Source organism: Chamaesiphon sp. VAR_48_metabat_135_sub (assembly GCF_031418915.1).
Lineage (GTDB): Bacteria > Cyanobacteriota > Cyanobacteriia > Cyanobacteriales > Chamaesiphonaceae > Chamaesiphon.
Window position 1 is genome coordinate 1 of the sequence record NZ_JANOJV010000038.1, and the last position, 52,260, is coordinate 52,260.

A 52,260-nucleotide genomic window follows, 5' to 3' on the forward strand; every position below is an offset into this window, starting at 1 on the left:
ACGATCTCGCCGAGCAAATTGCAACGGTGTTAAATGTGCATCCAGCGATTACCACAACAGGTAAAATCCAGTTTAATACCGTTCTTCCCGATCCTCCCGCAGGCTATCGCTTGGCTAATCGCGAACATGTCAAAGCTTTTATCGCCGACTTAATTGCGGGTGTAAGTGTGAGTTTAGATGGTGAAGCACCGTGGTTAACGGCGAGCGATCTTCCCTTTGTTGCTGATGGAAAACGCACGATCTCAGTCACCACACAAGCAATTTCTGGCAGTCCAGAGCGACTAGTCTATCATCCTGCCAGCCTAGTCTTGCTGGTGACTGAACCCTCACAATTTAATGTCACGGGGTGGATCGAAGTAATCCTCGATCGACTCGCCACCGCCAATCTCGCCCTAGCTGCGGTAGCCTGTATTGCTATCCCCAAAACACCCGCAGGAGCTGCAATCGCTGCCATCGGCACCAGTTTGAATCTACCAATTCGCTTCGTTGAATCAGCAGAATGGCAGCAAAATTTAACAGTAATTAGCAGCGACACAAACTCAACAGCTCCCACACCCCAACACCCCAACACCCCCACACCCCCACGCCCCTACATAACTATCCTCAGCGCGACACAGCCGATCGATCCAACCTCGATCGGACAAGCCCAGGGTAAACTAACTGTAGTCGGAACTGGTCCAGGTTCCAAGCAGTGGATGTCACCTGAAGTGCGGGATACAATCTTGGCTGCAACAGATTTAGTCGGCTATCACACCTATTTAAACTTAGTTAAAGATTTGAGTGTGGGGAAAGAATGCCACGGATCGGATAATCGGGTCGAACTCGATCGATCCAGATTAGCATTAGATTTAGCCGCTGGTGGTAGAAATGTCGTTGTCGTCTCCTCCGGCGATCCAGGGATATTTGCAATGGCTGCAGCGGTATTAGAAGTACTCGACAAAGAAGCCAAACCAGAGTGGCAAACCATCGATCTGCACATCGCCCCAGGTATTTCGGCAATGCAAGCCGCCGCCGCCGCTATCGGTGCGCCCCTCGGACATGATTTCTGTGCGATTTCCCTCTCCGATATTCTCAAACCCTGGGAAGTTGTCGCCCACAGGATCGCATCTGCTGCTGAAGCCGATTTGGCGATCGCTTTCTACAACCCCATTTCTAGCCACCGGAGCTGGCAATTGACCGCAGCTAAGGAAATCCTCCTCAAGTCTCGATCGAGTACCACCCCAGTCATTCTCGCCCGCAATCTGGGCAGATCTGGACAGGAGGTACGCGTAACTACTCTAGGCGAACTCGAACCGGAGTCGGCGGATATGCGAACAGTAATTTTAATCGGTTCGAGTCAAACGCGACTGATTCCCCGCGCCGACGGGAGTAGCTGGGTTTATACTCCTCGATCGTACCAATAGTTGCGGGCGTTTTCCTCGCAAATAGTAACTATCAACTTACATGATTATCTGTGTTGCTAAACAGTCGATCGAGTGCCTGATGGATCTGTAAATTCTCAGCTCGATCGATTGTAACTTCAATTATCGCACTGCGTCGATTGACTAATGCTTTGGTATAGTCACGAATCAATTCATCAGCAGTTTGAGGATGATAATAATCTAACTCGAACATCGCCGCCGCATGGGAAAAATTTACACCATGAGGGGTACCAAAATAAGTATCGAATATTTCGGTGGATTTGGCGATCGGTAAAAAGGAAAATATTCCCCCACCATCATTATTAATAATCACGACAATAACTGGCTGGACGTTGCGCTGCAATAGTGCAAAGGAATTTAAGTCATGTAAACTCGATAAATCTCCGACAATCGCTGTCACTGGAGCCTGTAAACCTACTGCAAATCCAGTCGCCGCCGCAATCGCACCCTCAATCCCACTGGTGCCTCGATTCGCTCCAATTCGGAGCGGTGATGTTTGACTTTCTCCTTCAATCGCACCAATACCATACATATCTAGATCGCGAATCGGCATACTATTTGATACCCACAACCCATGTTGATGAGGGATGAGTTCGGAAATAGTTCGAGCAATGAGCGGCTCAGTTAATTTGGTGGTTTTTAAAAATTTTGCGGCTGTAACGCTGATTCTATCTGAAGCCGATCTGATTTTTTGCACCCATGTCGATACTAGAAGTTGAGGCAATTGTGCCGATAACTGCTGACAGATATAGGCGATGTCAGACTCAATTCTGAGCGAGACTAAATGATTGGGATCGTGACGTTCGCCATCATTGAGGATGACAATATAATTTTGGGGTGGATATTTATCGATCCACTTTAACCACCGTGATGACACAATTCTCGTGCCGATTTGAACGATCTTGTTAATCTGCTTTAATTCTACAGATATATCGGTTAGTAATAATAGATCGAAGTAATGAATTAAGTTCGGTAAATCTTGGCGCAGTCTCAAACCTGACTGAATATCAGCAAATACCGCCCAATTTAATCGCGCTGCTAATTCGATTACTGCCTCAATTTCTGTGGTAGATTTTAACTGTCCGACGACCAACATCCCTTTCCCATTAGATTGGATGATTTCAACGAGCGAATTAATTTCGTCAGGAGTGGGGACTGTTAGTTTACTCGCATAACGAGTATAAGGCGTTGGCGGAGCCTCTCCTCCGGAGAATCGACTGTCATTCCACCTACCCAAACGCGAAGGCATGTCTACAGGTGCATTCGTCGATCCAAATGGTTCCCGAAACATACAATTGAGATGCACCACTCCGCCAGGAGCTTGTCGGGATTTCGATACCGCTAGATCGATCGTCGTCAACACCAAATTAGCGTCAATTTCCCATGTAGGGCAAGGTAAATCGAATTGCCACTTTGGATAAGATCCATACAAATTGACCTGATCGATCGTCTGATTTGCCCCCGTCTGGCGTAATTCTGGCGGTCGATCGGCTGATAAAATAATGAGCGGAATATGATCGATCGCAGCTTCAATCACAGCAGGCAAATAATTCGCCGCCGCCGAGCCAGATGTACAAATTAACACCGCTGGATTTCCCGTAGCGCGTGCATATCCCAGTGCATGAAAAGCCGCAGCACGTTCATCTAAACAGACGATCTTTTGTGCTTGTGGATGTTGAGCTACTGTAGCAGTTAATGGTGTCGATCGAGAACCAGGTGAAATGACAAAATAGTCGATACCATTTCGTACCAATTCCTCAATGATTAAATATCCCCAAAGTCGATTCATTGTTTGTCTTGATGAGATAGTCGATCGACTGTCTGCAAACGTTGAGTTAGTGTCATAGCTTTAAATTGAAATGATTTTTACTGAACTCATTAAAATGTAGGGGCAATTCATGAATTGCCCCTACATTTTAAATGATATTTGCTACTGTATGCTATGCACCAACGGCTTCTTTCGCTGCATACATTACTTCTAAAGTAATTATATCCTGACCACGATCGCGTGCGAATTTCTCGGTATTTCGTTTGACTTTACCACGTACAAATCCAGGCACCTTATTAAGTTCGGCTTGGGCTTCTTTATTCCAACCTAAGTCAGAATCAGCAGAAATACCTTTAGTAATTACTTCCTTAGTATCGTGTCCGCCGAAGATTTCTAATAGGTGATCTTCCATGCCCAATGTGAAGGAATTGTAGATTAAATCTACAACTTGATTCGTACCTTCATAACCCAAAAATGGTTTATAACCAATGGGGAAGTTCTGAACGTGAATTGGTGCGGAAATTACGCCCGTAGGAATATTCAATCGTTTACCGACATGGCGTTCCATTTGCGTTCCAAAAATTGCCGAAGGCTCACTTTGAGCGATTCGATCGCCAATTAAGCCATGATCGTCTGAAATAATTACTTCATCACAGTAGCCCTCAACTTCCTTACGGAACCACTCTTCATCTGGCTTGCAGAAAGTACCCGCCCAAACCACATGAATCCCCATTTCCCGCGTGAGAATTTTGGTAATCGCCGCTGCGTGGGTGGCATCACCATATACTACCGCTTTCTTGCCAGTTAAATTCTGACAATCGATCGAACGTGAGAACCATGCAGCCTGGGATACATGGATAGTTTGCTCGTTGATAAAGTCTTCATAATTTACATCCGCACCACCCGCATTCAGGATCGTTTGAATCTTGCGAATGCACCGCGCTGTTTCGACAACGCCCATCGGGGTAATATCGACGCAGGGCATCCCGAATTCCGCTGCGAGGTAATCTGTGGTCATCGGCCCTAATTCGCGGTAGGGAGCCAGGTTAAACCAGGCTTGGGGGAGACTTTTGAGTTCGGATACTGTCGCACCTTCAGGAATAATCGCATTTACCGTAATTCCCAACTCACCCATCAACTTCTTGAGTTCGGTACAGTCATGATTATTGTGGAAAGCCAGGGTAGAAATTCCGATGATATTTACCGAAGGTTTCTCTGTCTTCTGAGTGACTAAATCACCCTTCTTCCGACCCTTCTCGATATAAAATTGAACGATCTGTTGTAGAGTACGATCGGCAGCCTGCATCTCATTGAAGCGATAATGATTGACATCTGCCAGCAATACATCCGCCTTAGCTTCTAGCGCAGCACGTTGGACAAAGTTCGCCAAATCCTCTTGCAAAATACTCGACGTACAAGTCGGCGTAAGCACGATCAGATCTGGATGCTCCTCCGCATCCTTGCGCGTAATATTATCAACCACCTTCTCCTGAGAACCGCGAGAGAGCACATGTCGATCGACTACACTAGTCGTTACTGGTGTAAAATCCCGCTCCCGCGATAGCATCGATCGCATCACATTAAAATAATCATCGCCGATCGGGGCGTGCATGATCGCATGAACATTTTTAAAAGAAGTCGCGACGCGCAAAGTCCCAATGTGAGCGGGAGCAGCGTACATCCAATAAGCTAATTTCATATTTATTTGCCTTAATCTTTGTCTGTCGGTCGATTCTGTTTAGATTGTCGCAAACAAATCGGACTTAAAACACGACCTTTGTAAAAATTTAACTTAATATCTAGAAACAATACCAAAACAGTCACAAACCAATCAGCAAAACTATTATAACGTCTCGAACCTTCTCAAAATAATTTAATTATTCGCAATAATTATTGATAATTTACTAAGTCAGTAGTCTGGAAGTCGATCTCAAGAGGTGGGTTTACAGCACTTTGCTAAATTGTGAAGTACAGTCTTTACCCCGCCCCCCGCTCCCCGCTCCCCCCTTTCCCAACTTAACGTACTGCATATTACTGGAAAGTGCCATAATCCATTATGGCAACCAAGGATATTGACGGAAATTGGGCTGTCGCTTTTCTAGGAATGCTTGCTTACCCTCAGCACCTTCCTCAGTCATGTAGTAGAGTAAAGTCGCATTACCAGCCAATTCCTGCAAGCCAGCTTGTCCATCACAATCAGCATTGAGCGCGGCTTTGAGACAGCGAATGGCGATCGGACTTTTGGCTAAAATCTCTTGTGCCCATTCTATCCCTTCCGCCTCCAATCTGTCGATCGGTACCACACAATTTACCAAACCCATATCTAAAGCTGCTTGAGCGTCGTATTGACGGCAGAGATACCAGATTTCTCGCGCTTTCTTTTGTCCGACAATTCGTGCTAAATAACTCGCCCCAAAACCACCATCGAAACTACCGACTTTCGGCCCAGTCTGTCCGAAGATCGCATTATCAGCCGCAATAGTCAGATCGCAAATTAAGTGTAAAACATGACCACCCCCGATCGCATAGCCACCCACGAGGGCTATTACCGCCTTGGGCATCGATCGAATCAATCTTTGGAGATCTAATACATTCAAGCGCGGAATCCCGTCTGCGCCTTTATAACCCCCATGTCCGCGCACGGATTGATCGCCACCAGAACAGAAAGCATATTTACCATCTGTATGGGGGCCTGCACCCGTCAGCAACACCACGCCAATACTGGTATCTTCCCGCGCATCGCAAAAAGCATCGTACATCTCAAATACTGTCTGCGGACGGAAAGCATTTCGCTTTTCGGGACGATTGATGGTCACTTTGGCGATGCCATCGGCTTTATGATAGAGAATATCAGTATAGGTTTTAACCGATCGCCAGGTGATGTCCATGCTGGGTATTGCAATGATGAGGCTTCTTAACAACGTTTAGTTTACCGCTGTTAGCGATCGAATGCCTAGTCTAATATGGCGAACCATCTTTGTGGGTAAACTGCCATTTGCCATCGACAAAGAGTGCTTGAAGATCGTCGTCGGGATATGTACCCGCATCGTCGATACTACGATCTCCAACTTCCAGATAAACTACTTCTTCACTGGTACGATTAACTAACTGATGTCCATTGCCATTTCCAGCTTTAAATCCCGCACACATCCCTGGTGCTAGTTGGGTTGTGCCAGCATCGGTAATTAACACCGGATGACCTTGTAGAATATAGATAAATTCATCTTGCTGGATATGAGCGTGTCGCAATGCTGACTCAGCACCAGGTGCAAGCCTTGTCAGATTCACCCCAAAATTTGCCAAGCCAAACAAATCGCCCAGAGCGCGTTTTTCTCTACCTACCATGCGCGATGCGAATGGCTCTGGATAGTTTGATGGTTTTACTCGTGGTGCAACTTCGCTGGCTACCACAGCTACGGGCAGATCTCGATCGATCATAAGTATTATTGGTCTGTAGATTTGGGATAATCTGTTGGGATGCTCCTTCTAGATATTCTAAATCTACAAGGGGCGACATGCTATGGCAAACTCTCCAATCTCCAATCGCCCCCATGACTATTTGGCAAGCAGATATTTCTAGTCGTCCGCAACAAAATGAACAGGGCGAAACGCTCTGGGAACTGGTTATTTGTGATGCAAATGGGGGTTGGTATCACATGGCTATTTGTTCGCAAAAACAGGTTAATTCCGACTGGATTGCTACAGAGATCGAATTAGTTGCTACAGATAAACCACCCGAATTAATTGAAGTTTTTCGCCCGCAAAGTTTGGGCTTAATTCAGACTGCTGGCGGAAAATTAGGGATTGAAGTTGTGGCGACGCGGCGGACGATCGCGTTGAAAAAATTATTGCAGCAACAGGCGCAGAGCTATGGTAATCCTAATTATCAACCACTATCGATCGAGTCGCCACCACCATTACCTATCCCTGACTATTTAGTTGGCGATAAATGGCAATTTGTGACATTAACAGCCCGACAATTAGTAGCAGATTTTGCCGATCGACCGATCCCGATCGTCTCGATGCCAGACTATTTATTACCACCGCATTGGGGTCTAGGCGCGAATGTAGCTATTCCTGGCGTAATTATCTATGGGGGCAGACAATCGATGCGGTTAGCGCGGTGGATTGCCGAAACGGAGCCTGTCAGTCTCAATTATTTGGGTGACGATCCTGGTGGTTTAGTTTTGGATGCAGGTTTAGCAGATCGATGGGTGATGCTAACATTTAACGACTCAGAAGTCAGTCAAGCGGCGAGACTTTATGAAGCACGCAAACGGCTCGTACATGGTTTGCATTTTCTGTTAATAACTCCCGACGATTCTGGAATTACTAATAGTGGTATTTGGTTATTGCAAAGCAGTTAAAAGTTGAAAGTTGAAACTTCCACCTATCCACTATTCCCTACCCTCTACCCTCTAGATTAACGTTTGTGAAACTCGATCGCACTTTCTTTAATAGTAATATCGTAGCCATCATAAACATCATGACCTAATAATCCATAGGGAAGATCTTTTTGACCGATCGCGACGCGGACATTTTTAGTTTCACCATCGCCAAATTTAATTTTGTCAATTCTGCTCACTTGAAAAGTCGCCGTCCCATTAGCTGTTTTGGCTTGAGAAGTACCGCGTGTTTCCAGTTTGAGTCTATCGGCTGTAGATTGAGTGATTAAAGTGTGACTAGCTCCAGTGTCTAGTAGCATTGCCGCTTTGTAATTATCATTAAAAGTAACTTCAATTACTGGTACTCCACCTAGCTTTTGGGTAATGGGAATGATAAAAGTGTCCGAAGGAGGTGTACTAGCTATTTGACTGGAAACAACCGGATTTTTGGATGGTTTACTTACAAAGCTAGCAGATTTTTCTCTGGCAACTTCTAGTTCTCTCTCGTATTTAGGTAGTACTTTAGCCGCTAAAATAAATTGGGAACTAGTTGGGACGATCGACTTGAGCATCTCAACTGAGTCTTGCAAGTTGTGCGCGACTAGCAACCAATCATCTTTAGATAAAGCAGATTGACCGATCGCATTGGCTGCATCAGCTTTTGTCAGAGCTTGTTGATATACTTCCCCATCATTTTGTTGAACTGGTGGTGGGGTAGGTTGTTGGGGTGATAAGGTAGATAATGGCTGGGGTATCGGGGATTGAGTAACAATATTTGATGGAGAGCTGCAAGCTGCTACTGATAGTCCTACTAACATTAATAACCAGCCATAGCTCCTAAATTTCGATCGAGATCTATCCATGTTTGTGAAGATAATTTAAAGCAGCAGCAGTGGCTCTATCTGTTAAATAACTAATGCGCTAGATTTTATCAGATCGCCCCAGAACCCAACCTTAACATACAGAAATCAGCGCGTCACTAGCCATTTAGGTGTTTTTAGCGGAGTTAATGCTGGAATCGGTTGAAGGTTGTTGTCGAGATCGGGGAGATTAATCGATGCACCAGTGGAAAGGCTGCTGGAATGAGAATTGACTTTAAATTGATATTTCGGCGTAAATGATGATTTCTCATTACTATCATTGACTCGATCGTAATTTGGATCGATCGAACTTTTTGCGGGATTCACTGTTGGGGGATTTTGTGTTGGTAATTTACTAATATTGCCTAGCGATTTGCCTAATGGTTCGATCGATTGAGCTAGCTTCGCTTGCTGTTCCAACTGTTCGGCGGAAGAAACTAATTTTCCCAAGCCATTAACTAGATTGCGCACATTAGCTCTAAATTCAGCATTTCCGGTCAGTTCATCTAGATCGGCTGTAATTTTTTCGGTATTCTTAAATGTCGATCGAGCAGAATCTAATGTTTGCTGTAACATCAATAAAGTCTTCGGATCGTTTAAGTTGGTTGTGATATTTTTAAGATTAGCCGAAGTTTGATTGGCATTACTTAATGTCCCCTCTAAATCTTTGACTAATTTGTCGGAATTTAATTTCGATACAGTAGAATTGAGTTTAGAGATCGAAGGATTTAGTCCGTTAACAGTTTTTCGCAGATCGACACTAAGTTTCTCGAAGTTATTTAAAGAAGACGAAAAAGTTTTACGATTCTCTGTAACCAATCCATTGACTGATGTTGCTAACTTCTTGTATTCAGCCGCCGTCGAATTTAATTCTGCGGCAGTAGTACTAAATTTGTCAGCAGTTTTACCAATTTTAGTACTAGTTCGATCGAGTGATACTGTTAGAACATTTGCTTTAGCTGACAAATTATTTAAACCAGATTCTACCGTTTTAGGTAACTTAGAAAAATCACCACTGAGCCGATCGAGACTTTTGCTCAGTTTAGAAATATCTTCGGCGGCTGTTCCAGCCTTAATCAGCGTACTATTAATATTTTTTAGCACTTCAGGGTTATTATATAACTCCACCAATTTCGTCGCTCGCCGCAACAACTCATTAAAACTTGCACCAATTTGTCCGTCCACCCTGGCGTTATTGCAAAGAATCACTGTTTTATCGCACTTACTATCCAATGCTTTAGCTAGTGAATTAGTATTAATCGCCACTGTGCTACGTGGAGTAATTTCGACGATCGGTTCGCCAATTAGTCCAGTTTGACTGACTTCTACCGCCACATCTTTCGGGATTGTCAAATTGGGATCGTCCATTTGCATCACCACTTCTACCCCATTCACACCAGCTTCGATTTTGGCAATTTTCCCAACCCGAATTCCGCGAAACCTCACAACGCCCCCAGGCTGAATTCCTGGTGCTTGGGCAAATCGAGCGATAATATTGTAAGACTCAGTACCTGGAGCTAATCCCCTCAGCCACAAGAAGATCGCCCCAAACACTCCTAATCCCGCGATGAGCATCAATCCAACCGAACCTTCCCTGACTGCGCGTGATTGCATTCTGACTTAATACTCCTAAACTGAAAATTATTGGGATGAGATTTTGACTGAGTGTTTGATGGGCGAGAGACAGGTGTAGATTGTAAATGTTCGATGGATCGATGGCTATCGATCTTATGGTAATGTTCAGATCGAAACATATCGATCTCTATGTTACCGCGTGGCTATCGTAATTATTCCCGATATCCAGTAACTTACGATCGTTTCTAGTAGATTCAATCTATATTTTGGCAAAGTGCAAGCCATTCTCTATCTAGCAAAATGGCTCTCGATCGGGTGTATCATCGGTATCCTCACCGGAACGTCATCAGCAGCTCTCCTAGCTAGCTTAGACTGGGCAACAGACTGGCGAGAATCTCATCAGTGGATGCTGCTGATGTTACCCTTTGCGGGGCTACTGAGTGGGCTGATTTATCATTACTGGGGTAAGAATGTCGAAGCCGGAAATAATCTCCTGCTCGAAGAAATTCACGATCCACGAACCGTAATTCCCTTGAGGATGGCACCTCTGGTATTATTGGGGACGACGATTTCCCATTTGTTTGGTGCGTCTGTAGGGCGAGAAGGTACGGCGGTACAAATGGGTGCGTCTTTAGCCGATGCTCTTTCAGAGCGGCTACGCCAACGATTGACGCATATGTTTAGGCTACATGGCAAAGATCGGCGGATCGTGCTGATGGCAGGGATTAGCGGTGGATTTGCTTCAGTATTTGGTACGCCTTTAGCTGGAATGTTATTCGGGCTGGAAGTGTTGGCGTTTGGGAAGGTTCACTACGATGGATTATTTCCCTGTGCGATCGCGGCAATTGTAGGCGATCGAATCACGCTAGCATGGGGGTTGCACCATCAAGTATATCAAATCCAGATCGTCCCAGCATTGACGATCTGGGGACTGCTGACAGCAATCGTCGCGGGAGCAATTTTCGGGCTGACAGCGCGGTTGTTTGCCACCCTAACACACCAAATTAGTGCTTACTTTAAAGCAAAAATTAGTTATCCACCCTTACGTCCTTTTATCGGTGGTATTTTAGTCTCGATCGCGATTCAAGTAATCGGTACGACTAAGTATATCGGAGTAGGTATTCCCTCGATCGTTAGTGCCTTTCATACTCAACTTCCCCCCTGGGATTTTGCCGCCAAAATTGGATTTACCGCACTAAGTTTAGGCTCTGGATTCAAAGGTGGTGAAGTCACGCCACTGTTCTATATTGGCGCAACCTTGGGTAATGCAATTGCACCACTAACGATATTACCAGCCCCATTATTAGCCGGAATGGGATTTGTCGCAGTATTCGCTGGAGCTGCGAATACACCCCTCACTTCGACATTAATGGCGATCGAATTATTCGGCTCTCCCACTGGTAGCTATGCGGGGATTGCTTGCATTGTTAGTTATCTCTGTTCTGGACATGCCGGAATTTATCGCTCTCAGCGAGTGGGTTTGAGTAAGTATACCGCGCTCAAACATCATGAGGGAAAAAGTATTAGTGCAATCGACATCGATTCGAGTGCAAATCCAAATAGCAAATGCCCTGGAGATATTTCTTAATCTACAATTGATGAAAGTAAAGTGATAAGTTTGAAATAATTTTATGAACTCTAATTTACCGATAATTATCGTCTTTAGCGCAGCAGGTTTTGGGTTTATTTATATGCTTATTGGTGCTGTCAAATTTGCAAAGCGAGGATCTCACCGTGGAATTTACCACTTTGACAATAATGGTGGGGCAGATTCGATCGGCTATTATGGTAGCTTTGACAGTGACTTTGGAGATTGCGGCGATAGTGGGGGTGGAGATGGTGGTTGTGATGGTTGATATTGATAGCCTCGATCGATCGAAAAGTCAAGCTATACTTTGCACGGGCAAAGCTTGCGCTTTTACCAAAAACACGAACGAGCGATAATCTCCCTAATGTCTAAAACCCAAAACCTAAAACCTAAAACCCAACCTCAAATTATGACCGTGTAAAGTATAGAATACAGGGGACTAGATTTTTTCCCTAAAAATGCCAACACCCACACTCCCATTAACCCGCACCCATCGCCCCTTGCTACTCGCACCAGCGGGAAATTGGGAATGCGCCAAAGCCGCGATCGAGAATGGCGCAGATGCCATCTATTTTGGGCTGGAGCGGTTTAATGCCAGAATGCGGGCGGAGAACTTTACAGAGGCAGATTTGCCAGAGCTGATGGCATGGTTGCATCAGCGGGGTGTGAAAGGATACGTGACGTTCAATACTTTGGTATTTCCGCAGGAATTGCCTGTGGCGGAGCAATATCTGCGCAGCATTATTTTAGCTGGTGTGGATGCGGCGATCGTTCAGGATGTGGGGCTGTGTAAATTAATTCGACATTTATCGCCAGATTTCCCAATTCATGCCTCGACACAAATGACGGTGACGAGTGCGGCAGGGGTAGAATTTGCCCATGAATTGGGGTGCAATTTAGTTGTGTTGGCGCGGGAATGTTCGATGAAGGAAATCGACAAGATTCAGGCACAATTAGGAGATCGCCAGATATCTATTCCGTTGGAAGTATTCGTGCATGGCGCGTTGTGTGTTGCCTATTCGGGGCAATGTTTAACGAGTGAATCTTTGGGTGGTCGATCGGCAAATCGCGGCGAATGTGCCCAAGCTTGTCGGATGCCTTACGATCTGATTGTTGATGATGAAGTGTATCATTTGGGCGATCGCAAATACTTACTCAGTCCTCAAGATTTGGCGGGATTGAATGTATTGCCAGAACTAGTGAAAACTGGGGTGAGTTGTCTCAAGATTGAAGGGCGACTCAAGACACCGGAATATGTGGCAAGTGTGACGAAAGTATATCGATCGGCTTTGGATCGAATTGCGAAAGATTTAGGCATTTCAGTCGAGCCAGAAAAAGACTTATATGACTTGGAAATGGCATTTTCGCGGGGGCTGTATACGGGCTGGTTTGAAGGGATTAATAATCAAGCTCTAGTACATGGCAGATTTGGCAAAAAGCGGGGCGTATATTTAGGCGAAGTTACACGAGTTTATCCCGATCGAGAAGCAATTACAATTAGTCCAATCTCCCCAATCAAAGCAGGTGACGGCATCGTATTCGATTGCGGACATCCTGACGAGCGGGAAGAAGGTGGACGAGTTTATGAAGTATTTAAAAGTGGCGATCTACAGTCAGAAGTAATGCTGACTTTTGGTCGAGGCATGGTAAACTTTCGACAGGTATATATCGGCGATAAAATTTGGAAAACCAGCGATCCAGAATTGGATAAACAAGTTCGTCAAACTTATGCCGGAGACGTGCCCAAATTCCAACGATCGCTCGATCTAGAAATACATGGAGAAGTTAACCAACCATTAATCGCGATCGCCCGCGATGAAATGGGACATGTGGTGCAGGTAGAATCAGAAATATTATTAGTCCCCGCCCAAAATCAACCGCTAACTACCGACAAGCTAATCGCTCAATTAGGACGATTAGGAAATACCCCATTTTGCCTGGAAAATCTCACCAGTAATTTAGTCGGCGATCTGATGTTACCCGTCAGCGCACTCAACCAGATCCGCCGCGAATTAGTAACTAAATTAACCAATGCCCGCAGTCAACCAAAATCTTGGCAACTATCGCCAACTAATAAACTAACAGATCTCCTCCCCGCCGTCAGTCAGGCATATACCAATCCACCCCAACTAATTATTTTAGTCCGTAAACTAGACCAAATACCCGCCGCGATCGAGTCGGGTATTTCTGTTATCTATTGCGAACTAGAAGATCCGCGTAAATATCGCGAAGCAGTCCAATTAGTCCGCGCCGCCAAACAGTCTAAATCTAATCCACCCCAAATATTTGTCGCACCACCGCGAATTACCAAACCAGGCGAAAATTGGATCTTAGAACAAGTTCGATCGAGTGATGCCGACGGTTATTTAATCCGCAATTACGACCACCTAGAGGTTTTTAAAAATGAACGCTGTGTGGCTGATTTTGCCCTCAACATCGCCAATCCCCTCACTGCCGACTATTTCTACCAAAACTATACTTTAGACCGCCTCACCGCCTCTTACGACCTGAACATCGACCAATTAACCGCCCTGATCCGCAGTTGTCCCCGCGATTGGTTTGAGGTGACAATTCACCAACACATGCCGATGTTCCATATGGAACACTGCGTCTTTTGTAGCTTCTTATCCGAAGGCACCGATTATACCAATTGCGGTCGTCCCTGCGACGAGCATCAAGTCAAATTAAGAGATCGAGTCGGCACAGAACACATCTTACAAGCCGATGCTGGCTGTCGAAATACCGTATTCAATGGTGTCGCTCAAACTGGGGCTGAATATATCCACCGTTTAGTCGAATTAGGTGTCTACAATTTCCGCATTGAATTCGTAAATGAATCACCCGAAACAGTCAGTCAGACGATCGGTTATTATCAACAATTATTAGGCGGTCAAATTAGCGGTAGTGAACTGTGGAAAAGCCTCAAACTAAGCAGTCAAATCGGTGTGACTCGTGGTTCCTTAGGCGTGTAGAATGTCACCTTGACTAGTTCTGAGGTCATCGATCCTGGCATTAACGAAATAAGTATTGATAAAAAAACGCAGATTGAGACAATATGTGCGATCGCAATTTCCGATCGCAATCAAGCAATTTTAATTGAGACGCAGCCTGAAGATAATTTAAAAAATCTTACTTTCACTAGGAAATTATCAGTGAAAAGTATTCAATTGATATCGATCTGTGCTAGCAAAGATATATTAGTGCAAAATGGGTACAGGCACAGACAGGATACCCTATGTCACATTGAGGTTGAGTGATGCACACCCCAACACCCCCATACCCAGTCCCCATAGTAAATAATAGTGAAGCTATTGCCGCGAAAACCCGATCCAGCAACTATTTAACCTATTTTTTCTGTAATATAGAAATCGATAAACCCCAGATCCCATTGTCTCGACTTCAGCTAGTGTAGTTGACAGTGACGATCGCCGACCCACCCTGCCGCAGCCCTAGGGGAGAAGGATAGACAATAATGAGCAATCAAGGATCGATTTTAAGCGAGTTACTGCGGCAAGTGCCCCAACTGAGATCGCACTTGTACTTTAAATCTTCCCTCACTGCCTTATCTCATGCAATGGAAGATCGGGTATTAGCAGGTACAGATCGCCCGTTACTGATTGCCAGTTTTCAGCAAGAAAAGTTTTATCGTCAAGAAGCTCATCGCTATCGTCGGTTGGGAGAAATTAGCGACCAAGTTTATGTCCTGGCTGCGCCAGATACAGAATTTAGCGATCTCGTTCAAGAGTACGAACTGGTGCCATTTGGTAACACTGATGCCCTGACGAATGAATGGCATTTGATCGCTATTGGTACACAGTCAGCAGCCTGTCTGATTTGTCGGGAAAAAATTGTCCCACCTTCTGAAGTCCCAGTTTTGCCCGAGATCGATCCATCCCGACGGTTTGAGGGGATCTGGACATTCGATCGACAGGTAACTATTACCGCCGCCCACATTCTACTCGATCGGATTCAATGTTATCGACCGGAACTAGCGGCTAAAATCCTCCAGGCGAAGCAAGAATACCTGGTCGCCGTCCCAACTATCCCTCACGACCATTCCGCCAGTGCTGATGCCTTCGTACAGCGGCTGGTGACATATTTACAAGCACGGCAATATAAACTACTCAAGGCTTACCGCTCGATCGAAGAAAAAGAAGAACGGGAACGGTTAGTCAATTCGATCACTGGCGCGATTCGACGATCGCTTAATTCGGCGGATATCCTCCATGTTGCCGGACAAGAGCTAGGTAAAGCAACTGGAGTTAGTCGGTGTTTAATTCATCAGTACCGCAAAGACGAACGTACTGTCACCATCGCCCATGAATATTTAGCTGATTCAGGCATGAACTCCTTACTCGGACAAGCTTGGAATCTAGCCGACAACCCAATCTTTAAAGCGGTGGTCAACACCCATGAATCCACATCTCTAGCCGAAGTTAATATTACTAAAACATGGCAGCGCACCCTGACCAAGCTGGGAATTACTGACTGGCTAATCGTCCCAGTCCTCCACCAAGATCGCATCTTGGGGACGATCGAACTGCATCAGCATCAACCATCACCCTTACCGTGGTCTCACGATACGATTACCCTGGTTGAAGCGATCGCCACCCAAATCGGTAGCACCCTAATTCAGGCAGAATCTTACACTAATCTAGAATATCTCAACGAGCAACTCGAAGCACTCGATCGCACCCGTGCCAATTTAGTCGCCATTACCGGACACGAACTCAGAACACCCCTATCTACGATCCAAGTCTGTCTGGAAAGTCTCGCCACCGAGCCAGATATGTCCCTCGAACTGCGCCAGGTAATGCTCAATACCGCCCTCGGCGATGCCGAACGGATGCGGAAACTCGTGCAAGACTTTCTCACCCTCTCCCAGCTCGAAAGCGGGCGGATTCAATGGCATCCCGAACCACTTTCCCTCGAAGAATGTATCGATCTCGCGCTCAGTGGTTTAAATACCCGTCGCTACGATCGAGATTTACCAAAAATCACTGTTAATATCCCCTCCAATCTCCCCTTTGTCCGCGCCGATGGGGAATGGTTGGTGGAAGTCCTCACTAAGCTGCTGGATAATGCCTGTAAATTTACCACAGGGAAAGATCGGATCGGCATCGAAGCATCCAAGATCGAATCGATGCTCGAAGTTATCGTCACCGATACCGGACGCGGCATTGCTCCCGAATTGCTCCAAATGGTATTTGAACGTTTCTATCAAGCTGAAGGTTCGCTCCGGCGGACTACGGGGGGAACTGGCTTAGGATTAGCGATTTGTCGGCAAATTGTGAATGGTTGGGGTGGGGAAATTTGGGCAGAATCTGCGGGTAAAGATTGCGGGAGTCGGTTTCATTTTACAGTGCCCTCGATTTGAGGAGTGGGGAGTTGGGGAGTGACGGAGTAAGAAACACCCCAATGTCCTCCCCTATATCCCCACTCCCCCACCCTTCAAAATCTGATAAATAAGTATCATGGAATAGAAATAAATGATAGATCTCTAAATGCTGAACTTCTAGCGTACACTACAGAATTAGTAACGATAATTTTGCGTTAGTAATACAGCATAATTATCTGGATACATTTGCAACCCCGATTTCAGAAATTATGACGACTACTGCCCCACCACTGATATCGCGCTATCTCTGGGCTGCCGAGCGGCAAGCAAATTGGACTCCCTCTGGCAAGTTGGTTGAAGACAGATACCAGGCGATCTCGCCCCAATTGTGGCTGGATACTAAGCCCCAAGAACCTCCACAGGTAATATTTCCGCTGCCCTTGCAAGCTTTAGCTTACGCTCATCTCGATCGATACAAACTCCATCTCCCCCAACTATACGGCTTTTGCTCGATCGATCGATCGGGTGAAACGATCGAAATTCCCCTGCTAGACAATGTGCCGATCGATAGTGAAGGTAAATTACTGCCCAGTTTAATCGACGCATGGAGTACAGCAACACCGCTAAATCAAGCATATTGGCTGTGGCAAGCGATCGATCTTTGGGCACCTCTAGCAGGAACAGGCGTGTTATCCAGCTTGATGGTAATGGACAATCTGCGGGTTGATGGCTGGTGTTTGCGGCTGTGCGAGTTAATTCCCGATCTCACGAGCGGCAATAAAGTCACACTTGCCAAAATTGCCTCATTCTGGCTCGAAATGCTCCCTGGAGCCGCACCAGAGATCGCCGATCGGTTAGACAACATATTTCTGAAAATGCAGGCGGAGAAAGCCTCCTTGCGGGATGTTTCCAGAGCACTAAACAACATCGTCCTCGAACAAGCCGCCCAACTACCCTTGAGATGGCAAATTGCCGGCGGTACGGATGCTGGAGTTGCTCACAAACATAATGAGGATTCTTATTATCCAACGCCATTAGAACTGGCGCACGACACCACCGGCGGGAAAATTGCGATTATTTGTGATGGCATCGCAGGACATGATGGGGGTGAAGTTGCCAGCCAGCTAGCTGTCAAACTACTTAAAATCCAAACCCAAACACTATTTGAAGATTTGATTAGTAGTCAGGAACTCGTAGCTCCCGCTCAGATCTGTAAAGCGATTGCGGCGATCGTCCGAGTGGTCAATAATACAATTACCGTCCAAAATCAAAGCCAAGGTCGATCGAATACTCAACGAATGGGAACGACAATGGTGATGGCAATCCAAGTCAATCAGCAGATTGAGACTCGGACTGGTGTTGGTAATTCCCATGAAATTTATATCGCTCATGTTGGCGATAGTCGTGCTTACTGGATTACCCCTCAGCAATGTAAATTACTCACGATCGATGATGATATCGCCACTCGGGAGGTCAAACAAGGTCGAGATGTCTACTGGCATAGTGCCAGTCGTCCCGATGCAACTGCCCTGACTCAAGCCTTGGGGATGAAGTCTGGAGAGATGATGCAACCTACCATTCAGCGGTTTATGGCGATCGAAGATGGGATCTTATTACTCTGTTCCGATGGTTTGAGCGATCGTCATCTGGTTGAAAGTTCCTGGCAAGATTACGCCGAGCCGATCCTCAATAGCGATATTCCCCTCTCCGAAGCCGTTCAATCTTGGCTCGCTTTAGCTCACGATCGAAATGGTGATGATAATATCTCCCTGGTGCTGATGTCTTGCCAGGTATCTCCAACAGCCTCAAATAGCAACAGTCAACTAATCGCCACCCGCTCGTTTCAAGGCGATAGAAAGGATAAATCCGCATCAGATCCAGATCCCAAATTTAAACTCAGCAGAGTCATTAATTTATTTCTTGTCCTGACGACAACAATTGGTTTCCTAGCTGCTGCCGCAATCTTCATCGCTTTTTTCCATCCTGAGTGGGTGGAAAACTGGCGGAAACAACTATTTCCCGTTGGTGTAGTTACGCCAACAGAGCATCGATCCTCACAGATAGAATTAAAATAAGTCGTACAGATCGGGTGGGATGCCAGGGAGGTGGGGTATCAAACATTTTCACCCAGCCCCTCCCAGCTCCCCGCTTCTCCCTCAACAGTTAGCTAAAAACTAGATTCAGTTATTCGATCGAGGAATTAAGTGATAATAAGGAATCGGTCTCAATCGCTAAAAGGTAAGAATTCTTAGCTCGCCTTAGTCCGACGAACACTATCTAGTCACCTAAATAGTGTGCATACTATCCATAAGGCTGATCTATCAGTCTCTAACTGACTGACATCATTCAGCACCTACCACTCTATGTTTAATTTATTTCAAAAAAAGAGCAGCAATAAACCCCGTCAGATCGCAATTGGAGATGTTCACGGTCATTATGATGGCTTGCTTCAACTGATTGATTTTTGTAGGGTTTCCACTGAAGATGGAGTATATTTTCTTGGAGATGTAATCGATCGCGGCCCCAAAAGTGCAGAGGTAGTCAAATGGATTCGCGAACATAATTATCCCTGCTTGATGGGCAATCATGAAGTGATGTTATTAACATCCTTCAACAATGGAAATATTGATGAGATATCCTTTCGCCATTGGTTGCCATCTGGCGGTGACACAACGCTGGAGAGTTATGGTGATGCCGGAATTCCCCAAGACGATCTTGATTGGTTTGCTAGTTTGCCATCTTATTTAGACCTAGGCGATGTATTTTTAGTCCATGCTGGAGTCGATCCATTTCTCTCTCTCGATCGTCAAAGTAACGAACAATTTTGCTGGATTAGAGAAAAGTTTTTGAGCAATCAATTTCCCTATTTTGCCGATAAAGTAATTATCACTGGGCATACAATTACGTTTACACTACCAGGTGTTCGTCCTGGTGAAATTGCGCAAGGACCAGGGTGGATTAATATTGAGACAGGTGCTTATCACCGGAAAAGTGGCTGGTTGACAGCCTTAGATATTACCAATGCGATCGCTTATCAAGTTAACGTATTTTCGGGAAAACAGCGAAAACAACCACTCGATAAGATTGTGAAAGTAGTCGAGCCAAGTAGAGTTAAATTTTAATCTGGTAGGATATTAGAATTACTACCAGACTCGATTTTACTAGTTTAGTTAATCTTAGATAGCAGAGAACCGATGATGTCGATCGACATGACTTGTCCTCCCACGGCACATATTCAGATCCTCCACCTACCGCCAGGGATGACTAGGTTTGAAGATGCAATTGTCTGAGTAAATCATAGCATTCATCCCTCATAATTTGTCATTAAAACCTGATTCGATCGCCTTAAATTATACACAATCTGTAGGGGCGGGTTTATGCTGGAAATACTTGCTATTATTGATAACTTTTCAACAAACCCGCCCAACCCCGTCAGGAATAATCGATCTCCTTCATATTCACAGAAAAAACTGCCCAACTTTAGCAAAAACAATAGATCGTGCTTAGTAATTCACGGATGAATAACCATTCGGGAATCATTAATGGGGTGGGCAGGTTTGTTTAAAAGTTATTCATCAATATAAAATCTTTAGCATAAACCAGCTTCTACAAGTTATTTGCGTGCAAAAGTATCCCCAACTTCTTAAAGAAGTCGGGGATATAGCATTACTTAAAACTAAATTAACCGATGCTAGAAGGTTCTTTTTCTTTAGCTAAGAACTTCTCTAACTCAGTCAATGCCTCAGCATCTACTTTAGTTTGCATTGGGCAGAATTTAGGGCCACACATCGAACAGAACTCGGCAGTTTTGTAGATATCTGCGGGAAGAGTTTCGTCGTGATATTCCTTCGCCCGTTCGGGATCGAGGGAGAGTTCAAACTGACGATTCCAATCGAAGTTATAACGAGCCGTAGATAGCTCATCATCTCGATCGCGAGCACCTGGACGGTGACGGGCGATATCCGCAGCGTGAGCGGCAATTTTGTAGGCAATCAGACCATTGCGAACATCTTCAGCATTAGGTAAACCTAGATGTTCTTTGGGAGTCACGTAGCAAAGCATGGCGGTACCATACCAGCCAGCCATTGCCGCGCCAATCGCGGAGGTGATATGGTCGTAACCAGGCGCGATGTCAGTTACCAGTGGCCCTAAGACATAGAAAGGAGCCTCTGAGCACTCTTCCATCTGTTTTTTGACGTTGAACTCAATCTGATCCATTGGGACGTGTCCAGGGCCTTCTACCATCACTTGGATGTCATGTTCCCAAGCGCGGCGAGTGAGGTTGCCGAGGGTTTTGAGTTCGGCTAGTTGGGCTTCATCTGACGCATCGTGGGTACAACCAGGGCGGAGGGAATCGCCTAAGCTGAAGGACACATCGCATTTTTTGAAGATTTCGATGATGTCGTCGAAGTGGGTGTAGAGGGGGTTTTGCTTGTGGTAGTGGAGCATCCAACGAGCGAGGATACCACCACCACGGGAGACGATTCCGGTAATCCGATTGCGAACTAGAGGTAAATGTTCGATTAAAATGCCAGCGTGGATGGTTTGGTAGTCAACACCTTGCTGGGCATGTTTTTCGATGATGTGTAAGAAATCATCGGGGGTGAGATTTTCGACGCTACCGTGGACGCTTTCTAAGGCTTGATAAATTGGTACGGTGCCGATGGGAACGGTGGAATTTTTGATGATTTCCATCCGAATCTCATCTAAGTTACCACCACCAGTGGAGAGATCCATGACGGTATCGGCACCGTATTTGACTGCTAAAATCAGTTTATCAACTTCTTCTTGCATGTTAGAAGAGTTGGGGGACGCGCCGATGTTAGCATTTACTTTACATCGAGAAGCAATCCCGATCGCCATTGGCTCTAAGTTGGGATGATTGGTATTTGCAGGGATAATCATCCGCCCGCGAGCGACTTCCGAGCGGATTAGATCCACGGGGAGATTCTCGCGCTTGGCGACATAGTGCATTTCTTCGGTTTCTACGCCCTTACGTGCATAGTGCATCTGAGAAACATTCTCTTGTCCACTACGCTTGGCAATCCATTCACTACGCATAACTTTTGAGTTCCTATCATAAACAGCTTCCCTCCGCTGGCATTACCCAGTCTCAGGTGCCAAGGGTATGTTCTCAGCCTTACTAATTTCGGGCACCCCTAGCTATGGCTATAGATTCTAACATTTACACTTAGCTTTAGGGTGAGACGTTGCGAATTATCTCGTTGGCAGACAGATTAGGGCTAACGACTGTTCACAGATATCTAGCTAAATCTTTATACTTTGATTTTCCCTCAGAATTTTCAGGATCTCCAAACCACTCATCTATTCCAAAACCCATGCTGCGACGTAAATTCAATCTCGATGCTAGTTGAAAAGCAGCATCTCTCCCGACACTAGTTTCCATCACCGATGAAAAAACAACGTCAAGCTGATATTGAGTAATAAATTCAGCCAATCGCCACGGAAATCCAGCAATCCCAGGTTTGATCACATAAATACCCCGCCAACCTTGGGTATAAGCAGCTTGGATTCGATTGAATGTAGCGACAGATTCATCGAGCGCGATCGGGGTATCATATAGTCCAGCTAATTCTTGCATCTGTTCGATCGAATCTACAGCTAAAGGTTGTTCGAGAAACTCGATTCGTGCTTCCTGGCTACAAATTTTTAACCATTGCTCGGCTTCTGCATAAGTTAAACCCCCATTAGCATCGAGCCGGAGTTTTGCATCGACAGGTAAAGTCGTCATAAATTGTTTCCAGATTGCCATTTCCTGGTCGATCGGCAGTACTCCAATCTTCCATTTGAAGGTAGAATATCCTTGAGTATATAAAGCTGGAAATCGAGCGATGGCATCGGCACCTGAAGGCAATAGCGCACTAATATCTAGATTAGGTAAAATCGTGTTAGCTGGAGGAAGATTAACAGCCATTAAAGCACTACCAAAACCAAATTGACAGGCGGGTAGATCGTCGGGGATTCGATCGATCTCACTGGCAGTAATATTATCGCCAATTTGTTGACACCAATCGCTCGCTTGCTCGATCGATTCCGAACCAAACCACGGTATCGGTGCAATTTCTCCTGGGTGACATCTGCCCAGATCGTCTGTAAGTTGAATAATTATCCCTGCTCTAACTTCCCACACGCCATGACTGGTTTTCAGTGGTTGTCGAAATGGACGCTGATAGATGGAATAAGTAAATTTATAGCTATTCATGAGGGTTAATCGCGAACTCGATCTGCCTAGGGCACGAGTAAATGGGATAGCCATCTTAAACTATAATCGATCGTTTCAGTGGGAATAAAGGATAAAGGGGGAAAGAAACTAAACGAGCAATCCATCCTTTACCCCTTAACCCTTTCCCCTCACATCATTAGTAAATATGCATTAGCAAGATACTTGAGTTATCCTAAAAACCACCAGAGGAAGCTGGTTTTGCCTTGATATTTGTCTGTGGAGTGGGAGTTTTGACGACCGAAGATTTTCCAGATTGAGCAAAAGCTTGCTGTTCCCATTTACCCAAACTCATATCAGTTTTTGGTTTGGAACTAGCACTTTCATTTAGATCGCTACTACCATCTTTTGCAAAACCAAATATTTTTTGAATTACAGCTTCAGGATTGCGCGCATTTTCTGGTTTGAGTGTAAATAAAATATTATCTTTATTGCATCTCTTGCCATTAGATTGTAGAGCACAGATGACTGGTTTTGAGTTAACTGTTCCGCTAGCCAGCTCTAAATCCTTAAAAGTACCACCATTTGTATTTGCAGCCTGCTGAAGACGTTCTGATACTATTTGGCAGCGTTTTTCAGCATTAAACCCTTTAAAACCATCATAACTCCATGTCACCATCACTGCTTGTCGCTCGCCTTTTTGGACAACAGTTTTGGAATCTTGGCAACTAACTTTGAGACTTGATGCAGATGCCGTAATTACCTCACCGCCATTTTTTTGGGCTGATGGAACAGGTTCATCGGTGTCTTCGATCTCTGGTATTTGGGCTTGTGCTGATTGTGGAATTAGCAACATAGTTGATGGCATCAAGCAGGCGAGTAAGAGTTGGGTAACAATTATTAGTTTCATTTTAGTAGTTCTCAATTGATTATAAAGATTGGAGATATTTGGGGGATCGAACCGATTAGAATCCGCTATTTTGACCGGAACCTGTTATTTTAGTCGTTTGATTTATCTTAAATCTTGGATTATCGTTCTTCTGAGTTGTTTGAACTGTCTGAACGGTGGTATTAGTGTTGGAGGTGCTACTACTATGAGTACTAGTGCTACTCTGGGCAATATTGCTGCTGCGGACTAGTTTCTGCTTCGCACTGTCAAAGGTATAGTAACCTGATGGTGTTTTGCCATCGGGTTGGATACAGACAGTATCGGTACCGATATTAATCACTACAACACCAGCTCCACAAGGAATCTTCGCGACACCCCATTTATTGAGGACGGGAGTGAGAGTATCCGTGCTTTTGTTGGCTTCAATCCGCATTCTTTCTTTTTCTACCTCAGCCTTGGCCGCAATTTCAGCCTTGCGTACTTCAGCATCAGCCGCAGTTTGAGCCGGATTGCCGTTGATCAAATTGGTAAAAAGTTGTACGCCAGCACCAAGTAGATCGAGTTGTACTGGTGCTTGTTCCGCTGATGCTGGGTCTGCATAAATCGACAAGCTAGTTGCCAAAATTGTTGTAAGTAATAATAAACTAAATTTTATCTGCCGCATATTAATAGATCCCCCATGAATCTCTGTATATTCCTATCTACACCAGGATAATGACAGTTTCCGTATTTCTTGGCAGATGTTATTACTTTTATATGTCGGTGAATAAATACTATTACTGCCACAGGTTAATTGTGTAGAGGTAGGCAAAATCTACGACTTTACTAATACTTATGTTCTAATGCAACATGTGAGTACAGATACCGCTAACATCAACAATCACCCTAACTGTAATCTAACTTCATTTAGTACGGTATCGACATGATTTTTGACTTTGACATTCGACCAGATTTGAGCGATTTTGCCAGTCGGGTCGATGAGAAAAGTCGATCGAACAATTCCCATATATTCCTTGCCCATAAACTTTTTTAATTGCCAAACTCCATAGTCTTCGGCAATTCGATGTGCGGGATCGCTGAGTAAGATAATCTCTAAATGATGTTTGGTGATAAATTTACCATGAGAAATAATCGAGTCGGGACTAATGCCCACAACTTGAGTATTGAGTGCCTGAAATTGAGGGAGCTGGTCTGTAAATTCGATCGCTTCGGTAGTGCAGCCTGGAGTATTATCTTTAGGATAAAAATACAACACTAACCACTGACCATGAAAGTCCTGGAGACTAATGCTTTTTCCATCTTGGTCTGAAGCGGTAAATTCAACAGCAAATTCTCCAATTTTCATCTCGATCTCTTTATCGTGCGATACCGAAATATTGTAACTTACTTCCCCCTGCTAGAAACCACCACTATTTGAATTTGGCTTTGGCTTTGACTTGATATTTGTAGTACTAGACTTGACAACAGTAGATTTTCCAGACTTAGGAAAAGCGTTCTGTTCCCATTGACCTAAACTTACATCTTTTGGTTTGCTGCTGGCACTTTCGTTGAGATCGCTAGTCCCATCTTGGGCAAAACCAAATATTTTTTGAATTACACCGTTAGGATTACGCGCATTTTCGGGGTTTAGCGTAAATAAGATATTCTCTTTACTGCACTTTTTGCTGTTAGACGGTAGCGTGCAAATCACTGGTCTGGAGTTAACGGTGCCGCTACCAATCTGAATATCTTTGAAAGTACCACCATTGAGATTTGCAGCTTGTTGGAGACGTTCTGACACGATTTGGCAACGTTTTTCAGGGGTGAATTCACCAAAGCCACTATATTTCCAAGTCACCATCACTGCTTGTCGCTCACCTTTTTGAACGACAGTTTTGGAATCTTGGCAACTAACTTTGAGCGTTGATGCGGATGCAATTACCTCAGATTTTGGTGCTTCAGAGCCTTTTGCGGTTGGTTCTTCGTTGTCTTCAACCGCAGGTAGTTGGGCTTTTGCCGATGGCGGAAGTAGCAGCATAGTTGCTGGAATCATCCAGGCCAGCAAGATTTGGGTAGCCGTTATCAGTTTCATGTTAGTAGTTCTCAATTGATATGAAATATGAGATCGATCGAATTGGTTAGAATCCGCCCTCACTGTGACCGGAACCCGTTACTTTGGTCGTTTGAGTTGTCTTAACTCTCGAACCGTTGTTAGTGTGAGTTGTTTGAACTGTCTGAACGTTGGTATTGTTGCTAGTATTGCTAGCACTTTGATTGGTATTGCTGGGAGCGGGATTGCTTTGAACGGGACTACTTTGAGCTGTATTGCCACTCTTGGCACTACTACCGCTACGGACTAGTTTCTGTTTCGTACTGTCAAAAGTATAATAACCTGCTGGAGTTGCCGCCGTTGGTTGAATACAGACGGTATCAGGACCAATATTGATGACCACTACGCCAGATCCACAAGGAATCTTAGATACACCCCACTTATTGAGCATGGGAGTGAGCGAGTCCGTGTTTTTGTTGGCCTCAATCCGCATCCGTTCTTTTTCGATCTCAGCCTTAGCAGCAATTTCTGCCTTCCGGACTTCAGCATCAGCAGCAGTTTTCGCAGGGTCGCCATTAATAAAATTGGTTAAAAGTTTTACACCAGCACCAAGTATATCGACTTGTTGTGGCGCGTCCTGTGCTGATGCTCGATCTGTTTGAATTGACAAGCTAGTTGCCAAAATTGTTGTAAGTACTAATAAACTAAGTTTAACTTGGCGCATATGTCGATCCCCAGTAATCTCTGCGTATTTATATCTACACAAACACGATCGCAGTTTCCGCATTTCTTGGCAGATATTATAGCTCTATTATGACTTATCACTAATGCCAACTGCTATATAAAAATTCCTCAAGGGAGAAACTGGTCTGAAACCGCAAATAGGTAAGGAACAAAGGTTGTAAGCTCTGGCTGATTTATTTCGATTGTGTTACTTTAAAGGGAAGATCTGATTGTTACATTTATTTACTATTTGTGACACTACTCAATTTATGTGCGTACAAGCTTATTTCTCTGCCGATTCGGTGATGGTGGGTGATATGCCTAGTTCGATTTCGAGCGATCGCACCCGTCCCTCTCGACTGACTTCTAATTTGAGGGATCGACCGATTTTACTGGCTTCTACGTGTTGCTGGACATCATTGGGACTATCGATCGAACGGTTGGCGATCTTAATAATTACATCACCAGGACGGATGCCCCCAGTCTCAGCAGGAGAATGGGGGATTACCTTCATCACGAGCGCACCCCGTTGGGCGGTAACTTTCGATCTGAGGCTGGGTTCTTTGGCAATTCCGGCTTTGAGTTCAGCGGTCAAGGGAATCATTTGCACGCCCAGATAGGGATGAAGAACTTTCCCCGTCGCAAATAATTGATTGGTAATTCGTGTGGCTGTCAGGATGGGGATGGCAAAACCCAAACCTTGAGCATTGGCGCGAATGGCGGTATTAATGCCGATGACCTCCCCACTGGCATTGAGTAAGGGACCACCCGAATTACCAGGATTAATTGCGGCATCAGTTTGGATGAAATTCACCCGCTTATCAGGAATACCGACTTGTGTACTAGTCCGTCCGGTCGCACTGATGATGCCAACAGTGACCGTATTATCCAATCCGAGGGGATTGCCGATCGCGATCGTCCATTCTCCTTGTACTAGTCGATCGGAATCACCGAGTTTTACTGTTGGCAAGTTCTGAGCATTGACTTGTAATACAGCGATATCAGTCACTCGATCGATCCCAACTACTTTACCTTCTAATACTTGCCCACTTTTGAGTGTCACCTTTACTCGATCGGTACCATCGACAACATGAGAGTTAGTGACTATTTTACCGTCAGCACTAAGGATAAAACCCGATCCAGTCCCTTTTTCAACCCGATCTTCGTTGGCTAAATTGCCTAAAAACTTTTCCACTAATGGGTTTTGACTGACAGGGCGATCTGCCTCTACTTTTACAACTGCCGTGCCAACTTTTGCCACGACGGTGGTAATAAAGTTGCTATTGTCTCTGTCTGTCGCTGAGGGGATAATTGGCTGGGACGGGATGGGTGGATGACCGATCGTACTCGTTTGTAAGGCTAGTTGCGATTGCTCTCGCTCACGCAAGTGCGTACCGATCCGCGTCCCAATTTCAGCACCTAATACGACCAAAATCATCCCTATGGCTAGTTTTTCGTGGCGGATACCCATAGAGGTCGTTAATAGATATAGCTAGACCCTTAAATTCTCGCTTAATTTTTGGATTCGATCGTTGAAATCTTCAAGTTCTACGACTTTTGGCTGAGGATTAGGCTTTAGGTTTTAGGGATTAGGCTTTAGGATAATTCACCTCTGATTGTGGCAATTGAGATTGCTAAGACTAGACAGCCGATAAAGGTTGCGCTTAATAGAATCAGTGCGAAAATTTCACCGCCAGAGAGTGGTCGATCTGTTGGATCGAGATATGCTGAAGATCGATAGTTATCCGGTCGTGGTGTGAGGGGGTGAAAGTGAGGGGGTGTTTGGGCTACAAACACCCGTGAATAGCCGATCGATCGATCGTATGCGGCACGACGTTCGGGGTGACTAATAGCTGCGTAGGCTTCATTTAGAGCCTGGAATTTAACTGTCGCCGTTGCGGTGTTTAGGGTTGTGGTGTCAGGATGGTATTTTTTGCTCGATTCCCGATAAGCACGCCGAATTTCGATCGCCGACGCACTTGGATGCACGCCTAATAAATCGTAGTAAGTTTGCTGTTTATTATTCATCGCAAGATCGCAACTCGATACTAGTTCAATTAGCTGCTACTAGCAGCCTGCCATTGGAACCCAAAAATTGCGCTCGTAGGCAGCGTAACGCACGATTGGCGGTTATTGGGTCCGCTCTCGCTGACGCTAACACACCCTACAGCAAATCTGTTTGATCAGAAATCATAGTTCTGCAGGCTGCTTCATCGAGTGGATTGAGAGCGATAGACGATGCCGCAAATACTTGCCAGAATCAGCCAAGCATGGGTATTTAACCGTAGCTCTAAAGCACTCACATCAGCAATATTAAATACTATAAACCCAGCGAAGGCAACTAGGTAAGTAAAAAAGATCGTTCGTTCCGATCGCCATTGCATCGGAAAATTGAGAAATAGGATAGTGGACTGTGCCAAAATCCAACCAACTAAGCTAAATAGCGCAATTGTAGCAGGGATGCCGACATTGGAAGATAGCATCAAGAGCAAATTGTGAGGATAGCCCAACCAAATATACGTAGATTTTTGATATAAAGGTCCAAAACTCTGCAATCCCCAGCCAGTCAGCGGACGAGATTGAGTTAGATTCCAGGCAAATTTCCACTGCGATAAGCGACTAAGTGCTTCCGGTTGATTTGGGTACATATCATCATTAATTCTCGCCCACAAGTAACGCGGGACGATCGATCTCAGCGGTTCTTTCAGTGGCGATGGAGCATAAGCCGCACTTAAAATTATCGTACCGATCGCGGCTACTATGCTCACAATCCAATACCAACCTTGATAAATTGTAAATAACAAGCTCCCAAAAATTGCCGCACTCCAAGCTCCACGGGAACTAGTCAGAACTAACGACACGCCACAAATTACCAGTATCGACACCAACCACCAGGAAGTCGGGGATTTCCAAAATGGCGATCTCCCACCAGGGGAAGTTTCCGAACTATTTTTTTCATAACTATCGGCAAATAAACCTAACGCGAAAATAAACACCATTTGGAGGTAAGCTGCCAAAGAATTGGCATATCCAAACACCGATGACATTCGCCCAATCGGATTACCACCGACGGACATTTCCCAGATATAAATTGGCACGCCTGGAAGTTGCCAAGTCCCACCCCCGCCTGATAATTGTAATAATCCCAGCAGCATAATCGGTACAGCAGGAATCGTAAAAATCCACGCTAATTGCCGCAATTGTGCGGGGGACTGAATTAAAGTACTATAGGCAGCAAAAAATCCAAAGAATGGTAAAAAATTTCCTAAACCTAATAAAGCATCTCCAGGTTGAATACCAAATAGCGATCCTAAAATCAACCAAGCTGCTAATAGTGCAAATCCCCAATTTAACCGATGCTGATTAATTTCTCGTCCGTAGTTTTGCCATGTTTTCACCAAACCGACAAAGATGAATACCGCACCTATTAACGGTATTAATGGAAAAATCATAAACCCAATCCGAGCGGAATTCCACGCTAATTGCAATTGAGGATGAGGATGTTTCCAGGCCGAACCAGGAATCAGTGTTAAGGGATTAATCATCGGTTGATTGTGGTGCGGGTCTTGCTACTTGACGATAAAAACTAGCCACGATCCCGACTGTCAACCACCACAGGGTTTGAACTTCAGGACGATACCAGATCGTATCAGTCGCACCTTGAGCGATCGTAGCAACCATTGAAACGATCGCCGCCATCAACCAAAAAGCTTGGGGATCTCCAGTTTGACGCAATCGGCTCAAACCTTGAATTCCACAATTAGCCGTTACCACCAGCAGCCAGATCAGAGCGGCGAAACCCAGATAACCCACCTCAACGATCGTTTCGAGAAACACAGAGTAGGCACCAATCGCCCCGAAGCGGGGGCTAGTTTGATAAATGGGGTAAATCTTCTTGAACACCCGATCTCCAGGGCCAAAGCCCAAAATCGGGCGATTGTGAATCATTTTATCTACAGCCTTCCAGACTTCTAGTCGGACATTATTGCTGCTATCTTTACTACCGCTAAAAATACTCAAGACTCGATCGTGTAAACTCGGAATCACCATAATTGCGAGTCCACCAATAGTTACAATACTCCCTAAGACGATCGGGAATCCCCACGATCGCCAGAATTTGGGCAACTGTGGACGCAACCAATAATAAACAAATCCAGCCGCCACAAATATCCCTACCACCAGTCCAATCCAAGCACCACGGCAATATGTCACCAGCAAGCAGTAACTATTCACTACCACCATGACGATCGCCAGCGTCTTTTGCACCCAACCGCGCCAGATAAAGAATGCTGCTACACTAAAGGCGATCGCTGGTAGTAGATAACCAGCCAAAAGATTGGGATTATTTAGATAACTATATACTCGCGTCGTCTTAGCCAGAGTAGACTCGGCATCTACCCAATTTCCTAACTGTTTGGCACCATAAATCGATTGATGAACCCCGTAGCCACTAACGAATAGAGCCGTATTTAAATAAATCGCGATTAACCAATTTCTGATGTGGATCGATCGACACAACCGCGCCAACATCACAAATAATAATAGATACAGACTGAGTTTGCTCAATCCCCCAATTGCTTCAGATCGCACGGGCGACAAGCCAGTTGCAATCGCCGAAATTGCCCAAAATACCAGTACCGTAACGTGAATCGGTGTTACTCCCGCACGTCCTTCGTCAGCGACAGTCAGTAATAGCCAAAAAGCAGCCACCGCAATCATTAATAGCCCGACTGTTTCTGTCGAAAGTCCAGGTATCGACTTTTCAAAAGGCGACAAAATAAAGATTAAGGAAGTCAAAATCGCCCCAATCTCATCACCCCACTGCATCAACCAACTCTGCTGTCGCCAAGATTTGAGGCTTCCCACCCAACGATGAATATAACTAGCCTGAAGTACTCCATCTAGCGATAAATCCGACAATGTTAGGCGTTGCCAAAAAGAATACATTGGAAAAGGGGGGAGGGGGGAGCGAAAAGTGCGGTCTTGGGGTTTCCCCAAGTAGAGCACCTTTTCAAGAGAGTTCGGAGAGGGGAGCAACAATTAATTCCAAATTTAAACTTATTACTATCGTCTGTAGCTGGCTTTGTTTATGCTAGTTAGTCCAGATTTGCACGTTAAATATTGAACGAACCCGCCCAACCCCACCAGCAACAATAGAAAAGGAGTTACTACCCAGATGATGTTAAAAAGTTACCATTTAAGTAAGTTAAATTGTTCCATATCTACGGTGTCGCGGTTGCGATAGATGGATAGAACGATCGCGAGTCCTACGGCTGCTTCTGCTGCGGCGATCGCAATTACAAATACCGTGAATACTTGCCCTTTAATTTCTTCTGGATCGATATAGTTAGAAAAGCCCATCAGATTCAAATTGACAGCATTTAGCATCAACTCGATCGACATCAACACCCGTACCGCATTTCGACTAGTAATCAATCCATAAATACCTATACAAAATAGCGCAGCCGCTAAAATCAAAAAGTAAGATAATTGTAATGCCATCTGGGTATTTGTTGTTATTTATTGAAGATTATAGAATATCTACGTAACGCCCTTTCTTTCTATTTATATGGTTAGGCTAATAATCTAATTTGTCGATCGTTCTTTTCACCTAAAGCCTAAAACCTAAAACCTAAAGCCTAAAGCCTAAAACCTAAAGCCTATTTCCCTGCTAATTCGCGAGGACGCTCGGGCAGAGTGAGACTATCTTGAGTGGAAGTGTCTCCAGATATATTGTCGGGCATAAAGTCTCTACGAGCGAGAATAATTGCGCCTACCATTGACATCAATAACAGAATCGAAGCTAATTCAAATGGTAATAAGAAATCAGTAAAAAAGTGCTTGGCTAATGGCACGACAGAACTTGCCAAAGGCATTGCTGTAGAAATCGACCAAGGAGTAACGATCGATACAGTACTTAATAGTGCGAATAAACCTGCGCAAACTAAAGCTGTCGATCCCTGTCTGAGCAAAGCATTTTTCATTGGCTTAAAGTCCTCACGCTTATTCACCAACATGATCGCAAATAAGATCAAGACATTAACCGCCCCGACATAAACTAATATTTGAGCAGCAGACACAAAATCAGCATTGAGGAGAATATAAATTCCCGCCATACTAATAAATACTCCGCCTAATAGAAAGGCCGAATAGACAATATTCGCAAACAAAACTACACCCAAAGCTGCTCCCAACATCAGGACAGAGAGAATTGCGAATGTAACTAACTGAACACCTTCAGCGATTTGCATTTTACGTTATTAATTAATAGATTATTCGAGTTATTTATTGCTGTTAGCACGTTGAGCACCTTCAGGTAAATCGTGAGGTTGCATCACACCTTTAGGTAGATAAGCCAGTGTACGTAACGCTGTAACCATCGGATCGTCAGTAACTTTAGTAGGCAGGCGACCGAGAGCCACACTATCATAGTTGAGTTCGTGTCGATCGAATGTTGCCAATTCGTATTCTTCAGTCATCGACAGACAATTAGTCGGGCAATATTCTACACAATTACCGCAAAAGATACACACCCCAAAATCGATGCTGTAACTATTGAGTTTCTTTTTCTTACTGGCTTTATCAAACTCATAATCAACAACAGGTAAATTAATTGGACATACCCGCACGCAGACTTCACAAGCGATACATTTATCAAATTCAAAGTGAATCCGTCCCCGAAAACGTTCTGAAGGAATTAACTTTTCATAGGGATATTGAACCGTTATCGGACGGCGTTGCATATGGTCGAATGTAACAGCCAGTCCTTGCCCGATATACTTCGCAGCTTGGGCTGTTTCTTTCGTGTAATCAACGACTTGTTTGAGGAATTTAAGCATGAGGAGTTGGGAGTTGGGAGTTGAGGGTTGGGATTCGGGATTCGGGATTCGGGATTCGGGATTCAGGGGTGGGGACGCTTGCGTCCGATGTCCCTACCCTCTACCCTCTACTCCCTACCCCCTTGATTGCTAGCCACCAAAAGCTGTTGGAAATGCCAGCTTCAGTGCAGCCGTAATTAGTAAGTTAGCCAGAGAGACAGGAAGAAGGAATTTCCAGCCTAGATTGAGGAGTTGGTCGATTCGCACGCGGGGTACCGTCCAGCGGGTGAGAATGGCGAGGAATACCAGGAAATAAGCCTTGAGGACTGTCATCGCAATTCCCAACGAGGCATCAACCACCTGTACCCAGGAAGTAGCGGGGTCAACACCGAGTATATTACTTAATAACTCGATCGGAATTGGACTCGACCAACCACCTAAATAGAGAATCGCGACCATCAATGCCGATAGTACCAGGTTCACGTAAGAACCCACATAAAAGAGCGCGAACTTCATCCCCGAATATTCTGTCTGATAACCAGCTACTAGCTCTTCCTCAGCCTCTGGGAGGTCAAAGGGCAGACGTTCGCATTCAGCTAAGGCCGCAATCCAAAAGATGACGAAGCCAACAGGTTGTCGCCAGACATTCCAAGATAAAATTCCATAGCCAGATTGTTGCTCGACGATATCGATCGTACTGAGACTATTAGACATCATCACGATCGCCAGCACCGATAAAGCGAGCGGAATTTCGTAACTAATCGACTGAGCAGCAGCCCGTAAACCACCAATCAACGAATACTTATTATTAGAAGCATATCCCGCCATCAGCAAGCCAATCGGGACAATACTAGATAAGGCAATCCACAAAAATATCCCCGTATTAATATTCGTAATTACCAGATTTTGTCCGAAGGGGACAATCAGGTACGAGAGAAATACGGGCATCACTACCAAAATTGGCCCCATCGTGAAGAGAAATGGGTCGGCTTTAGATGGGAGGATATCTTCCTTAAAGACGAGTTTGAGACCATCAGCGACTGGTTGCAGGACACCCAATGGGCCAGCATATTCAGGACCGATCCGCTGTTGAACGGCGGCGGAGATTTTGCGTTCTAACCAAACGTTGACTAGTACACCTACTGTTGCGCCAATGAGCATCAGTAACATCGGAAATGGCATCCAGAGCACTTTCGCTAGTTCGGCTGAAATACCAAAATCGCTGAGGGATTGGATAAAAGTTCCTTGGAGGTCAATACCTGAATTCATATATTCGATTGCGCTCAGTACAAGTGCGCCAACTAGCTCAATATTGGTGCGATTTTCCCTAACAGTATATCGCGGCACGGGTATTAGAGGATCTTTCTTACCAATCCTCGATCGACCGCCATGCAATGGTTATCATCAGTTTAGATCGAAGATCTCAGTCTTATCGTCGATAGAGACTACAGACAATTTTGCCATCTTTGCGCGATCGAAAGGATGATGTATTGCCGTCGAAATCGGTAATCAGTCGCGCTCGACAGTCATAAGAGGCTAATGGTTGTTCGATTCCATTAATGCTCGTCATCGCTTGATATTGCCAGTAATTCTTCGCACTCCGCTCGATCTTGACAATACAAACTCTTAGCCCTTCAACCCCCCGACAAAACTCAGCATAAGCCGGAGCCACACTCATCGACCAGATTAATAACCCGATCGAAACCAATTTTACTAGAGATAACACCTACTTGTTCGATCGAAAGGTCCGCATAAATATTTATAGCACTAAAAGTAGGGGCAATTCATGAGTTGCCCCTAGTGAAACCTAGATGGTGGGCAGTGCCCACCCTAATACGTTCTACGTTATTGACCGAAAATTCAATTATTAATTATTAATTATCAATTATCAATTAATTTTAGAATCTTTCCCCAATCCCAAACTGAATCCGACTCTCAGAACGGCTATTAAGCGCGTAGTCGATCCGAATTGGGCCGATGGGAGATTGAATCCGAATCCCAGCACCATAACCAAAACCGTTGCCTGGTTTGCCACGGGTCCCTGCGGGATTGCCAGGAACGCTACTCCCACTGCCTAAATCGCTACCATAATCGCCAAAGATTTCCCCACCAATAATCGAGAACAGCGGAAAGCGGTATTCTGCGGTAGCCTGAACGTAACTACGCCCCGAAGCCAAATCTCCATCCTCAAATCCTCGAACAGTACTAGTACCACCCAAACTAAAGGCTTCATAAGGCGGTAAATCACCCAAGATCGTCCCACCTTGAAGATTGAATACAAAGGATTGAGAACCAGGTGCGAGATTAATCAACTTTACTGGTGTATAGTTTGTAAAACTCGCTCTGGCTCTGGTCATCATGATATTTCCCAGTCCGATTGGAATCGACTGATCCACTCCCAATTTCAGCAACGAACCTTGGCTAGGATCGGTAAAGCTATTGCGTAAATCTTGCGTCAGTCCTAACTGCACCATCAACAGATCGTCTTGACCAGTTTTGCTAAAGCTCAGATCGTTACCAGCAGAATCCTTCGGTACAATCCCACCACCGCCAGCATCTACCACCGCTACCCGTTGATACTGCACACCCAGCGAACCACGCCAGACACTATCACTAAAAGGATCGCCATTGAGCGGACGATTGAAAGTAATCCCGCCGCCGCGTCGGAGAATCCGTGGAATATCCTTAGTTCCAGGAATAAAGACTGGTGTTTTACCACCATCAAATACTAACGATGTCGATCTGCGTTGAAAGGCATTGACAACATAAGATGTCCGATTGGGGTCGGTCGCAATCCAAGGATCGGAGAAATTCACATCAAACAGTAAGTCTTTCGAGCCTAATTGAACTTCAGCACCTAACTTTTGGGCATTTCCCCCCACATTCAATTGATTGTAGCTAAGTCCTGCAAACAAACCATTTGTAGAGCTAATCCCCCCCGAAGCCAGAATTGACGAAGTTTTGCGCTCGATCACATCAAAGTAGATTGTCACCTTTGCTGGATCTTGACCAAATTTTAATTGGACATCATCAAATATCCCCAACCCATAGATCCGCCGTAGATCTTTCTGTGCAGTATCGCGGTTGAAGATCTTGCCAGGTTTTAACTCAGCTTCGCGGGTAATGATAAAGGGTCGAGTATTGCCTGTAATTGGTTTTTTCTGGTCGTCAACCAGAGCACCCTCTTTACTTAGAAATCGTACCTGAACATCTTCGATCGATCCTTCGGTAATGACAATCTTTAACGTACCATCAGCACTGAGTTCTTCGACATCGACGACTTGAGCGAGGCTATATCCTTGTTTCTGATAGAGTTGATTTAATGATTTAATGGCAACCTGGACTTCACCCAGATTTAACGGTTTACCATACTGGGTCTGAAATATGCCGTCAATGTCCGCCTGTTTGGTGATGCTACTAGTACTAGCTTGCACCGTCTTAATTTGCACCTGACGCAATGCACCGTATGGCGTAACCAAAAAGCTCAGTTTTACACCTTTGGCCGTGTTTTCTGGAGTAATTTCAACTGCAGAGAAAGCACCTAAAGCCCTAATTGCATTTAAGTTCTGTTTTAATTGTTCTTCAGTAGTTGGTTGACCGACTTTAACCGTCAGAGCTTGACGAATTTTTGAGTCTAATTCCGGTGCTAATTGCCCTGTGGGGGTTTTGATGACGATCTCTGAAACTAATACCTGCTGTAATACTGGTTGTGTATTGGCTGCTGGCGGGGTAGTAGGTGTCTGGTTTGGTGTGGGTGAATTATTAGTAGAATCGACGGTATCTGGTTTGGTTTTTGGGAGTGGTTTGCGCCGAATTGTCGATTTTCGGGGCTTGCGGGTGCGGGCGATTAGCTCTTTGGCGGTAGGAATATCGCTAGCTTCAGGGCTGGATTTGTCGCCGAGGATCGAACTTGCCAAACGCTCTTGTGATACTAGTTTACCTAACTGAGTTGATTCGGCATTCGCGGAAATAATGTTAGAGATCTGACCGATTGCTGCAACTGCGATCGCTAAAAATAACTTAAATCTAAATTTCATGTTTTTCTATAATGTTAACGGTAGAAGTGTGAATAGCAATCGGGCCTTCTCTAAACTTATCCCCACTGAACTCTATTCTTTGACTCCTAAAACTCTCGCTAGAACTTGTTGATAGGCATCCTCAATATTACCTAAATCGCGGCGGAACCGATCTTTATCTAGGACTCGTAAATTGGGATCGGGTTCCCCAATTAGCCATAACCGACAACTATCAGGACTGATTTCATCGGCGAGCAAGATCTGCTCGTGCTTGTCTACCCCAAATTCGATTTTGAAGTCAACTAGTGTAATTCCGCACAGTTGGAAAAAGTTTTCGAGGATACTATTGATCTGCAAAGCTTTAGAATGCAGGATCTCTAGTTGTTCTACAGTAGCCAACTCCATCAGCAGTAACCGATCTCGTGTTAATAACGGATCTCCTAAGCTATCGTTCTTGTAGAAGAATTCGACCAATGGTTGGGGTAAAATTGTCCCCAATGCTAGCCCTGTTTGTTGACAGAGACTACCTGCTGCAATGTTCCTGACTACCACCTCAATCGGTAAAATCTGTACCGATTTAACCCGCATTTCATTTACGGCGGGACAATCGATATAGTGAGTAGCTATACCTTGAGCTTCGATCGATCGGAATAAGTGCGCCGCGATTTGACAGTTAATTTCTCCTTTGCCAACGATTTTTCCGCGCTTTTGGGCGTTGAAGGCAGTCGCATCATCCTTGAAGTAAGCCAGTAAGATGTCTGGATTGTCTGTAGCGTAAAGAATTTTAGCCTTACCTTCGTAGATCTGCGGATGACGATTCATGCTGAAATAGTTAAAATAGGAGCAACACTAAATTTTAGTCGATCGCCGGCACTAGTTAGTAAGTATTCATCAATAGTCCATCCTCACACTTTCGGCTCCAGCGATCGAACTTCGATCTGGTTAAGAAAAGGTTAAAGAAAGGTTAGAATAGGCACAGATCTATGTTAACACCGTCTTTTAGACTGTACGCCAAGCTCCTGCTTGACAGTAACTGAAGATCGATCGACTCCCAAAATATTTACGAATATTCATCAGTCTTTAGGTGTGGTCGCCCCTCGGGTAGGGCGAAAACCCACCACCAATCGTTTTCATAATTATATCCAGCTACCAGGACGCAAGATCGATGTCAAAACCGATAGATTTCTTTCTGTATCACAACAGCCGTTACAACGGCCAGGTTAAACCCGAAAACCTCGTGTTCAATAACAACCTACAGGAGTTTACTCAGAAAATTAGCTATATCTGTAGTCTAGAAACCGCTGGCAAGCTCACACCAGAAGACTCTTACAAGCAGATCAAAAGTCTCTGGAAGGAACTCAAACGGAGCAAAAAACAGCTAGGTATCGGGCAAGATAATTTTACGGGCGAAAATGGCAGTGAGGAAGTGGGAGAGTAGGTTTTAGGCTTCAGCAATAGAGTTGATTTCATACCTAATACCCAACACCTAACACCCAACACCTAACACCCAACACCTAACACCCAATACCCAACACCTAATACCTAACACCTAACACCTAACACCTAACACCTAACACCCAATACCCAACACCTAATACCTAACACCCAATACCTAACACCTAACCACTTGCCGATAATGCCCTTGTAACTGTTTTGTCGCTGATGCCCAACTCCAGCGTTCGGCTTCCATTCGGGCATTGTGACGAAGGTTGAGGTTGGAGGCTGGATCGGCAAAGAGTTTTTGTGCCGCGACAATTGCGCCGATCGGATCTTGAGGATCGAAAAGATAGCCATTTTGCCCGTCGGTAACGATATCGGGAATGCCACCCGATCGAGCTGCAACGACGGGACATCCTGCGGCCATTGCTTCTAATAGTACCAAACCTAACGTCTCCGTACTAGAGGGAAAAATAAATGCATCGGCTACAGCGTATGCTGCTGCTAGTTTTTCGCCGCCCAAATAACCCACAAAATGAGTCGGCGTATCGGCAAAGTAGCTCTCCAAATAAGCGCGATGAGGGCCATCACCGACGATCGCCAGTCTCGATCCAGGGATTGCTGCTAAAATCGGCTTAATCTGCTCGATTTCCTTTTCAGCACTCAACCTACCGACGTAGAGTAATAGACGGCTTACTGGCTCACCTTGGCTCAAATAGTACCGCATTTCCGATGTTGCCCTAGCAGGCTCGAAAGTTTCGGTATCGACTCCCCGCTGCCACAAATCCACTCGATCGATTCCATGCTGGCGCAGTTCTCTAACCATGACGCTAGAAGTGCAAAGATTTAACGCGGCTTGATTGTGTGCTCCTTTTAATAATTCCCATAATAAACCCTCCAACATCCCCAGCCCGTAGTGATGCAGATATTTGGGTAAATGGGTATGGTAAGAAGCTACCAATGGAATCCGAGTAGATTTGGCGTAAAAAATTCCCGCTAATCCTAATACCGCTGGATTGACGACATGGATCAGATCTGGCTGAAATTTGGTCAATTGTTGACCGATTTCTGGGCGAGGTAGAGCTAGTTTGAGTTCGGGATAGAGGGGGAGTGGAAAAGCGGACAACCCATAAATCTTCGCTCCGTGGTAGGATTTCAATCCCCCTTCAGGACAAAAAACCATGACTTCATCTCCATGCTGTTGGAGCTGCTCGATCGTGTGTTTGAGTCGAGTGACAATGCCATCGACTTTCGGTAGAAAAGTTTCGGTAAATAGAGCAATACGCATCGTTGAGCAACTATCGAGAATTCCTGATTCTTACTGTAATTCCTCTTTAGTCCGTATTGATGTGTATTCTGTGGCGATCGATCGAGATTAGTATCGATCTGCATTTACCACTTGACTATCTCCCAAATGTCAGCTATATTGGATAAGCGTCAAAACACGGACGGTTAGCTCAGTTGGTAGAGCTCCTGCCTTACAAGCAGGCTGTCACAGGTTCGAGTCCTGTACCGTCCATTTTTATTTGTCTGTTCGATCGAAAGTTAAGCTAGTATGCCAACAGCCTTAGATCGATATCTATTTTGAGACGCTCTGAATCTGGTGATCAAATTTAGTCAGACTAAACCAACTCCAGAGGGGTAGCTACTTGCTGATGATGCTAAAGATAGTTGCTCAAATCTCGATCGAGATACTCGATGAGCACGGTTTTTAGCGGATTCCAAACTTCAGTAAGATGCGTTTTTCTTTGGCTGCGATTTCCAGGTATTTAGACTTTTCCTCTGCAGTTAGCTTCCAATTAACTCGACGCTGACTAAACTCCCCAGAATTCCATTCGACGACTGGTTTACCATTCAGAAAACCAACGCCACCAGTTCCTTCCCACGTCGAGAGTTGGACTAATTTACCCTTTTTATAGTTGCTGACGCTGAATGGAGTACCGTCATTACTAGCGCGGAGAAATATTGGCTTACCTTGCAACAGACAAAGATCGTATGTGACTTTGTTGCTACGTTCCATCACTGTTCTTTTTTGCTCTTTACATTTGTCAGAACCCACACTTTCAAACTCACTAACTTGAGTTTTCATAAAGTCATCGTAAGGATCGGCTAGAGCGACAATGGGTATTCCCGTGGTGAGGCTAATTACAATTGTCGATACTAATAATTTTTGCATATTTGAGAATCTTCAAGATTATCAAAATCGAGGTGATCGTGACACATTATACAACGAATGCGCCGATGGATAGATAATTTAAGATCGAATGACTCGTGGATTTGTTCCACTAAATTTTATCTACACTATAATGTGCGAGGATAATGTCTAGATCGAATAGAATGCGGCAAAAGACATTCATACAGCCAAATAATTATTAATCTTTCTCTATTAGCCCTATCAAATGACTTTGAGCGAAAATTTAAAACATTCCCAATCGCTGGTAAATGTTCGAGTGGACTGTCTCCACGAGTTATTTGAGATTCAAGCAGATATTCACCCCGATAATCCAGCAATCGTCTATCAGTCGCAGGAAATTAGTTATGGCGAAGTCGAAGCTCGATCGAATCAATTAGCAAATTTTCTCCGCAAGGAGGGTGTAGAATGTGGTTCCAGAGTGGGGTTATTATTACCCAGATCGCCAGAATTATACATCGCGATCTTAGCAATTTTAAAAGCAGGTGGAGCTTATGTGCCGCTCGATCCGGAGTATCCAGCCGATCGAATCGAATATATCTTAACTGATTGTGGGATTCAAACGATCGTTACGACTGCTGAGTTAGCGAATAAAAAGTATTTAAAAACCGCCAATATCGTCTGTGTTGATAGTTGTGCAGCAAAATTAGCACTCGAATTGACTGCCAGACTCGAACGAGATTTAGTACAGGTTGGAGAGCGAGATTTAAGTTACGTCATTTATACTTCTGGGTCTACAGGTAGACCGAAGGGTGTAGAAATCGAGCATCGGAGTAGCCGGAATTATATTCAGGTTGTGAATGAAACGGTTTATCACGTTACTTCACTCGATCGAGTTTATCAGGGTTTCTCGATCGCCTTTGATGCCTCGGTAGAAGAGGTGTGGTGTACCTTTGCCGCAGGTGCTGCGCTAATCGTCGGATCAGTGGAGCAGACGCGCTCTGGGGTCGATTTAGCGCACTTTTTGACAGAGCAGCGAGCAACCGTATTATCTTGCGTGCCGACTTTGTTGGCGATGATGGAAATTGAGGTGCCGACGATTCGGCTATTGATTCTGGGTGGGGAACAATGCCCCCAGGAGTTGGCGACGCGGTGGTGTAATGATTCGCGACGGGTAGTGAATACTTATGGGCCGACTGAGGCTACAGTAGTAACAACATGGCATGAATGTCATCCCGATCGCACAATTACGATCGGCAAACCTTTGCCTACATATCAAGTTTACATCTTGGATGAAGATTTAGAACCAGTGGCACCTGGAGCGGAAGGGGAAATTCATATCGGGGGTGTTTGTTTGGCGCGGGGTTATGTCAATCGTGCCGATTTAACAGCGGAAAAATTTATCCCCAACCCATTTACGTTTAATCCCGAAACGTCAGATAGGCTTTATAAAACGGGAGATTTAGGCGTTTGGACAGCGGATGGTGAAATTCAATTTTTAGGGCGAATTGATGGACAGGTAAAATTACGCGGATTTCGGATCGAGTTATCGGAAATCGAATCAGTAATTATGCAATGTGCTGGAGTGAGCGCAGCAGTAGTTGCAGTTAAACAGGTAATAGAAATTGACAGACTAATTGCTTATCTCGTACCTAAACAAGATTGTGAATTAGCTGTAAATGAAATCTGGGATACGATTCGATCGCGACTACCAATTTATATGGTACCTGCGAGTTTAGAAATAGTCGATACCTTACCAACTCTACCCAGTGGTAAAGTAGATCGCAAAAATCTGCCCGAACCTCGAAACTTTGGCATAAATATTCCAGGTAAAGTTGCTGGACGTTTACCAGAAAATGAAGTAGAACAAAAGATTGCCACAGCTTGGGAAGCAATTTTTGGGATTACGGGAATCTCGATCGATGATGAATTTTTCAATCAATTAGGCGGACACTCATTACTCGCAGCAGTAATGGTATCTAAATTACGCGAACAGCCACAATTTCAAGATCTCGCTGTTGTCGATGTCTATCAATATCCTACCATCGCTCAATTAGCTGAAGCATTAAGCAAACGTTGGTATCAGCTTAGTCTCGATCGAGACAAATTACCAGATACCTCCCATTCTTTGCAAGTCATTGCACCAAAGGTAAACAGCACTAAACGTAAAATAATTAATACGATTTGGGCAAGTATCGGTGTTTATCTCATCTATATTATCTACAGTCTCCCGCTGCTCATTCCTGGCTTTATTTACTACGAGCTTGTCGATGCCAATGATGATTTTAGTCGCATCTTGGCAGGTGCGATCGCTGGAGCATTAATCGTTAGCGTTTATCCAGCATTAATCATTCTAAGTATTGTAATTAAATGGTTGGTAATTGGTCGATTTAAACCTGGGAAATATCCACTATGGAGTACTTATTATTGGCGATTTTGGTTCGTTCGTCAGGTGCTATCTTTCGCGCCGATTTTCCTACTGACTGGTTCGCCACTACTCAATTTGTATTGTCGCCTGATGGGTGCCAAAATTGGTAAAGATGTCTATCTTGGTACCAGCGAATTTCTTGCTTATGACTTGCTGACTATTGACGATGGGAGCAGTATCGGCAACGATAGCAGTTTAATCGGCTGTGAGGTAGTCGATGGTTGGTTGAAAATCGATCGGATTACCATCGGGAAGGACTGTGTAGTTGGTACAAATAGCGTTTTGGGGTTAAACAGTCAATTAGAAGATGATACTGAATTAGGCGATTTAGCCTATCTTCCAGACGATCGAACTATCCCGACAGGTGAAGCTTGGGTAGGTGCGCCAGCACGTTATCAAACCTCAACGAGTTTCGCTAGAGAACTGTTCCCATTTGGACAAGCACGGCGGGGAATACCATTGTTATTATCGATTGGTTATGCGATCGGTACAATCGTTCAGTTGCTCGTTCCGGCGATCGCGGCAATGCCTGGGTTCTTACTGTGGTGTAAACTAATTGCCAATGCTCATTGGTATCTGTGGCTATTCCCATCTGCCTTAGTCGGTAGTATGTCGTTTATCGGGGTATTTTGTCTAGAAGTCGTCATCGTTAAACATCTATTACTGGGAAAAGTTCGCCCAGGTACATACCCACTCCATAGTAGCTTTGGGTTGCGCCATTGGTTGATCGATCGATTGATGAGTATGAGTTTGGAGATGGTACCGACTCTGTATTCTACGCTCTATCTCTTACCCTGGCTGCGAATGCTCGGAGCTAAAATCGGCGCACGGGCGGAAATATCAACTGTCAGTCACTTTACACCAGATTTAATCTCGATCGGATCGGAAAGTTTTATCGCCGACAGCGTATCTCTCGGAGCTAGTCAAGTCAAACATGGTTGGCTCCAACTCGCTCATACCCATGTCGGAAGTCAAGCATTTGTAGGGAATGGGGCGTTAGTGCCAGGTCATGGTAATGTGGCTGATAACTGTCTGATTGGCTGTATGTCGGTGCCGCCAACAGATGGGAGTTTAATGGTGCCCGACAGCGCGTGGATGGGTTCTCCAGCAATCTATATTCCCCATCGCCAAGTAATCGACGAATATAGTGCAGCAGAAACTTATAAACCTCGCCGCCATGTCTATTTACAACGACTCGCGATCGAATTTTGCCGCGTTACGTTACCAGGAACGATGCATTTTATCATCTTGCTGATGATGGAAGTGACGATGTTAAACCTACCCGACTATTTACATTGGTCGAGTATTGGCTTTATTTTCCCACTAATTTATGGTGCGGCATCGATCGGTTCGGCTGTAGTTATTATCGCCCTCAAATGGTTGATAGTCGGACGTTATCAACCAGGTACGATTCCACTGTGGAGCAACTTTGTCTGGCGCACCGAGTTGATTACCGGATTGTATGAATCGATGATTGTCTCTGGCTGTCTGGGCTTCCTGCTCGGGACACCATTTGCGGCAATTATCCTGCGATTATTGGGAATGCAGATTGGCAAAGGTGCCTATATCGAGACTACCGACTTTACCGAATTCGATCTGATCTCGATCGGCGATAACGTTATCCTGAATAATGGTTGCACCTTGCAAACTCACCTGTTTGAAGATCGGGTGATGAAAATGGAACGGGTGCGATTGGAAGATAGTTGTCAATTAGGTACAGCAGCAGTAGTCTTATATGATTCTCTCCTAGCATCTGATGTCTCGTTGCATCCGATGTCGCTGATTATGAAAGGAGAGCGGGTACCACAGGCGACATCCTGGGCAGGAATTCCGGCTAATCGGGTGTATTAACCTGAATTCGACAGACTCACATCAGGGGGAAATCAGCATCCCCCAGCATAATTTTTACTAGAGACTATCAATTTGTTTGCGTAAAGCTTCCAATTCCGCATCCTGGGGACTCATTGGTGCTTTAACAGTATCTGTCGGTGTTGCGGGAGCCGCAGTCGGCGATACAGTACCTTGAGGCAGTGCTGCGGCGGGTTTACTACCACCCAGCATTTGCATTTTCATTGCTTCCAATTCATCATCGACATCACTACCTGCCGATAGAGCCGCAAATCTGTTCTCCAAATCCGTTCCAGTCAATTCTGCCGCAGCTTGAGACTTGGCTTCTTGAATCAGGACTTTTTCCTCCATGCGATCGAAAGCCGCCATCGCACTGTTGGTACCGATGCGTCCGACAGCACCTTGAAGCTGCTCCTGGGCTTTTGCAGCTTGGGCACGAGACTTGAGCATGTCTTTCTTGGTTTTCGCCTCAGAAATTTTGCCCTCCAGTTGGATCAGGCTCTTTTTCATTGTATCTACCATGCCTGCTTGCCCATCTAATTGGGCTTTGAGACTGGCAGCGGTCTCACTATAGTTTTTCTTCCTGACGAGGGCTTCACGGGCGAGATCTTCGTCACCTTTCTGCAAGGCTAATTGCGCTTTGCTCTGCCAGCTATTGGCATCACCCATCGCTTTGTTATATTGCTGCTCGCTGCGTTTTTGATTGGCGATGCTACTAGCAACAGCTTGGCGCAGTTGCACCAAATCTTCTTGCATATCCATCACTGCCTGTTCCAGAATTTTCTCTGGATCTTCGGCTTTGCTCACCATATCATTGACATTTGCCCGCAGCAATCTGCTCACCCGATCGAATAATCCCATATTACTATCCTCTTTATAGTTTCTTGCTGTAGCAGCTTAGTGCCTAGTTCGCCCCAGTGCTAGAGTTTTGATTCGATGATTTAAACTAACCTAGTAATTATGATAACTTCTGGATCTCCCGATCGGGCAGTACTAATTTAGAAATTCAGGAGGTTAGCGTTATAAATCTCAACCCCCTACCCTCTAATTTAACGTCTCAGGGCTGGTGGAATCGATCGATAACCAGACGGTTTGGCAAAGGTCTGAAAATTAGGTGGGAGGAGCGATTTAATCAAGCTATCGGCTAATCTTGGCTGGGAGGTAATGATTGCCGTGGGGGGGACGATCTTAGCATTTACAGTATTAAAGGGGATGGCGACTGGCGTAGTGGCTGTTGCTGTCCCATTCATGGTTGCAGTTGGTGCTGCGCTAATGACATTAGTCGCTACTGCTGTTGTTGGTAGTTTAATCGTATTGAGCGTACTCAAGTTTAGTTCGGTAAATTCATTCGCTGCCAGATTGGGACTTTGGATCGATTGTCCCAACAAATTGGTAGTTGCTGTCGGCGTGATAGTCTTGGTTGCTACCAATGGAATTGTCAAAATACTCGGATTGAAATAAGCATAACTCGCGCCACCAGCGAGAACACAAGCTGCGGCCATCGAACCGATCTTGAGTGGGGTTAAATGCTTGCGTTTGGGTGCAGGTGTTGCCGAAGTAGTTCGACTATCGTCGCGGAAAGCTTCAGATCCAGCGGGGTAATCCGATTGAATCTGTCGTAGTAATTCTTGAGATGACGATAAATATTCCCCGTGGAAGGCAGCCATTTCGCCACCAGTCGAAAAGTTTAAATCTAAATTCTCATCCACTGCCGATCGATCTTGGCGATCGACTAAAATCGGTGCATAATTGACAGTGGTCAATGTATTTCGACTGTTGGTTGAGGAGGTCGAAAGTCCATCAATAATGATAAATCCACCTGTTGGTTCTGGTTCGCCACGCTCGGTCAGAGATTTAGCTCGCTCGGTTTCGAGCTTGACTGGGTGAACTATTTCCGCTGTAAAAATTTCTGCATCTGCATCAAAATCTGGCGATTCCTGTTCCCAAATTGTTTCGGCTGTTTGCTCTGCCTTCCGCTCTGGAGCTGGATCTTCCTGTTTGGATCTAAATCTAGTCAGTTCGTCTTCCAGCTTGATATCTAAACAATTAAGAGCTTTTTGGAGGGAAGGATCGAGACGATCCAGGCGATCTACTACAGCTTGACCGGATGGGGGGACATTCGCACTACTGTCAGATGGATTGTGGTTCATAACTCACTATTAAACACAGATATTTCTAAAGATGTCAGTCAAAACGAACTAAATTAGCAGCGACTCTGTTCTTAGGGTACCCACGATTGGACAACCTGATGCAGCGACCTATCTAAATATCTAGCTAGAGACGAGAATTTTCAATCTTACCAGCAGTCGGAACTCGAATTACTCAGTTGCTAAACTCATTAGTCGTGACCGTGCCACTAATATATTCCAAAACTTAGCCAATTGACCAAAAACTAGACATTTGACTAGAATTTTTCCTTATGTCATTAACACCGATCTCCAAAATTGCAGTCCAGATTCAAACCCAACCAGGATGGGAAGGTGTGAGAGATTGGGGTTTAATCGTTCAAGCCTGGGCTACAACTGTATCACCAGCTATTTTAGACCGCAGCCAACCTAGATCGATCTCTAGAGGGATACTTACCATTGCAACTAATAGTTCTAGCCTAGCCCATCAACTCACTTTTGGTAGGAAAGCACTCTGTCAAAAATTAAATACCCAATTAATCGCGCCGATTAGCGATCTGCGGTTCATTGCGGTTGGCTATAGCAACCAGCAAATTTCCCCTACTGCTACTGAAGATCGATCTATCCCCATTGACTCAGGATCGATCGTCATTTGTTCCCATTGCGATTGTCGCGCTCGCGAGGGGGAGTTACTCCGGTGGGGTGTTTGTCAGTTTTGCGCAATGGATTTGGGGATCTTGGGTGGAAAACCCTGAGATCGGATTGTAGATACTTTATGTATCTAAGTTAACTATTTTGCAGCTAATTAGCTAATTTTACGGACAGACTCAAACTTTTTCGATCGATCGAATCTGCAATCGGGATTCTCGATCGATTCCTATTTTTTAGCGATCCCTAGTAGTTTTGACTAAATTACTAACAACATTGACTGTTAATAAATTATCTCCGTGTATGTACTGAACACCCCTATAAATGTGTCTTTCCATAAACTGAATCTAAAGAGAATATAAAATCCTAATTGGCTTGGGGATCGCTACAAGCCAGATGGCATAGATGGTTGCTGCCACTTTTGTCTAAATTGGCAACAGCGACAATAGTAACAAGAGAGAATTGAATTTGATGCTCTCCCAAAAAGGTAATGCTGATGACTAACCAAAATTGTCTAACTTCTGCATGTCGCTACTGTCGTTTTTATCGACCGGAGGGACTGCATCGAGGTGCCTGTCAGCAACTTGCTGTATCCGTCCACAGTGAGTGGAAAGCGTGTCAACTAGCTTTACCAGCATTTGCCAGCACTTGGGAAAATGCTGAAGAACTAGCAACTGCAAATTGGCAAGTAGAATTGCCCCGTGTCTTACACAGTGAAGAGCTTCGTAGTGCTGAATGTTTGGAACTGAGCAATAGTTCGCTCAGTGCTAATAATTAATTTTAATTACTTGGGCTTGCGATTGTCTCGGTCTGAGTGCCACGATCGATATCATTCAATTATTCTTTCTACACGTAGATCGAAGTTGGTAGTTAGCAATGACAGAACCGATATCCCCAATTACGTTACCACCAGCAACAGACGCGATCGAGGAAGGCGCGTGGTTGCAATCGTCGCTCCAGAAATGGCTCGATCGAGAGTTTATTCCTGAATCTATCAACTCCACAATTGCAATTCGTGCAGCTCAAATATATACTCGCCAGCGAATGGAAGGCGAAAATGATTTGGGTTCTTTAGTGATTGCGATCGTCACAGAAATGCAAGCCTTCAATTTTAAGGAAAGCTTTTTTGGCGAATTCACCATCGCTAACGCTGTCAGCGACATAATTTTAGATAGCTTTGGTATCGATAACCGCTGCTGTGGGAATTAGGGAATCGGGATTAGGGATTAGGCTTACAGAAGAATCCTTTACCCTTTACCCTGCTTGGTGCGCTGTCTTGTCGTTTTTTTATTCGGGGGGAACCCCCGAATAAAAACGCCGCTAAACCCTCGGGGAACCCGAGGAGCGCGCATCCGCTTTACCCTTTACCCCTTACCCTTTAAATTACCAGCTAGATTTGACAACGCCAGGTAGTAAACCTTGGTGTGCCCACTCGCGCAGGACGTTGCGAGATAGACCAAAATCACGGTAATATCCACGGGGGCGACCAGTTACCCAACAGCGATTGTGCAACCGAGTAGGTGCGCTGTTGCGAGGTAACTGTTGGATTTTGCGGTGAACTGCAAATCTGATCTGGGGTGTAGCTGCATTTTTAAACTCTTCAAGAAGAGCTGCACGTTTATCTGCATATTTTGCTACTAGTCGTTCGCGGTTTTTTTCCCGCTCAATCATGCCTTTCTTCGCCATGTGTATAACTTTCTCTATTTACGTAAAACCTGAGCGGCTCTTGTGAAGCTACGCGAACGTCAATGCAGCGCGTTACAAGAGTGCCAAACACTCTATTATACAGTTAATTAGTCATTTTGGATACAGTTTTAAATATTTAGTCGGTGCGGAAGATAAATCTAGGGAAACCCAATATATAATAGTCTATCATTTCGATATTGGGTCAGCCGATTTTACTCTCTAGCCCCTACCACCCGCTCCTATGGAAAGCTTTCTAGTCAATAAATTCGGTCAATACTGGGTACGAGCAAATCAGTGGTTTTATCGTACAGCCGATCGAGCATTAGATGAAGCCTACAAAGCAGCTTTGAAAATCAAAGCCATTGAAGACGAACATTTTGGGGGCGAAAAGATTGCGATTCCCACAGACGCTACGGGGAACCAAGTCGCTACCTATTTTCAGAACGATCTCAATAAATACCTAAATATTGCCCGCATTCGACTAGCCGAGTTTCAAACTAGTCGCACAGTCACAGGGAGTAATTATCCCCAACCGCCCGATAGTCAACAATTCGATCGTCGAGGTGTCAATGATATCAATCCATATGCTCAGGATATCGAATATGAAGCACGAATCCTAGAGAAACTGAATTTCATCGACGATCTCTTGACTCGTTATGCAGATAGCACCGAACTTGGAGCAGATCTTAACGCACCAAGATCGATCTTCGGACAACAGACCAATAAAAATAGCTTACTGCCAGACAAGCGCGGATCGTTGACAGTCGATCGTCGTCAGTCCGATAACTCAATCGATCCTCGCCAGTCTAATAATATGCCAAATCGATCCTCATCAGGAGAGCCGACGCGATCGACTGAAAACATTAATAAAAGAGCCATTATCGATCCGTCGCTAATCACCACCTTTCGGCGCATTCAGCAAGATCTCAACCCCAAAGCCGAAACTCAAGTACTCGAAAACTATCGCCTCAATCAGGGTAAAACGAGAACAGCACTGCGATTTATCCTGATCATGATTTTAGTTCCCCTACTCGTGCAATACATCTCCAAAATTATTGTAGTTGGACCAGCGATCGATGTCTTCCGCAGCTATCGACACGCCGATGTCTTCCTCAATGTCAACCTCGAAAAAGAGGCATTCGAGGAAATGGAGATGTTTGAAAAGAAACTCAAATTTCAGCACATGGTTGGATTGGTACCCAAGCTAACAACAGAACAGATGGAAGAGAAGATCGGGGAAAAAGCCGAAGAAATCAAAGCAAATTTCTACCGTCAAAGTGCCGATGCTGTCAAAAACTGGTTTGCTGACATCCTCGCCGTCATTACCTTTGCTTGGTTGATTACCCATAGCAAACAACAGATTAATGTCCTCAAATCCTTTATTGACGACCTGATCTCTGGACTCAGTGATACTGCCAAAGCATTTATCATTATCCTGCTGACAGACACCTTTGTCGGCTTTCACTCCCCCCACGGGTGGGAAATCATCCTCGCAGGTACCGCCAAACATTTAGGTATCCCCGAAAATCGCGAGTTCAATTCCCTCTTTATCGCCACCTTCCCCGTCCTCATCGATACAATCTTCAAATACTGGATCTTCCGCTACCTCACAGGGCAATCTCCATCAGCCGTAGCCACTTATAAGTCGATGAATGAGTAGCCAGCAATTCCAAATTCAGATTTTGACTATGGGTTTTGGGGATTAGTGATTGGGTTTTAGCGATTAGCAAACAGAAAACAGTTAGGAACACAAGTTGCTAGTATAGGATCGATATGTGACAAAAGCTCATTTCCGATCTACCAAATTGCTAGAATCTTTTGTCGCCAGTGAAAGATGTGATTCAAGTCACTTTAATCGGTGTTTTTTGTACTCTCTAGCTAATTATATATCTAAGTTCAACTACTACTAGATGCCCCGATCTTTGGTAGTAATTTCCGTCTACAGAAGGAGTTTGAGAGGAGGGTAATACCCTATTTAAAAGATATTTAAAAAAAAGTTTGGTAAGGGTGATAGGTAATCTGAAAGAAGTGGGTAAGCTGAGGACACGAAGCAAACAAACCACCCCAACCCGAACCGGAAATATTAAAAATGAGAACCGAACTAAAAGCTAAATTTATCCAACACCTCAACCGCAAACAAAGCGAAAAAGGCTTTACACTTGTAGAACTCTTAGTTGTAATTATCATCATCGGGATCTTAGCAGCAATCGCTTTACCTAACTTTCTCAACCAAGGTGCTAAAGCTAAACAGACTGAAGCTAAACAAAACATTGGTTTAATCAACCGGACTCAAACTGCTTTCCGTTCTGAGAAGCAAGCATTTGCAACTTCTTTCGATGTGCTCGCTACTGGTACGCTCACTGGT

At 44.8% G+C, this 52,260-nt stretch carries 45 protein-coding genes, 1 tRNA gene and 1 riboswitch; of the genes, 17 read left to right on the forward strand and 29 right to left on the reverse strand.

Going from position 1 to position 52,260, the window contains the following annotated elements:
* Positions 1 to 1,403: precorrin-3B C(17)-methyltransferase (gene cobJ, locus RMO55_RS02545; RefSeq protein ID WP_310423014.1), on the forward strand; the 1,403-nt coding region annotated here is incomplete at its 5' end.
* Between the two features lie 31 nt (positions 1,404 to 1,434).
* Here the strand turns inward: cobJ and menD are convergent.
* The 4 genes from menD to RMO55_RS02565 all read right to left on the reverse strand — a co-directional run bounded on the left by menD (position 1,435) and on the right by RMO55_RS02565 (position 6,627).
* Positions 1,435 to 3,210 carry a 2-succinyl-5-enolpyruvyl-6-hydroxy-3-cyclohexene-1-carboxylic-acid synthase gene (menD, locus tag RMO55_RS02550; RefSeq protein ID WP_310423017.1) on the reverse strand — a complete coding sequence of 592 codons (1,776 nt, stop codon included), beginning with the start codon at positions 3,208 to 3,210 and terminating at the stop codon, positions 1,435 to 1,437.
* A 151-nt stretch (positions 3,211 to 3,361) separates the two neighbouring features.
* Positions 3,362 to 4,888 carry a ferredoxin:protochlorophyllide reductase (ATP-dependent) subunit B gene (gene bchB / locus RMO55_RS02555; protein ID WP_310423021.1) on the reverse strand — a complete coding sequence of 509 codons (1,527 nt, stop codon included), beginning with the start codon at positions 4,886 to 4,888 and terminating at the stop codon, positions 3,362 to 3,364.
* 355 nt (positions 4,889 to 5,243) lie between these two features.
* Entirely contained in the window at positions 5,244 to 6,077 is an 834-nt protein-coding gene (menB, locus tag RMO55_RS02560) for a 1,4-dihydroxy-2-naphthoyl-CoA synthase (protein ID WP_310423024.1), read from the reverse strand.
* A 70-nt stretch (positions 6,078 to 6,147) separates the two neighbouring features.
* The gene (locus RMO55_RS02565; RefSeq protein WP_310423027.1) at positions 6,148 to 6,627 is read right to left on the reverse strand and encodes a cupin domain-containing protein; all 480 of its coding nucleotides are present in this window, start codon (positions 6,625 to 6,627) and stop codon (positions 6,148 to 6,150) included.
* A gap of 77 nt (positions 6,628 to 6,704) precedes the next feature.
* Here RMO55_RS02565 and RMO55_RS02570 point away from each other — a divergent pair, with 77 nt between their 5' ends.
* On the forward strand, positions 6,705 to 7,556 hold the full coding sequence (locus RMO55_RS02570) for a Tab2/Atab2 family RNA-binding protein (protein ID WP_310423031.1): 852 nt from the start codon (positions 6,705 to 6,707) through the stop codon (positions 7,554 to 7,556).
* A 56-nt stretch (positions 7,557 to 7,612) separates the two neighbouring features.
* On the opposite strand, the gene RMO55_RS02575 is transcribed toward RMO55_RS02570, so the two are convergent.
* Positions 7,613 to 8,437, reverse strand: coding sequence for a retropepsin-like aspartic protease (locus tag RMO55_RS02575; RefSeq protein WP_310423034.1), 825 nt, complete (start codon positions 8,435 to 8,437; stop codon positions 7,613 to 7,615).
* Between the two features lie 105 nt (positions 8,438 to 8,542).
* Positions 8,543 to 10,048 (reverse strand): MlaD family protein, encoded by a 1,506-nt coding sequence (locus RMO55_RS02580; protein WP_310423037.1) that lies wholly within the window; start codon positions 10,046 to 10,048, stop codon positions 8,543 to 8,545.
* A 235-nt stretch (positions 10,049 to 10,283) separates the two neighbouring features.
* Here RMO55_RS02580 and RMO55_RS02585 point away from each other — a divergent pair, with 235 nt between their 5' ends.
* The 6 genes from RMO55_RS02585 (at position 10,284) to RMO55_RS02610 (ending at position 20,057) form a co-directional block, all read left to right on the forward strand.
* Positions 10,284 to 11,597 carry a voltage-gated chloride channel family protein gene (locus RMO55_RS02585; protein ID WP_310423040.1) on the forward strand — a complete coding sequence of 438 codons (1,314 nt, stop codon included), beginning with the start codon at positions 10,284 to 10,286 and terminating at the stop codon, positions 11,595 to 11,597.
* A gap of 43 nt (positions 11,598 to 11,640) precedes the next feature.
* Positions 11,641 to 11,865 carry a hypothetical protein gene (locus RMO55_RS02590; protein WP_310423043.1) on the forward strand — a complete coding sequence of 75 codons (225 nt, stop codon included), beginning with the start codon at positions 11,641 to 11,643 and terminating at the stop codon, positions 11,863 to 11,865.
* Positions 11,866 to 12,055: 190 nt separating this feature from the next.
* A complete protein-coding gene (locus RMO55_RS02595) occupies positions 12,056 to 14,569 on the forward strand; it encodes a DUF3656 domain-containing protein (protein WP_310423046.1) in 2,514 nt (837 codons plus the stop codon).
* 500 nt (positions 14,570 to 15,069) lie between these two features.
* Positions 15,070 to 16,974 carry a DICT sensory domain-containing protein gene (locus RMO55_RS02600; protein ID WP_310423049.1) on the forward strand — a complete coding sequence of 635 codons (1,905 nt, stop codon included), beginning with the start codon at positions 15,070 to 15,072 and terminating at the stop codon, positions 16,972 to 16,974.
* Between the two features lie 230 nt (positions 16,975 to 17,204).
* A complete protein-coding gene (locus RMO55_RS02605; protein WP_310423051.1) occupies positions 17,205 to 19,010 on the forward strand; it encodes a protein phosphatase 2C domain-containing protein in 1,806 nt (601 codons plus the stop codon).
* 288 nt (positions 19,011 to 19,298) lie between these two features.
* Positions 19,299 to 20,057 carry a metallophosphoesterase family protein gene (locus RMO55_RS02610; protein ID WP_310423054.1) on the forward strand — a complete coding sequence of 253 codons (759 nt, stop codon included), beginning with the start codon at positions 19,299 to 19,301 and terminating at the stop codon, positions 20,055 to 20,057.
* Between the two features lie 559 nt (positions 20,058 to 20,616).
* On the opposite strand, the gene thiC is transcribed toward RMO55_RS02610, so the two are convergent.
* From thiC to purC, 18 genes are all read right to left on the reverse strand, one after another.
* Entirely contained in the window at positions 20,617 to 21,996 is a 1,380-nt protein-coding gene (thiC, locus tag RMO55_RS02615; protein ID WP_310423057.1) for a phosphomethylpyrimidine synthase, read from the reverse strand.
* Between the two features lie 11 nt (positions 21,997 to 22,007).
* Positions 22,008 to 22,106, reverse strand: a riboswitch (TPP riboswitch).
* Between the two features lie 83 nt (positions 22,107 to 22,189).
* Complete coding sequence (locus RMO55_RS02620; RefSeq protein ID WP_310423060.1) at positions 22,190 to 23,158, reverse strand: o-succinylbenzoate synthase; 969 nt, start codon at positions 23,156 to 23,158, stop codon at positions 22,190 to 22,192.
* A gap of 193 nt (positions 23,159 to 23,351) precedes the next feature.
* The gene (locus tag RMO55_RS02625; protein ID WP_310423063.1) at positions 23,352 to 24,026 is read right to left on the reverse strand and encodes a COP23 domain-containing protein; all 675 of its coding nucleotides are present in this window, start codon (positions 24,024 to 24,026) and stop codon (positions 23,352 to 23,354) included.
* A gap of 55 nt (positions 24,027 to 24,081) precedes the next feature.
* Positions 24,082 to 24,669 carry a hypothetical protein gene (locus RMO55_RS02630; protein ID WP_310423066.1) on the reverse strand — a complete coding sequence of 196 codons (588 nt, stop codon included), beginning with the start codon at positions 24,667 to 24,669 and terminating at the stop codon, positions 24,082 to 24,084.
* Positions 24,670 to 24,885: 216 nt separating this feature from the next.
* Positions 24,886 to 25,350, reverse strand: coding sequence for a thioredoxin-dependent thiol peroxidase (bcp, locus tag RMO55_RS02635; RefSeq protein ID WP_310423069.1), 465 nt, complete (start codon positions 25,348 to 25,350; stop codon positions 24,886 to 24,888).
* Between the two features lie 51 nt (positions 25,351 to 25,401).
* Positions 25,402 to 26,076, reverse strand: a complete 675-nt coding sequence (locus RMO55_RS02640; protein WP_310423073.1) for a COP23 domain-containing protein — start codon at positions 26,074 to 26,076, stop codon at positions 25,402 to 25,404.
* Between the two features lie 46 nt (positions 26,077 to 26,122).
* Positions 26,123 to 26,758 (reverse strand): hypothetical protein, encoded by a 636-nt coding sequence (locus tag RMO55_RS02645; RefSeq protein ID WP_310423076.1) that lies wholly within the window; start codon positions 26,756 to 26,758, stop codon positions 26,123 to 26,125.
* Between the two features lie 282 nt (positions 26,759 to 27,040).
* The gene (locus RMO55_RS02650; protein ID WP_310423079.1) at positions 27,041 to 28,195 is read right to left on the reverse strand and encodes an HhoA/HhoB/HtrA family serine endopeptidase; all 1,155 of its coding nucleotides are present in this window, start codon (positions 28,193 to 28,195) and stop codon (positions 27,041 to 27,043) included.
* A 158-nt stretch (positions 28,196 to 28,353) separates the two neighbouring features.
* On the reverse strand, positions 28,354 to 28,785 hold the full coding sequence (locus RMO55_RS02655; protein WP_310423083.1) for a J domain-containing protein: 432 nt from the start codon (positions 28,783 to 28,785) through the stop codon (positions 28,354 to 28,356).
* Between the two features lie 182 nt (positions 28,786 to 28,967).
* The gene (locus tag RMO55_RS02660) at positions 28,968 to 30,302 is read right to left on the reverse strand and encodes an O-antigen ligase family protein (RefSeq protein ID WP_310423086.1); all 1,335 of its coding nucleotides are present in this window, start codon (positions 30,300 to 30,302) and stop codon (positions 28,968 to 28,970) included.
* Positions 30,295 to 31,704, reverse strand: coding sequence for an IctB family putative bicarbonate transporter (locus RMO55_RS02665; protein WP_310423089.1), 1,410 nt, complete (start codon positions 31,702 to 31,704; stop codon positions 30,295 to 30,297). The genes RMO55_RS02660 and RMO55_RS02665 overlap by 8 nt, the downstream gene beginning before the upstream one ends.
* Before the next feature lie 243 nt (positions 31,705 to 31,947).
* A complete protein-coding gene (gene nuoK / locus RMO55_RS02670) occupies positions 31,948 to 32,259 on the reverse strand; it encodes an NADH-quinone oxidoreductase subunit NuoK (protein WP_310423092.1) in 312 nt (103 codons plus the stop codon).
* Positions 32,260 to 32,417: 158 nt separating this feature from the next.
* On the reverse strand, positions 32,418 to 33,008 hold the full coding sequence (locus RMO55_RS02675) for an NADH-quinone oxidoreductase subunit J (RefSeq protein ID WP_310423095.1): 591 nt from the start codon (positions 33,006 to 33,008) through the stop codon (positions 32,418 to 32,420).
* A gap of 30 nt (positions 33,009 to 33,038) precedes the next feature.
* Positions 33,039 to 33,596 carry an NAD(P)H-quinone oxidoreductase subunit I gene (gene ndhI / locus RMO55_RS02680; RefSeq protein WP_310423098.1) on the reverse strand — a complete coding sequence of 186 codons (558 nt, stop codon included), beginning with the start codon at positions 33,594 to 33,596 and terminating at the stop codon, positions 33,039 to 33,041.
* A gap of 129 nt (positions 33,597 to 33,725) precedes the next feature.
* Positions 33,726 to 34,844, reverse strand: a complete 1,119-nt coding sequence (gene nuoH / locus RMO55_RS02685) for an NADH-quinone oxidoreductase subunit NuoH (protein ID WP_310423101.1) — start codon at positions 34,842 to 34,844, stop codon at positions 33,726 to 33,728.
* A 160-nt stretch (positions 34,845 to 35,004) separates the two neighbouring features.
* Positions 35,005 to 35,301, reverse strand: a complete 297-nt coding sequence (locus RMO55_RS02690; protein WP_310423104.1) for a hypothetical protein — start codon at positions 35,299 to 35,301, stop codon at positions 35,005 to 35,007.
* Positions 35,302 to 35,473: 172 nt separating this feature from the next.
* A complete protein-coding gene (locus tag RMO55_RS02695; protein ID WP_310423107.1) occupies positions 35,474 to 37,612 on the reverse strand; it encodes a BamA/TamA family outer membrane protein in 2,139 nt (712 codons plus the stop codon).
* 72 nt (positions 37,613 to 37,684) lie between these two features.
* Positions 37,685 to 38,413, reverse strand: a complete 729-nt coding sequence (purC, locus tag RMO55_RS02700; RefSeq protein ID WP_310423111.1) for a phosphoribosylaminoimidazolesuccinocarboxamide synthase — start codon at positions 38,411 to 38,413, stop codon at positions 37,685 to 37,687.
* Positions 38,414 to 38,614: 201 nt separating this feature from the next.
* On the opposite strand from purC, the gene RMO55_RS02705 reads away from it, so the two are divergent.
* Together RMO55_RS02705 and RMO55_RS02710 are read left to right on the forward strand one after the other, a co-directional pair.
* Positions 38,615 to 38,815 carry a hypothetical protein gene (locus RMO55_RS02705; protein WP_310423113.1) on the forward strand — a complete coding sequence of 67 codons (201 nt, stop codon included), beginning with the start codon at positions 38,615 to 38,617 and terminating at the stop codon, positions 38,813 to 38,815.
* Positions 38,757 to 39,029: a hypothetical protein gene (locus tag RMO55_RS02710; protein ID WP_396134151.1), complete on the forward strand. Its 273-nt coding sequence runs from the start codon at positions 38,757 to 38,759 to the stop codon at positions 39,027 to 39,029. Before RMO55_RS02705 ends, RMO55_RS02710 begins: the two co-directional genes overlap by 59 nt.
* Positions 39,030 to 39,203: 174 nt before the next feature.
* On the opposite strand, the gene RMO55_RS02715 is transcribed toward RMO55_RS02710, so the two are convergent.
* The gene (locus tag RMO55_RS02715; RefSeq protein ID WP_310423119.1) at positions 39,204 to 40,316 is read right to left on the reverse strand and encodes a glycosyltransferase family 1 protein; all 1,113 of its coding nucleotides are present in this window, start codon (positions 40,314 to 40,316) and stop codon (positions 39,204 to 39,206) included.
* 158 nt (positions 40,317 to 40,474) lie between these two features.
* Between RMO55_RS02715 and RMO55_RS02720 the strand changes: the two genes are divergently transcribed.
* Positions 40,475 to 40,547 (forward strand) — tRNA-Val (locus RMO55_RS02720).
* 192 nt (positions 40,548 to 40,739) lie between these two features.
* Here the strand turns inward: RMO55_RS02720 and RMO55_RS02725 are convergent.
* Positions 40,740 to 41,204 carry a hypothetical protein gene (locus tag RMO55_RS02725; protein ID WP_310423122.1) on the reverse strand — a complete coding sequence of 155 codons (465 nt, stop codon included), beginning with the start codon at positions 41,202 to 41,204 and terminating at the stop codon, positions 40,740 to 40,742.
* 229 nt (positions 41,205 to 41,433) lie between these two features.
* On the opposite strand from RMO55_RS02725, the gene RMO55_RS02730 reads away from it, so the two are divergent.
* Positions 41,434 to 45,438 carry a Pls/PosA family non-ribosomal peptide synthetase gene (locus RMO55_RS02730; RefSeq protein ID WP_310423125.1) on the forward strand — a complete coding sequence of 1,335 codons (4,005 nt, stop codon included), beginning with the start codon at positions 41,434 to 41,436 and terminating at the stop codon, positions 45,436 to 45,438.
* Positions 45,439 to 45,495: 57 nt separating this feature from the next.
* On the opposite strand, the gene RMO55_RS02735 is transcribed toward RMO55_RS02730, so the two are convergent.
* Both RMO55_RS02735 and RMO55_RS02740 read right to left on the reverse strand, forming a co-directional pair.
* The gene (locus tag RMO55_RS02735) at positions 45,496 to 46,296 is read right to left on the reverse strand and encodes a PspA/IM30 family protein (RefSeq protein ID WP_310423127.1); all 801 of its coding nucleotides are present in this window, start codon (positions 46,294 to 46,296) and stop codon (positions 45,496 to 45,498) included.
* Positions 46,297 to 46,484: 188 nt separating this feature from the next.
* Positions 46,485 to 47,585 carry a hypothetical protein gene (locus RMO55_RS02740; RefSeq protein ID WP_310423130.1) on the reverse strand — a complete coding sequence of 367 codons (1,101 nt, stop codon included), beginning with the start codon at positions 47,583 to 47,585 and terminating at the stop codon, positions 46,485 to 46,487.
* Between the two features lie 269 nt (positions 47,586 to 47,854).
* On the opposite strand from RMO55_RS02740, the gene RMO55_RS02745 reads away from it, so the two are divergent.
* From RMO55_RS02745 to RMO55_RS02755, 3 genes are all read left to right on the forward strand, one after another.
* Positions 47,855 to 48,316 carry a DUF721 domain-containing protein gene (locus tag RMO55_RS02745; RefSeq protein ID WP_310423133.1) on the forward strand — a complete coding sequence of 154 codons (462 nt, stop codon included), beginning with the start codon at positions 47,855 to 47,857 and terminating at the stop codon, positions 48,314 to 48,316.
* Positions 48,317 to 48,705: 389 nt separating this feature from the next.
* On the forward strand, positions 48,706 to 48,987 hold the full coding sequence (locus tag RMO55_RS02750; protein ID WP_310423136.1) for a hypothetical protein: 282 nt from the start codon (positions 48,706 to 48,708) through the stop codon (positions 48,985 to 48,987).
* A 98-nt stretch (positions 48,988 to 49,085) separates the two neighbouring features.
* Complete coding sequence (locus RMO55_RS02755; RefSeq protein WP_310423139.1) at positions 49,086 to 49,418, forward strand: hypothetical protein; 333 nt, start codon at positions 49,086 to 49,088, stop codon at positions 49,416 to 49,418.
* 174 nt (positions 49,419 to 49,592) lie between these two features.
* Here RMO55_RS02755 and rpsN read toward each other — a convergent pair whose 3' ends face one another.
* On the reverse strand, positions 49,593 to 49,895 hold the full coding sequence (rpsN, locus tag RMO55_RS02760) for a 30S ribosomal protein S14 (RefSeq protein ID WP_310423141.1): 303 nt from the start codon (positions 49,893 to 49,895) through the stop codon (positions 49,593 to 49,595).
* A gap of 241 nt (positions 49,896 to 50,136) precedes the next feature.
* Here rpsN and RMO55_RS02765 point away from each other — a divergent pair, with 241 nt between their 5' ends.
* Complete coding sequence (locus tag RMO55_RS02765; protein ID WP_310423146.1) at positions 50,137 to 51,555, forward strand: proton extrusion protein PcxA; 1,419 nt, start codon at positions 50,137 to 50,139, stop codon at positions 51,553 to 51,555.
* Positions 51,556 to 51,984: 429 nt separating this feature from the next.
* On the forward strand, positions 51,985 to 52,260 hold a 276-nt coding region (locus tag RMO55_RS02770; protein ID WP_310423148.1), incomplete at its 3' end, for a prepilin-type N-terminal cleavage/methylation domain-containing protein.

Coding starts and splice junctions, on each gene's coding strand:
- menD (WP_310423017.1), bottom strand. CDS start 3,210: ATGAATCGACTTTGGGGATATTTAATCATTGAGGAATTGGTACGAAAT.
- bchB (WP_310423021.1), bottom strand. CDS start 4,888: ATGAAATTAGCTTATTGGATGTACGCTGCTCCCGCTCACATTGGGACT.
- menB (WP_310423024.1), bottom strand. CDS start 6,077: ATGGACATCACCTGGCGATCGGTTAAAACCTATACTGATATTCTCTAT.
- RMO55_RS02565 (WP_310423027.1), bottom strand. CDS start 6,627: ATGATCGATCGAGATCTGCCCGTAGCTGTGGTAGCCAGCGAAGTTGCA.
- RMO55_RS02570 (WP_310423031.1), top strand. CDS start 6,705: ATGCTATGGCAAACTCTCCAATCTCCAATCGCCCCCATGACTATTTGG.
- RMO55_RS02575 (WP_310423034.1), bottom strand. CDS start 8,437: ATGGATAGATCTCGATCGAAATTTAGGAGCTATGGCTGGTTATTAATG.
- RMO55_RS02580 (WP_310423037.1), bottom strand. CDS start 10,048: ATGCAATCACGCGCAGTCAGGGAAGGTTCGGTTGGATTGATGCTCATC.
- RMO55_RS02590 (WP_310423043.1), top strand. CDS start 11,641: ATGAACTCTAATTTACCGATAATTATCGTCTTTAGCGCAGCAGGTTTT.
- RMO55_RS02595 (WP_310423046.1), top strand. CDS start 12,056: ATGCCAACACCCACACTCCCATTAACCCGCACCCATCGCCCCTTGCTA.
- RMO55_RS02600 (WP_310423049.1), top strand. CDS start 15,070: ATGAGCAATCAAGGATCGATTTTAAGCGAGTTACTGCGGCAAGTGCCC.
- RMO55_RS02605 (WP_310423051.1), top strand. CDS start 17,205: ATGACGACTACTGCCCCACCACTGATATCGCGCTATCTCTGGGCTGCC.
- RMO55_RS02610 (WP_310423054.1), top strand. CDS start 19,299: ATGTTTAATTTATTTCAAAAAAAGAGCAGCAATAAACCCCGTCAGATC.
- thiC (WP_310423057.1), bottom strand. CDS start 21,996: ATGCGTAGTGAATGGATTGCCAAGCGTAGTGGACAAGAGAATGTTTCT.
- RMO55_RS02620 (WP_310423060.1), bottom strand. CDS start 23,158: ATGAATAGCTATAAATTTACTTATTCCATCTATCAGCGTCCATTTCGA.
- RMO55_RS02625 (WP_310423063.1), bottom strand. CDS start 24,026: ATGAAACTAATAATTGTTACCCAACTCTTACTCGCCTGCTTGATGCCA.
- RMO55_RS02630 (WP_310423066.1), bottom strand. CDS start 24,669: ATGCGGCAGATAAAATTTAGTTTATTATTACTTACAACAATTTTGGCA.
- bcp (WP_310423069.1), bottom strand. CDS start 25,350: ATGAAAATTGGAGAATTTGCTGTTGAATTTACCGCTTCAGACCAAGAT.
- RMO55_RS02640 (WP_310423073.1), bottom strand. CDS start 26,076: ATGAAACTGATAACGGCTACCCAAATCTTGCTGGCCTGGATGATTCCA.
- RMO55_RS02645 (WP_310423076.1), bottom strand. CDS start 26,758: ATGCGCCAAGTTAAACTTAGTTTATTAGTACTTACAACAATTTTGGCA.
- RMO55_RS02650 (WP_310423079.1), bottom strand. CDS start 28,195: ATGATTTTGGTCGTATTAGGTGCTGAAATTGGGACGCGGATCGGTACG.
- RMO55_RS02655 (WP_310423083.1), bottom strand. CDS start 28,785: ATGAATAATAAACAGCAAACTTACTACGATTTATTAGGCGTGCATCCA.
- RMO55_RS02660 (WP_310423086.1), bottom strand. CDS start 30,302: ATGATTAATCCCTTAACACTGATTCCTGGTTCGGCCTGGAAACATCCT.
- RMO55_RS02665 (WP_310423089.1), bottom strand. CDS start 31,704: ATGTATTCTTTTTGGCAACGCCTAACATTGTCGGATTTATCGCTAGAT.
- nuoK (WP_310423092.1), bottom strand. CDS start 32,259: ATGGCATTACAATTATCTTACTTTTTGATTTTAGCGGCTGCGCTATTT.
- RMO55_RS02675 (WP_310423095.1), bottom strand. CDS start 33,008: ATGCAAATCGCTGAAGGTGTTCAGTTAGTTACATTCGCAATTCTCTCT.
- ndhI (WP_310423098.1), bottom strand. CDS start 33,596: ATGCTTAAATTCCTCAAACAAGTCGTTGATTACACGAAAGAAACAGCC.
- nuoH (WP_310423101.1), bottom strand. CDS start 34,844: ATGAATTCAGGTATTGACCTCCAAGGAACTTTTATCCAATCCCTCAGC.
- RMO55_RS02695 (WP_310423107.1), bottom strand. CDS start 37,612: ATGAAATTTAGATTTAAGTTATTTTTAGCGATCGCAGTTGCAGCAATC.
- purC (WP_310423111.1), bottom strand. CDS start 38,413: ATGAATCGTCATCCGCAGATCTACGAAGGTAAGGCTAAAATTCTTTAC.
- RMO55_RS02710 (WP_396134151.1), top strand. CDS start 38,757: ATGTCAAAACCGATAGATTTCTTTCTGTATCACAACAGCCGTTACAAC.
- RMO55_RS02715 (WP_310423119.1), bottom strand. CDS start 40,316: ATGCGTATTGCTCTATTTACCGAAACTTTTCTACCGAAAGTCGATGGC.
- RMO55_RS02725 (WP_310423122.1), bottom strand. CDS start 41,204: ATGCAAAAATTATTAGTATCGACAATTGTAATTAGCCTCACCACGGGA.
- RMO55_RS02735 (WP_310423127.1), bottom strand. CDS start 46,296: ATGGGATTATTCGATCGGGTGAGCAGATTGCTGCGGGCAAATGTCAAT.
- RMO55_RS02740 (WP_310423130.1), bottom strand. CDS start 47,585: ATGAACCACAATCCATCTGACAGTAGTGCGAATGTCCCCCCATCCGGT.
- RMO55_RS02745 (WP_310423133.1), top strand. CDS start 47,855: ATGTCATTAACACCGATCTCCAAAATTGCAGTCCAGATTCAAACCCAA.
- RMO55_RS02750 (WP_310423136.1), top strand. CDS start 48,706: ATGACTAACCAAAATTGTCTAACTTCTGCATGTCGCTACTGTCGTTTT.
- RMO55_RS02755 (WP_310423139.1), top strand. CDS start 49,086: ATGACAGAACCGATATCCCCAATTACGTTACCACCAGCAACAGACGCG.
- rpsN (WP_310423141.1), bottom strand. CDS start 49,895: ATGGCGAAGAAAGGCATGATTGAGCGGGAAAAAAACCGCGAACGACTA.
- RMO55_RS02765 (WP_310423146.1), top strand. CDS start 50,137: ATGGAAAGCTTTCTAGTCAATAAATTCGGTCAATACTGGGTACGAGCA.